The sequence below is a fragment of the Allobosea sp. GW821-FHT10B12 genome, assembly GCF_059415545.1.
This window is the reverse complement of record NZ_JBWKNL010000012.1, coordinates 1-55,985: the sequence shown is the minus strand read 5'-3', so window position 1 is coordinate 55,985 and position 55,985 is coordinate 1. Positions and strand designations below refer to the sequence as shown.

At 67.1% G+C, this 55,985-nt stretch carries 53 protein-coding genes (1 of these 53 running past the window's edge); 35 read left to right on the top strand and 18 right to left on the bottom strand.

Features of this window, described 5'->3' with window-relative positions; all coding sequences use genetic code 11:
- From AC07O0_RS27250 to AC07O0_RS27220, 7 genes are all read left to right on the top strand, one after another.
- Nucleotides 1-12 carry the 3' end of an ABC transporter substrate-binding protein gene (locus AC07O0_RS27250; protein WP_494627504.1) on the top strand. 1,545 nt of this gene lie to the left of the window's left edge, so 12 of the gene's 1,557 nt are visible here — the last part of the coding sequence; its start codon lies off the left edge, out of view; the stop codon is at nt 10-12.
- A gap of 172 nt (nt 13-184) precedes the next feature.
- Nucleotides 185-1,162, top strand: a complete 978-nt coding sequence (locus tag AC07O0_RS27245) for an ABC transporter permease (RefSeq protein WP_494627502.1) — start codon at nt 185-187, stop codon at nt 1,160-1,162.
- Complete coding sequence (locus AC07O0_RS27240) at nt 1,159-1,995, top strand: ABC transporter permease (RefSeq protein WP_494627500.1); 837 nt, start codon at nt 1,159-1,161, stop codon at nt 1,993-1,995. The genes AC07O0_RS27245 and AC07O0_RS27240 overlap by 4 nt, the downstream gene beginning before the upstream one ends.
- Nucleotides 1,995-3,602 (top strand): ABC transporter ATP-binding protein, encoded by a 1,608-nt coding sequence (locus AC07O0_RS27235; RefSeq protein ID WP_494627498.1) that lies wholly within the window; start codon nt 1,995-1,997, stop codon nt 3,600-3,602. The genes AC07O0_RS27240 and AC07O0_RS27235 overlap by 1 nt, the downstream gene beginning before the upstream one ends.
- 130 nt (nt 3,603-3,732) lie before the next feature.
- Nucleotides 3,733-5,022, top strand: coding sequence for an ArgE/DapE family deacylase (locus AC07O0_RS27230; protein WP_494627496.1), 1,290 nt, complete (start codon nt 3,733-3,735; stop codon nt 5,020-5,022).
- Between the two features lie 87 nt (nt 5,023-5,109).
- A complete protein-coding gene (locus tag AC07O0_RS27225) occupies nt 5,110-5,994 on the top strand; it encodes a DMT family transporter (RefSeq protein WP_494627494.1) in 885 nt (294 codons plus the stop codon).
- 67 nt (nt 5,995-6,061) lie between these two features.
- Nucleotides 6,062-8,041, top strand: coding sequence for a hybrid sensor histidine kinase/response regulator (locus tag AC07O0_RS27220; RefSeq protein ID WP_494627492.1), 1,980 nt, complete (start codon nt 6,062-6,064; stop codon nt 8,039-8,041).
- Nucleotides 8,042-8,052: 11 nt separating this feature from the next.
- On the opposite strand, the gene AC07O0_RS27215 is transcribed toward AC07O0_RS27220, so the two are convergent.
- The 9 genes from AC07O0_RS27215 to AC07O0_RS27175 all read right to left on the bottom strand — a co-directional run bounded on the left by AC07O0_RS27215 (nt 8,053) and on the right by AC07O0_RS27175 (nt 16,932).
- Nucleotides 8,053-9,084, bottom strand: a complete 1,032-nt coding sequence (locus AC07O0_RS27215; RefSeq protein WP_494627490.1) for a LacI family DNA-binding transcriptional regulator — start codon at nt 9,082-9,084, stop codon at nt 8,053-8,055.
- A gap of 123 nt (nt 9,085-9,207) precedes the next feature.
- Nucleotides 9,208-10,332: a substrate-binding domain-containing protein gene (locus tag AC07O0_RS27210; RefSeq protein WP_494627488.1), complete on the bottom strand. Its 1,125-nt coding sequence runs from the start codon at nt 10,330-10,332 to the stop codon at nt 9,208-9,210.
- A gap of 83 nt (nt 10,333-10,415) precedes the next feature.
- Nucleotides 10,416-11,399 (bottom strand): ABC transporter permease, encoded by a 984-nt coding sequence (locus AC07O0_RS27205; RefSeq protein ID WP_494627487.1) that lies wholly within the window; start codon nt 11,397-11,399, stop codon nt 10,416-10,418.
- On the bottom strand, nt 11,396-12,376 hold the full coding sequence (locus AC07O0_RS27200) for an ABC transporter permease (protein WP_494627485.1): 981 nt from the start codon (nt 12,374-12,376) through the stop codon (nt 11,396-11,398). Before AC07O0_RS27200 ends, AC07O0_RS27205 begins: the two co-directional genes overlap by 4 nt.
- Complete coding sequence (locus tag AC07O0_RS27195) at nt 12,373-13,887, bottom strand: sugar ABC transporter ATP-binding protein (protein ID WP_494627483.1); 1,515 nt, start codon at nt 13,885-13,887, stop codon at nt 12,373-12,375. The genes AC07O0_RS27200 and AC07O0_RS27195 overlap by 4 nt, the downstream gene beginning before the upstream one ends.
- The gene (locus AC07O0_RS27190) at nt 13,884-14,741 is read right to left on the bottom strand and encodes a sugar phosphate isomerase/epimerase family protein (RefSeq protein WP_494627481.1); all 858 of its coding nucleotides are present in this window, start codon (nt 14,739-14,741) and stop codon (nt 13,884-13,886) included. The genes AC07O0_RS27195 and AC07O0_RS27190 overlap by 4 nt, the downstream gene beginning before the upstream one ends.
- A 296-nt stretch (nt 14,742-15,037) precedes the next feature.
- Nucleotides 15,038-15,811, bottom strand: coding sequence for a protein-L-isoaspartate(D-aspartate) O-methyltransferase (locus tag AC07O0_RS27185; protein WP_494627479.1), 774 nt, complete (start codon nt 15,809-15,811; stop codon nt 15,038-15,040).
- 54 nt (nt 15,812-15,865) lie between these two features.
- On the bottom strand, nt 15,866-16,441 hold the full coding sequence (locus AC07O0_RS27180; protein WP_494627477.1) for a peroxidase-related enzyme: 576 nt from the start codon (nt 16,439-16,441) through the stop codon (nt 15,866-15,868).
- Nucleotides 16,438-16,932 (bottom strand): CMD domain-containing protein, encoded by a 495-nt coding sequence (locus tag AC07O0_RS27175; protein WP_494627475.1) that lies wholly within the window; start codon nt 16,930-16,932, stop codon nt 16,438-16,440. The genes AC07O0_RS27180 and AC07O0_RS27175 overlap by 4 nt, the downstream gene beginning before the upstream one ends.
- 118 nt (nt 16,933-17,050) lie before the next feature.
- Between AC07O0_RS27175 and AC07O0_RS27170 the strand changes: the two genes are divergently transcribed.
- From AC07O0_RS27170 to AC07O0_RS27110, 13 genes are all read left to right on the top strand, one after another.
- Nucleotides 17,051-18,022 carry a LysR family transcriptional regulator gene (locus AC07O0_RS27170; RefSeq protein ID WP_494627473.1) on the top strand — a complete coding sequence of 324 codons (972 nt, stop codon included), beginning with the start codon at nt 17,051-17,053 and terminating at the stop codon, nt 18,020-18,022.
- Nucleotides 18,019-19,485 (top strand): NAD(P)-binding domain-containing protein, encoded by a 1,467-nt coding sequence (locus tag AC07O0_RS27165; protein WP_494627471.1) that lies wholly within the window; start codon nt 18,019-18,021, stop codon nt 19,483-19,485. Before AC07O0_RS27170 ends, AC07O0_RS27165 begins: the two co-directional genes overlap by 4 nt.
- A gap of 12 nt (nt 19,486-19,497) precedes the next feature.
- Nucleotides 19,498-20,460 (top strand): tripartite tricarboxylate transporter substrate binding protein, encoded by a 963-nt coding sequence (locus AC07O0_RS27160; protein ID WP_494627469.1) that lies wholly within the window; start codon nt 19,498-19,500, stop codon nt 20,458-20,460.
- Nucleotides 20,451-20,954, top strand: a complete 504-nt coding sequence (locus tag AC07O0_RS27155; protein WP_494627467.1) for a tripartite tricarboxylate transporter TctB family protein — start codon at nt 20,451-20,453, stop codon at nt 20,952-20,954. The genes AC07O0_RS27160 and AC07O0_RS27155 overlap by 10 nt, the downstream gene beginning before the upstream one ends.
- The gene (locus AC07O0_RS27150; protein ID WP_494627465.1) at nt 20,951-22,447 is read left to right on the top strand and encodes a tripartite tricarboxylate transporter permease; all 1,497 of its coding nucleotides are present in this window, start codon (nt 20,951-20,953) and stop codon (nt 22,445-22,447) included. Before AC07O0_RS27155 ends, AC07O0_RS27150 begins: the two co-directional genes overlap by 4 nt.
- A 439-nt stretch (nt 22,448-22,886) precedes the next feature.
- On the top strand, nt 22,887-23,483 hold the full coding sequence (locus AC07O0_RS27145; RefSeq protein WP_494627464.1) for a flavin reductase family protein: 597 nt from the start codon (nt 22,887-22,889) through the stop codon (nt 23,481-23,483).
- Between the two features lie 17 nt (nt 23,484-23,500).
- Entirely contained in the window at nt 23,501-24,505 is a 1,005-nt protein-coding gene (locus AC07O0_RS27140) for an MsnO8 family LLM class oxidoreductase (RefSeq protein WP_494627462.1), read from the top strand.
- 17 nt (nt 24,506-24,522) lie between these two features.
- Entirely contained in the window at nt 24,523-25,866 is a 1,344-nt protein-coding gene (locus AC07O0_RS27135; protein WP_494627460.1) for an LLM class flavin-dependent oxidoreductase, read from the top strand.
- 50 nt (nt 25,867-25,916) lie between these two features.
- Nucleotides 25,917-26,450, top strand: a complete 534-nt coding sequence (locus tag AC07O0_RS27130; protein ID WP_494627458.1) for a GNAT family N-acetyltransferase — start codon at nt 25,917-25,919, stop codon at nt 26,448-26,450.
- 39 nt (nt 26,451-26,489) lie between these two features.
- Nucleotides 26,490-28,289: an amino acid ABC transporter permease/ATP-binding protein gene (locus AC07O0_RS27125; protein ID WP_494627457.1), complete on the top strand. Its 1,800-nt coding sequence runs from the start codon at nt 26,490-26,492 to the stop codon at nt 28,287-28,289.
- Between the two features lie 23 nt (nt 28,290-28,312).
- A complete protein-coding gene (locus AC07O0_RS27120; RefSeq protein WP_494627456.1) occupies nt 28,313-29,245 on the top strand; it encodes an ABC transporter substrate-binding protein in 933 nt (310 codons plus the stop codon).
- An 83-nt stretch (nt 29,246-29,328) separates the two neighbouring features.
- Nucleotides 29,329-30,249, top strand: coding sequence for an ABC transporter substrate-binding protein (locus AC07O0_RS27115; RefSeq protein ID WP_494627622.1), 921 nt, complete (start codon nt 29,329-29,331; stop codon nt 30,247-30,249).
- Nucleotides 30,250-30,257: 8 nt separating this feature from the next.
- Nucleotides 30,258-31,310 carry an LLM class flavin-dependent oxidoreductase gene (locus tag AC07O0_RS27110; protein ID WP_494627454.1) on the top strand — a complete coding sequence of 351 codons (1,053 nt, stop codon included), beginning with the start codon at nt 30,258-30,260 and terminating at the stop codon, nt 31,308-31,310.
- Nucleotides 31,311-31,545: 235 nt separating this feature from the next.
- Here AC07O0_RS27110 and leuA read toward each other — a convergent pair whose 3' ends face one another.
- Together leuA and AC07O0_RS27100 are read right to left on the bottom strand one after the other, a co-directional pair.
- The gene (leuA, locus tag AC07O0_RS27105; RefSeq protein ID WP_494627620.1) at nt 31,546-33,213 is read right to left on the bottom strand and encodes a 2-isopropylmalate synthase; all 1,668 of its coding nucleotides are present in this window, start codon (nt 33,211-33,213) and stop codon (nt 31,546-31,548) included.
- Nucleotides 33,214-33,452: 239 nt separating this feature from the next.
- Nucleotides 33,453-34,709: an NAD(P)/FAD-dependent oxidoreductase gene (locus AC07O0_RS27100; protein WP_494627618.1), complete on the bottom strand. Its 1,257-nt coding sequence runs from the start codon at nt 34,707-34,709 to the stop codon at nt 33,453-33,455.
- Between the two features lie 139 nt (nt 34,710-34,848).
- On the opposite strand from AC07O0_RS27100, the gene AC07O0_RS27095 reads away from it, so the two are divergent.
- From AC07O0_RS27095 to AC07O0_RS27075, 5 genes are read left to right on the top strand one after another with little or no spacing between them, the layout of a single operon-like run.
- Nucleotides 34,849-35,727 (top strand): MurR/RpiR family transcriptional regulator, encoded by an 879-nt coding sequence (locus AC07O0_RS27095; RefSeq protein WP_494627452.1) that lies wholly within the window; start codon nt 34,849-34,851, stop codon nt 35,725-35,727.
- A gap of 47 nt (nt 35,728-35,774) precedes the next feature.
- Entirely contained in the window at nt 35,775-37,346 is a 1,572-nt protein-coding gene (locus AC07O0_RS27090) for an ABC transporter substrate-binding protein (RefSeq protein WP_494627450.1), read from the top strand.
- 31 nt (nt 37,347-37,377) lie between these two features.
- Nucleotides 37,378-38,310, top strand: coding sequence for an ABC transporter permease (locus AC07O0_RS27085; RefSeq protein WP_494627448.1), 933 nt, complete (start codon nt 37,378-37,380; stop codon nt 38,308-38,310).
- Nucleotides 38,307-39,152 (top strand): ABC transporter permease, encoded by an 846-nt coding sequence (locus tag AC07O0_RS27080; protein WP_494627446.1) that lies wholly within the window; start codon nt 38,307-38,309, stop codon nt 39,150-39,152. Before AC07O0_RS27085 ends, AC07O0_RS27080 begins: the two co-directional genes overlap by 4 nt.
- A gap of 33 nt (nt 39,153-39,185) precedes the next feature.
- On the top strand, nt 39,186-40,667 hold the full coding sequence (locus AC07O0_RS27075) for a M81 family metallopeptidase (RefSeq protein ID WP_494627444.1): 1,482 nt from the start codon (nt 39,186-39,188) through the stop codon (nt 40,665-40,667).
- A 45-nt stretch (nt 40,668-40,712) separates the two neighbouring features.
- On the opposite strand, the gene AC07O0_RS27070 is transcribed toward AC07O0_RS27075, so the two are convergent.
- The 5 genes from AC07O0_RS27070 to AC07O0_RS27050 are packed head-to-tail and all read right to left on the bottom strand — an operon-like array spanning nt 40,713 to nt 44,753.
- On the bottom strand, nt 40,713-41,048 hold the full coding sequence (locus AC07O0_RS27070; RefSeq protein WP_494627443.1) for a hypothetical protein: 336 nt from the start codon (nt 41,046-41,048) through the stop codon (nt 40,713-40,715).
- On the bottom strand, nt 41,048-41,932 hold the full coding sequence (locus AC07O0_RS27065) for a DUF6772 family protein (protein WP_494627441.1): 885 nt from the start codon (nt 41,930-41,932) through the stop codon (nt 41,048-41,050). Before AC07O0_RS27065 ends, AC07O0_RS27070 begins: the two co-directional genes overlap by 1 nt.
- Before the next feature lie 4 nt (nt 41,933-41,936).
- Nucleotides 41,937-42,764 carry a carbohydrate ABC transporter permease gene (locus tag AC07O0_RS27060; protein ID WP_494627439.1) on the bottom strand — a complete coding sequence of 276 codons (828 nt, stop codon included), beginning with the start codon at nt 42,762-42,764 and terminating at the stop codon, nt 41,937-41,939.
- Complete coding sequence (locus AC07O0_RS27055) at nt 42,757-43,629, bottom strand: carbohydrate ABC transporter permease (protein WP_494627437.1); 873 nt, start codon at nt 43,627-43,629, stop codon at nt 42,757-42,759. The genes AC07O0_RS27060 and AC07O0_RS27055 overlap by 8 nt, the downstream gene beginning before the upstream one ends.
- The gene (locus AC07O0_RS27050) at nt 43,629-44,753 is read right to left on the bottom strand and encodes a mandelate racemase/muconate lactonizing enzyme family protein (protein ID WP_494627435.1); all 1,125 of its coding nucleotides are present in this window, start codon (nt 44,751-44,753) and stop codon (nt 43,629-43,631) included. The genes AC07O0_RS27055 and AC07O0_RS27050 overlap by 1 nt, the downstream gene beginning before the upstream one ends.
- A gap of 95 nt (nt 44,754-44,848) precedes the next feature.
- On the opposite strand from AC07O0_RS27050, the gene AC07O0_RS27045 reads away from it, so the two are divergent.
- The 4 genes from AC07O0_RS27045 (at nt 44,849) to AC07O0_RS27030 (ending at nt 49,133) form a co-directional block, all read left to right on the top strand.
- The gene (locus AC07O0_RS27045; RefSeq protein WP_494627433.1) at nt 44,849-45,640 is read left to right on the top strand and encodes a FadR/GntR family transcriptional regulator; all 792 of its coding nucleotides are present in this window, start codon (nt 44,849-44,851) and stop codon (nt 45,638-45,640) included.
- Nucleotides 45,612-46,913, top strand: a complete 1,302-nt coding sequence (locus AC07O0_RS27040) for an ABC transporter substrate-binding protein (RefSeq protein WP_494627432.1) — start codon at nt 45,612-45,614, stop codon at nt 46,911-46,913. Before AC07O0_RS27045 ends, AC07O0_RS27040 begins: the two co-directional genes overlap by 29 nt.
- A 184-nt stretch (nt 46,914-47,097) precedes the next feature.
- Complete coding sequence (locus AC07O0_RS27035) at nt 47,098-48,381, top strand: ABC transporter substrate-binding protein (RefSeq protein WP_494627431.1); 1,284 nt, start codon at nt 47,098-47,100, stop codon at nt 48,379-48,381.
- Complete coding sequence (locus AC07O0_RS27030; protein WP_494627429.1) at nt 48,381-49,133, top strand: SDR family NAD(P)-dependent oxidoreductase; 753 nt, start codon at nt 48,381-48,383, stop codon at nt 49,131-49,133. Before AC07O0_RS27035 ends, AC07O0_RS27030 begins: the two co-directional genes overlap by 1 nt.
- A gap of 7 nt (nt 49,134-49,140) precedes the next feature.
- Here AC07O0_RS27030 and AC07O0_RS27025 read toward each other — a convergent pair whose 3' ends face one another.
- Together AC07O0_RS27025 and AC07O0_RS27020 are read right to left on the bottom strand one after the other, a co-directional pair.
- Complete coding sequence (locus AC07O0_RS27025) at nt 49,141-50,532, bottom strand: ATP-binding protein (RefSeq protein WP_494627427.1); 1,392 nt, start codon at nt 50,530-50,532, stop codon at nt 49,141-49,143.
- On the bottom strand, nt 50,529-51,242 hold the full coding sequence (locus AC07O0_RS27020; RefSeq protein WP_494627425.1) for a response regulator: 714 nt from the start codon (nt 51,240-51,242) through the stop codon (nt 50,529-50,531). Before AC07O0_RS27020 ends, AC07O0_RS27025 begins: the two co-directional genes overlap by 4 nt.
- 224 nt (nt 51,243-51,466) lie before the next feature.
- Between AC07O0_RS27020 and AC07O0_RS27015 the strand changes: the two genes are divergently transcribed.
- The 6 genes from AC07O0_RS27015 to AC07O0_RS26990 are packed head-to-tail and all read left to right on the top strand — an operon-like array spanning nt 51,467 to nt 55,779.
- Nucleotides 51,467-51,682, top strand: a complete 216-nt coding sequence (locus AC07O0_RS27015) for a hypothetical protein (protein WP_494627424.1) — start codon at nt 51,467-51,469, stop codon at nt 51,680-51,682.
- A 53-nt stretch (nt 51,683-51,735) separates the two neighbouring features.
- Entirely contained in the window at nt 51,736-53,199 is a 1,464-nt protein-coding gene (locus AC07O0_RS27010) for a TolC family protein (RefSeq protein ID WP_494627422.1), read from the top strand.
- A gap of 21 nt (nt 53,200-53,220) precedes the next feature.
- Complete coding sequence (locus AC07O0_RS27005) at nt 53,221-54,657, top strand: multicopper oxidase family protein (RefSeq protein ID WP_494627420.1); 1,437 nt, start codon at nt 53,221-53,223, stop codon at nt 54,655-54,657.
- Between the two features lie 29 nt (nt 54,658-54,686).
- Entirely contained in the window at nt 54,687-55,166 is a 480-nt protein-coding gene (locus AC07O0_RS27000) for a cupredoxin domain-containing protein (protein WP_494627418.1), read from the top strand.
- A 23-nt stretch (nt 55,167-55,189) separates the two neighbouring features.
- A complete protein-coding gene (locus tag AC07O0_RS26995) occupies nt 55,190-55,468 on the top strand; it encodes a copper-binding protein (protein WP_494627416.1) in 279 nt (92 codons plus the stop codon).
- Nucleotides 55,465-55,779, top strand: coding sequence for a hypothetical protein (locus AC07O0_RS26990; RefSeq protein WP_494627414.1), 315 nt, complete (start codon nt 55,465-55,467; stop codon nt 55,777-55,779). The genes AC07O0_RS26995 and AC07O0_RS26990 overlap by 4 nt, the downstream gene beginning before the upstream one ends.
- The last annotated feature ends 206 nt before the right edge of the window (nt 55,780-55,985 follow it).

The following is a 55,985-nucleotide window of genomic DNA, read 5'->3' as shown; positions in this document are numbered from 1 at the left end:
TGGAAGGAGTGATGGCAGCAGCCGTCACACCACGCCGTCATGCTCGGCCTTGTGCCGAGCATCCACGTCTTGAACACCGCTCTCGACACATGAAGACGTGGATGGTCGGGACGAGCCCGACCATGACGAATGGTTTTGCCGGCCTGATCAATCGGCCGATCGACAGTCTCTTCGGATCGCCTGAATGAACCTCGCGCAATTCCTCGCCGGCCGGCTCGCGAAGGGGATCGTCGTCCTCTTCGCTATTGCGGTGCTGAACTTCTTCCTGATCCGGGCCGCGCCGGGCGATCCGGCGCAGGTGCTGGCCGGGGAGGCCGGCGCCGCCGACGAGCAATTGCTGATCCAGCTGCGCGAGCGCTTCGGCCTCGACCAGCCGCTGCTGACCCAGCTCTGGGTCTATCTCAAGGGCTACCTCACCTTCGATCTCGGCTTCAGCTATCGCCAGCAGCAGCCGGTACTGAGCCTGATCCTCGACCGCCTGCCGGCGACGCTACTGCTGACCGGCGCCGCCTTCGTCGTTTCGCTCGGCCTCGGCACGCTGATGGGCGCGCTCGCCGCCCGCCGCGCCGGCCGCTGGCAGGACAGTGTCATCACCACGCTGGCGCTGGTCTTCTATGCGACGCCTTTGTTCTGGGTCGCGCTGATGAGCCAGATCGTCTTCTCGCTGAAGCTCGGCCTCGTGCCCAATGTCGGCTACGAGACCATCGGCGCGAACTATACCGGGCTTGCCCGCGCACTCGATATCGCCAGCCACCTCGTCCTGCCGGCGCTGACGCTCGGCCTGTTCTTCACCGCGCTCTATGCAAGGATGATGCGGGCCTCGATGCTCGAGGTCGCCGGCGCCGATTTCGTCAAGACGGCGCGCGCCAAGGGCCTCAGTCCCGGCGTGATCTCGCGGCGCCATGTCGCCCGCAACGCGATCCTGCCGGTGGTGACGCTGGCGGGCCTCCAGGCCGGCCAGCTCGTCGGCGGCGCCGTTCTGACCGAGACAGTCTTCGCCTGGCCGGGCATCGGGCGCCTGATGTTCGATGCCTTGGTGCAGCGCGACTATTCGGTGCTGCTCGGCGTCTTCTTCATCTCCTCGGCCATGGTCGTCGGCTTCAACATCTTGACCGATCTCGTCTATCGGCTGGCCGATCCGCGCATCGAGACGGTGTCATGAGCTTCCTTGAGCGTTTTTCCCGCAATCGCGGCGCCCTGATCGGCCTGACCATCCTGATCGTGGTGATCCTCTTCGCCATCATCGCCCCCCAGCTCTATCCGCAATCGCCCTGGCGGACGGTGGCGCGGCCCTTCCTCGCGCCCTTCGTGATGGATCGCTTCCCGCTCGGTACCGACACGCTCGGGCGCGACATCGCCTCGGGCCTCGCCCATGGCGCCCGCGTCTCGCTGACGATCGGGTTGGTCTCGACGCTGGTCGCATTGCTGATCGGTGTGCCGCTCGGCGCCATCGCCGGCTATGCCGGCGGGATCGTCGACGATGCGCTGATGCGCTTCACCGAGTTCTTCCAGACCATCCCGTCCTTCGCGCTCGCCATCGTGCTGGTTGCGATCTTGCAGCCCAAGCTCGGCTCGATTGTGCTCGCGATCGGCGTGGTGAGCTGGCCGCCGGTGGCGCGGCTGGTGCGCGGCGAGGTGTTGTCCCTAAAAACGCGCGAATATGTCCAGGCGGCGATCACCATCGGCCAGCCGACCTCGCGTATCATCTGGAGTCAGGTCCTGCCCAACACGATCGCGCCGATCATCGTCATGGGCTCGCTGATGATCGGCTCGGCGATCCTGCTCGAATCTTCGCTCTCCTTCCTCGGCCTCGGCGACCCCAACCTGATGAGCTGGGGCTACATGGTCGGCGCCGGCCGTACGCGCCTGCTCGACGCCTGGTGGATCAGCTTCTTCCCAGGTGTCGCGATCTTCCTGACCGTGCTGGCGCTCAACCTCGCCGGCGAGGGGCTGAACGACGCGCTGAACCCGCGCCTCGCCCGGGGGAGGGAATGATGGCCGAGCCCGTTCTCTCGATCGAAGGCCTGAAGCTCGCTTTGCCTGTCATGGCCGACCGGCCCTATGCGGTCGAGGATGCGACGCTTCGCATCGCCGCCGGCGAGACGCTCTGCGTCGTCGGCGAATCCGGCTCTGGCAAGTCGATGATCGCCCATGCGGTGATGGGGCTGCTGCCCAAGGCGGTGAAGCCGGTTGGCGGCGCCATCAGGCTCGCCGGCCGCGATCTGCTGGCGCTGTCGGAAGACGCGATGCAGGACGTGCGCGGCCGCGAGGTCGGCATGATCTTCCAGGAGCCGATGACCTCGCTCAACCCGGTCATGCGTGTCGCCGACCAGATCGTCGAGACCTTCGAGGCGCATAAGCTGCTGAGCAAGCCGGAGCGCTATGCGCGCGCGGTTGCGCTCCTGACTGAGGTCGGCCTGCCCGAGCCGGAGCGATTGGCGCGTGCCTATCCGCACGAGCTCTCCGGCGGCCAGCGGCAGCGCGTGATGATCGCGATGGCGCTGGCGCTTGAACCCAAGCTGCTGATCGCCGACGAGCCGACGACGGCGCTCGATGTGACCACGCAGGCGCAGATCCTCAAGCTGATCGACAATCTCCGCCACAAGCACGGCACGGCGGTGCTGTTCATCACCCATGACATGGGCGTCGTCGCCGAGATCGCCGACCGTATCGCCGTGCTGGAGAAGGGCGTCCTGGTTGAGGAGGGCACGGTCGATCAGGTGCTCGGCTCGCCCCGCCATCCCTATACGCAGAAGCTGCTCGCCGCGGTGCCGTCGTTGACGCCGCCGGAACGGCCGCCGCTGCCGGAGAGCAAGCCGGTGCTCACCGTCGAAAAGCTCGGCAAGGTCTATCGCAAGCGCGCCTTCTTCCGCCCCGGCCGCGAGGTCAAGGCGGCCGACGATGTCAGCTTCACCCTGGCGCGGGGTGAGACGCTCGGGCTCGTCGGCGAGTCCGGCTCGGGCAAGTCGACGGTCGGGCGCTGCTGCCTGCGCCTGATCGAGCCGGATTCCGGCCGCATCACCCTCGGCGATCTCGCCATCACCGATCTCAGTGTCGCGGCGTTGCGCCCGCATCGCAAGCGCATCCAGATGGTCTTCCAGGACCCGTTCGCCTCGCTCAACCCGCGTCAGACCGTCGGGCGGATCATCTCGGACGGGCCGGTGGCGCATGGTGTCTCGCGCAAGGAGGCGCTGGCGCGGGCCAAGGAGCTGCTCGAACTCGTCGGCCTCTCTGCCAACGCAATCGACCGCTATCCGCATGAGTTCTCCGGCGGTCAGCGCCAGCGCATCGGCATCGCCCGGGCGCTCGCGCTCGAACCCGACGTGCTCGTCGCCGACGAAGCCGTCTCGGCGCTCGACGTCTCCGTGCAGGCGCAGATCCTGAAGCTGATCAAGGACATCCAGCAGCGGCTCGGCCTCGCCATCCTGTTCGTCACCCACGACCTGCGCGTCGCCGCGCAGATCTGCGACAAGATCGCGGTGATGCAGCGTGGCCGGATCGTCGAAAGCGGCCCGACCGCCGCGCTCTTCGCCGCCCCCCAACACGACTACACCCGCCAATTGCTCGCCGCCGTTCCGGGCGGGGAGCGGTTCGGGCGGTGACCACACTCGTCATGGTCGGGCTTGTCCCGACCATCCACGCCTTCGCTGGTCGAAGGCGGTGTTCAAGACGTGGATGCTCGCCACAAGGGCGAGCATGACGGGATAGCCCTACGACTATCGGAGACCTCCCATGCCGCTCGATCCCGCCTTGCGCGACCGCATCCTCGCCTCCGTCGAAGCGGGCTTTGCCGAGCAGATCGCCTTCACCCAGGAGATGATCCGCTTCCCCTCGACGCGCGGCGGCGAGCACACCGTCCAGGACTTCATCTTCCGCGCCTTGAAGCAGCGCGGCTTCACCATGGACCGCTTCGCCATGGATCGCGAGGCGATCGGCCGGCATCCCGGCGGCGCGCCGTTCTCGGATACCCATTCGGATGCGCCGATCGTCGTCGGCATCCATCACCCCCGCGAGGAGAAGGGCCGCTCCCTGATCCTGCAGTCCCATGTCGACGTCGTGCCGACCGGCCCGGCCGAGCTCTGGACCCATCCGCCCTTCGACCCCGTCATCGAGGGCGATTGGCTCTATGGCCGCGGCGGCGCCGACATGAAGGCCGGTGGTGCCGCCAACCTCTATTGCCTCGACGCGCTCCGGCGCATCGGCCTGCAGCCGGCGGGAACCGTCTATGTCCAGTCGGTGGTCGAGGAAGAGTCGACCGGCAATGGCGCATTGATGACGCATCTGCGCGGCTACGAGGCCGATGCCGTGCTGATCCCCGAGCCGGAGGAGGAGATGCTGGTGCGCGCCAATACCGGCGTGCTCTGGTTCCAGTTCGAGGTCCGCGGCGTGCCGATGCATGTGCGCGAGATGGCGGCTGGCGCAAATGCGATCGACGCGGCCTATCGCGTCATCGGCGCGCTGCGTGAGCTCGAAGCCGCGCTCAATCGCGAGAAGCATGGCCGCAAGCATTTCGAGGACATCGCCCACCCGATCAACCTCAACATCGGCAAGATCGAGGGCGGTGACTGGGCCTCCTCGGTGCCGTGCTGGTGCAGGGTCGATTGCCGTATCGGGCTTTATCCCGGCATGTCGGCCGAGGAGCTCGGCAAGCGCATCGAAGCCAAGGTGCTGGCTTTCGCGCGCTCGGATACGTTCCTCTCCAACAATCCGCCCAAGGTCGTGTTCAACGGCTTCTGGTCGGAAGGCTATGTGCTCGAGCCCGGCAGCGAGGCCGAGGCCGTGCTCGGCCGCGCCCATCAGGGCTCGACCGGCAAGGCACTGAAGAGCTTCATGACGCCCGGCTATCTCGATACCCGCGTCTACGCGCTCTACGACAAGGTGCCCGCGCTCTGCTACGGGCCGATCTCGCAGAACATCCACGCCTTCGACGAGCGCGTCAGCCTGGCCTCGCTGAAGCGCATCACCGGCACCATGGCGCTCTTCGTCGCCGAATGGTGCGGCGTCGAGCCGGTCGAGGGCTGACGAGGAAGCCGATGCGCGCCTGCCGTGCATCGAGCCTCCATCGAAATGGCATGACCGCACAGTCCTGTCCTCACGCATAGTCACGTCATGCCGCATGCCTCCGCCCGCTCGCTCCTGCTCGTCCCGTTGCTCGGGCTGCTCTGGGGCTTCAACTGGCCAGCGGTCCGGATCTCGCTGACCGAGATCGCACCCTGGACCTTGCGGGCCGGCGGCATGACCTTCGCCGGCCTCGCTCTGGTCGCGGTCGCGCTGGCACGCGGTGTCAGCCTCAAGGTGCCCGCCGCGCATTGGCCGAGGCTGATCGTCGCCGGCATCCTCTCGATCGCCGCCTTCAACATCCTGCTCGCCTTCGCGCAGTTGATGGCGCCGACCTCGCGCGCTGCGATCCTGACCTTCACCATGCCGGTTTGGGCGACGCTGATGGCCTGGCCGGCGCTGGGCGAACGCTTCGACCGACCGCGATTGATAGGCCTCGGGCTCGGCATCGCCGGACTGCTCTGCCTTGGCCTGCCATTGATCCGGGCCGGGCAATTCTCGCCGGGGCTCGCGCTCGCATTGCTCGCCAGCCTGAGCTGGGCGCTCGGCACCATCGTCACCAAGCGCTGGCCAGTCGCGGCGCCGACGCTGACCATCGCCGCCTGGCAATTGCTGATCGGCGGCGCGGCTGCCGGCATCGGCATGCTGATCTTCGAAGGCGTGCCGATTCCGAAGGCGTTGTCGTCGCCGGTCGCGGCCGCGCTCACCTTCCATATCCTCGGTGCGCAGGCGCTCGCTTATTTCCTCTGGTTCACCGTGATTGCGCGGCTGCCTGCCGGGATCGCCAGCCTCGGCACCTTGATGGTTCCGGCGGTCGGAGCGCTGGGTTCAGTGCTCCTGCTCGGCGAGCGTCCGGCGGCGAGCGACTGGCTCGGACTGGTGCTGGTCGTCGCGGCTTCCAGCGCGATCCTGGTCTCGCCGAAACCTAACCGCTGACCCAACGTCAATTTTTCTTTGTCCCACCGGGAACCTTTTGCGCAACGCCGCGTTCAGCGCGTTCGACATGTCACAGTCCAAGGTTCCAAACGTGCTCCAAATTGCGGAAGGTCCAGTGACCGCCGAGCGCTATCGGCTGCTTGTCGAGTCCGTCACGGATTATGCCATTTACATGCTCGATCCGCAGGGGACGGTGATCAGCTGGAACCCGGGCGCACGGCGTTTCAAGGGCTATGAGGATCACGAGATCATCGGCCAGTCCTTCTCGCGCTTCTATACCGAGGAGGATCGTGCTGCCGGCCTGCCGGAGCGTGCCCTGCGCATGGCTGCGGAGGAGGGTCGCTTCGAGAAGGAAGGCTGGCGTGTTCGCAAGGATGGCACCCGCTTCTGGGCCCATGTCGTCATCGACCCGATCCTGAACCCGGCGACCGGCCGCGTGCTCGGTTACGCAAAGGTCACGCGCGATCTGACAGAGCGGCGCCAGGCCGATGAGGCCCTGCGGCGCTCGGAGGAGAAGTTCCGCCTGCTGGTGCAGGGGGTGACGGATTACGCGATCTACATGCTCGACGCCGACGGTATCGTCACCAACTGGAATCTCGGCGCCGAGCGGATCAAGGGCTACGCGCCCGACGAGATCATCGGCCAGCATTTCTCGCTCTTTTACACGCCCGAGGATCGCGAGAGCGGCGAGCCGCAAAAGACACTCCAGGCCGCGATCGACAATGGCAGTGCCGAGAGGGAGGGCTGGCGGGTCCGCAAGAACGGCGAGCTCTTCTGGGCGAGCATCGTTATCGATCCGATCCGCGACGATGCCGGCGAGATCATCGGCTTCGCCAAGGTCACGCGCGACCTGACCGAGCGCCACAAGGTCCAAGCTGAGCTCGACGCGGCCCGTGAAGCGCTGTTCCAGTCGCAGAAGATCGAGGCGCTCGGCCAGCTCACCGGCGGCGTGGCGCATGACTTCAACAACCTGCTCACAGCGGTGCTGGGAAGCCTCGAACTCGTTCGTCGCCAGATCGGCGACGAGCGTCAGCTCGGCCTGATCGATAACGCGATCAAGGGGGCGAGCCGGGGCATCTCGCTGACGCAGCGCATGCTCTCCTTCGCCCGCAAGCAGGAACTCGAGCTGCAGCCCGTGGCGGTCGACGTGCTCGTCGCCGAAATGGGCGATCTGCTGCAGCGCTCGCTGGGGCCGCTGATCCGGATCGAGACGGATTTTCCCGCCGATCTCGCGACTGCTGCGGCCGACCCGAACCAGCTCGAAACCGCTGTGCTGAACCTCGCGGTCAACGCAAGAGATGCCATGCCGGAAGGGGGAACCCTGCGCATCCAAGCCAGCAACGAAGCTATCGGCAGCGGGCACCGAACCGGTCTGCCGAAAGGCGACTATATCCGCCTCTCGGTCACCGACACCGGCAGCGGCATGGATGCAAAAACGCTCGCCCAGGCGACCGAGCCCTTCTTCACCACCAAAGGCGTCGGCAAGGGTACGGGGCTCGGCCTGTCGATGGTGCACGGCATGGCCGAGCAGCTCGGTGGTCGGCTCTTGCTCGACAGCCGCCTAGGGAAAGGAACGGCCGTGGAGATCTGGTTGCCCATGGCGGGTTCGGCCGCTGGGGTCGAACCCGCGACGCGGCCGGCGGAGCCGAAGGCGGAGATGGAATTGACGGCGCGGCCACTTACCGTGCTCGCGGTCGACGACGACGCGCTCGTGCTGATGAACACGACGGCTCTGTTGGAGGATCTCGGCCACAAGGTCATCGACGCCAACTCCGCCAGGGAGGCTCTGGCGATCCTGGAACGCGGCGAGGACATCGACCTGCTGATCACCGACCACGCCATGCCGCAAATGACCGGCGCGCAGCTGATTGCGGAGGTCAACGGTCGCTGGCCGAGCCTGCCGGTCATCCTTGCCACGGGCTATGCCGACCTGCCAGCCGGAGCCGGCGCCGGCGTGCTGCGGCTGAACAAGCCGTTCTGGCAAGCCGATCTGGAGAAGGCGGTCTGCACCGCCATGACGCGGCGCGCGACGGCGGCCGCGGCCTGAGCCTGTCTTTATCAGGCCTGGCCGCTTTTCTTGGGTGGTGCAGCGGCGGAAAAGCGCTCGACAAGCCGCGTCGGCAGCACGAGATCGGGAGGGGCGCCGCCTTCCGATAGCTGTTCGATCAGCAGCTTCATCGCCGCCTGGCCGATCTCGCGGCGCGGCTGGTGGATCGTGGTGAGCTGCGGCTCGACCGCCTCCGCCAGCACGATGTCGTCGAAGCCGACGACCGAGACATCGTCGGGGACATTGCGGCCGCGGGCACGCAACTCACCCATGGCGCCGACCGCCATCTGGTCACTGGCGGCGAAGACGGCGGTGTAGTCGACACCCCGGGCATCCAGTGTCCGGATCGCGGTGCGGCCGGCAGCGAGGCCGAAATCGCCCTCGACGATCAGGCGCGGATCGGCCGGGATGCCGGCCTCGGCGAGTCCGGCGAGATAGCCGTCGCGGCGGTCGAGGCTCATCGGGTCCGGCATCGGCCCGGCGATATGGGCGATGTGGCGATGGCCGAGCCGCGCGAGATGCGCGACAGCGGCGCGCGCCGCTGCATGGTTGTCGACCTTGACCGTCGGCAGGTTGAGCCCTGGCAGCATCTCGAGCGCGACCACGATCGGCGGCAGGCGGCTGCGTTTGGCGAGGGCCTCGGGGAAGCGGCCGACCATCAGGATCAGCCCGTCGGCGTGGCGTTCCCTGACCATGTCGACATAGCGCAGGATGCGCTCGTCATCGTCGCGGGCATCGCCCATCAGCACCTTGTAGCCGGCGTCGATCGCCGCCTCTTCGACGCCCTTGTAGATCTCGAGATAGAACGGGTTGCTGATGTCGCGCACCAGCAGGATCACGGTGCGCGTCGCCTGGAGGCGCAGATTGCGGGCCTGGGCGTTGGGGATGAAGCCGATCGCCTTGACCGCGTCGAGGACGCGCTCGCGGGTGCGGGCCTTGACCTTCTCAGGCTGGGCCAGCGTGCGCGACACCGTCGCGGTCGAGACGCCGGCGAGGCGAGCGACTTCGGCGATGGTCGGAGCGGCTGTGGGTACGTCTTGCAAAGCTGATGATCTGGAAAAGCGGCGGCGAATCGGCAGGAGAAGGCAGGACGCCCATCATGCCGTAATCGCTGCCGATAGGGCAGGGGTGGGCGCCCGCGTTATACGAGCGCCCAGTGTCGAAGGTTACTTGCCGCCCCAGCGGGCCGGGTAGTTCGCCATCTGCTCGCAGCCGCAGAGCGCGTAATGCAGTGGCGGCATCTTGTCGTTGACGAACTTGTCGAGGTTTTCCGCCGTGATCGCCGGCTGCGGCAGCTTCCAGGTCGGACCCACCACCGGTTCGCCCTTGAGGATGCGGATCGCCGCGATCACCGGGGTGCGCCACTGATAGGTCGGATAGGTCGGCGCGATCGCGGTGAGCTTGTTCTTCTTCCACTTCTGCAGGAAGTCCTGCTGGTCCTCGCCATTGATCACCGGATAGGGCTTGCCGGCATCCTCGAAGGCCTCGAGCGCCGCGACCGCGGTCGCGCCGGCATCCATCCAGACGCCGTCGATCTTGCCGAAGCGGTTGATATAGTCCTCGACGATCGCCTTGGTCTTGGCATTGTCGCCATTGGTGAACTCGGCGCCAACGACCTTGATGCCCTTCTCCTTGAAGATGCGCTCGGCCGCGGCCCAGCGGTTCTCCAGCACGTCGACCCCCGGCAGGATGCGCAGCGCCAGCACCGAGCCGCCGGCAGGGATCTTCTCGGCGATGAAGCTCGCGCCCTGGATGCCGAAGCCGTAGCCGCCGATCGGGTTGATGAAGGTGACCGGTGCCTTGCTGTCGACACCGCGGTCGAAGACCACGACTGGCAGTTTCTTGGCGGCCGCCTCGACCGCCGGCGTCAGCGCCGCCGTGGTGTTGGGCGAGACGATCAGCGCGTCGCACTGGCCGCTGTTGACGAAGGCGTTGATGTCCGAGATCTGCTTGTCGTCCTTGCCCTCGGCGTCGGCATGGGTGAACGAGGCGATGTCGGCCTTGTTGGCGTCGACCTCGGCCTGCATGTTGGTGAAGCCGACGACGCGCCAGGGATTGTTCACGCCCGCGTTCGAGAAGCAGAGCTTGTAGGGGCCGGGCTTCTTGTACTTGGCGGTGTCGACTTTCTCGCCGCCGAGGTTCTGCTCCCACGGCTTGCCGTCCGGCCCCTGCGGAGCGACCGTCAGCAGCGCCTTCTGGCGCTCGAACTCGGCGGGGTCGTTGAAGTTCTGGGCGATGGCGCCCGTCGACAGTGCCGTCATCAGCGCGGCCAAACCGATCTGCGTTTTCATTTGTCACCTCCCTCTATCGCGCCGCCTTGCCGGCGGCCTCTGGCGGAGCACGTGGGATCACGCGCTTCCGAAAACTCTCAGTCTCAGGCGCGCCGCAGGCGCCAAGCGCTCGACGCCACAGCGGCGATCAGGATCAGCCCCTGCACGGTCTCGCGCAGCGGCTGCGGCAAGCCCATCAGGTTGAGCAAAGTGAACAGGGCGAACAGGCTGAGCGCGCCGGCGACGGCGCCGGTGACGCTGGCGCGCCCTCCGAGCAATTGCGCCCCGCCGATGACGCAGGCCGCGATGGCCTGCAGCTCCAGCCCTTGCCCGACCGCGGTCGAGACCCCGGCGAAGCCGCCGAGCAGGATGCCCGCGGTGACCGCCGACAGCGCCGAGATGACGAAGACCAGAACCCGCGTCGCCCCGACCGGCACGCCGGAAAGCTCCGCTGCGCGCGGATTGTCGCCGACCGCCAGCACCTGCCGGCCGAAGACCGTGGCGTGCAGCAACCAGGCGGCGATCCCGACGAAGCCGATCAGGATGAGCACCGAGAGCGGCATGATCCCGGTCAGCGGGACGTCGCGATAGACGAGGCGGCCGAGCGCCCGGAAATTCTCGGGCAGATAGCCGCGCGGCGCCCCGCCCGACCACATCAGCGCAGCACCGTTGAGCGAGAGCAGCATGCCGAGCGTCGCGATGATCGAGGGCACCTTGAGCAGGGTGACGACCAGCCCGTTGACCAGCCCGACGCCGAGCCCGATCAGATAGAGCACGGCGATCGTCCACCAGGTGTTGTCGGGATTGCCGCCGGCCAGCATCGAGCCGCCGAGCACGGTCAGCGTCACCAGCGAGCCCATCGACAGGTCGAAGCCGCCGCCGGCGATGACGAAGAGCTGGCCGCAGGCGAGGATGATCAATGGCGCGGCCCGGCGCAGGAAATTGAGGAAGCCCTCAACCTCGAAATAGCCGGGCTGCAGCACGGCGATCGTGCCATAGAGCACGAGGAAGACGGCAAGGCCGACATTGACGCCGCGGGCGAAACGCAGCACCGCCGAGGGGCCGGACTGGGCGGCTACCGCGCTCATGCGACATGCCCCCGGCTGCGCACCGCGTAGACGGCGACCGCGAGGATGACGATGGCGCCGCGCAGCACCTGCTTGGGGAAAGCGTCGATGCCGGTCATGTTGAAGACGGCGTCGAGCGTGGCGAACAGGAAGACGCCGGCGAGCGTGCCCCAGACCCCGCCGCGCCCGCCGGCGAGCAAGGTCCCGCCGATCACCACCACCGCGATGGATTCAAGATCGTAGACGCCGTCGCGGCCGACCCAGGGCGCGCCCGCGCGCAGGCGGCTGGCGAGATAGAGCCCGGTCAGCCCGGCCATCAGCGAGCACAGCACATGCGCGCCGATCATCACGCGCTCGGTGCGGATGCCGGCGAGGCGGGCGCCGTCGCGATTGCCGCCGGTGGCGTAGAGATGCGCGCCGAAGCGCGTTCGGCTGAGCAGCAGCCAGATCGCGAATGCGAGTGCGAACAGCAGCAGCACCGACCAGGGCAGCGGTCCGATCCGGCCATAGGCGAAGGCCTGGAAGGCTGCCGGAACCGAGCCGGCGAAATTGGAGAAGCTCGCCGAGAGCAGCCCCTGCAGGATCAGCCCGACGCCGAGCGTTGCGATCAGCGGGTTGACGTCGAGTCTTGCGATGATCAGCCCGTTGACGAGGCCGACCGCTGCCGACAGCACCAGCACCGCCAGCACGGCCGGGACAATCATCGCCGGCTCGCCCTTCATGATGAAGGAGGCGAGCACGGCGGAGACGCTGATGAGGTTGGCGACGGAAAGATCGATCGAGCCGACCAGGATGGCCAGCGTCTGCCCAAGCGCGACCATGCCGAGGCCGACCATGCGCTGGGTGAGGCCGACAAAGCCCTCGCCGGTGAGATAGGCATGCTGGCCGGTCGCGAGCGCGGTCACGACATAGAGCGCAAGCGAGCCGGCAAAGAGCAGCGGCGCCACCGGCACTTCGCGCGCCGGGCGGGCAGCAACGATGTCGGCGCTGGCGCTCATGCCGCGGCCTCCGCCGTCCCGGTGCCGAGCGCGAGGTGCATCACGTCTTCCTCGCTGGCGCCGCGCTTCAGTTCCCCGGCGAGGCGGCCTTCATGCATGACGAGGATGCGATCGCTGACGCCGATGATCTCCGGCAGGTCGGAGGAAATCATCAGGATGGCGCGGCCGCGATCGGCGAGGCCGCGCATCAATTGGTAGATCGCCGCCTTGGCGGCGACGTCGATGCCGCGGGTCGGCTCGAGGAAGATCAGCACCTTGGGATCGCGCGCCAGCCAGCGGCCGATCACGACCTTCTGCTGGTTGCCGCCGGAGAGCTCGCGGATCTCCTGCGCGAAGCCCGCGGCCCGGACGTCGACCTCGGTGAGCTGTCGGTCGGCAGCAGCGCGTGCCATGTCGCCGGAACCCGGCGGCAATAGACGCTGCGCGAAGGCACGCAGGGTCATCAGGACATTGTCGCGCAGCGATTGCTGCGGGGCGATGCCCTCCTTCTTGCGGTCGTCGGAAAGGAAGCCGATGCCGGCGGCGATGGCAGCGCGCGGCGAGCCGATCAGCCCGTCCTGCCCGTCGATGGTCATGCGGCCGCGCGTGAAAGGTTCATCGCCAAACAGGGCACGGCCGAGCGCGCCCTTGCCCGAGCCTTCGAGCCCGGCGACACCGACGATCTCGCCGCCCCGCAGGTCGAGCGCGATGTCCGCGAGCACGGTGTTGCCGGCGCCCTGCACCGACAGGACGACCGGGCCGAGTTTGGCGGGATCGCCCGGCGGCGGAAAGAAGTCGGCGAGGTCGCGTCCGACCATCAGCCGAACGATCATGGCCGGCGTCAGTGCGTTGGCCGGGCGTGTCGCGACGAGCTTGCCGTCCTTCAGTACGGTGATGCGGTCGGCGATCGCCTTCAGCTCGGCCATGCGATGGGAGATGTAGAGGATCGCCGCGCCCTCGCGCCTGAGCGTCCCGACCAGCTCCAGCAACCGGCTGGCGTCGCGCTCGTCGAGCGCCGCGGTCGGCTCGTCCATGACGATGATCTGCGCATCGAGGGCCAGCGCCTTGGCGATCTCGACCAGTTGCTGCTCGGCGATCGACAGCGATTTCACCAGCGCGGCGGGATGAACCCTGGCGCCGACGCGCTCCAGTAGCTTGCGCGCGCCGGACTGCATTGCGGCGCGGTCGAGCACGCGGCCGCGGGTCGGCTCCAGCCCGAGGAAGATGTTGTCGGCGACACTGCGCTCGGGCAGCAGGCTGAGCTCCTGGTGGATGATGCTGATCCCGGCCCGGCGTGCCTCGACCGGATGGCGGAAAGCGATCGGCTGCCCGCCGAGCCGGATCTCGCCTTCATCGGGGCGATAGACGCCGCCCAGTACCTTCATCAGGGTCGACTTGCCGGCGCCGTTCTCGCCACAGATGGCGTGGACCTCGCCTGAATGACAATCGAGGCTGACATCGTCGAGCGCCCGCATGCCGGTGAAGCTCTTGCCGATGCTGCGCATCGAAAGGACCGGCGTGCTCGCGCTCATGCCGCACCTGCCTGCGCCCAGCCGCGCCGGATGAAATCATGGCTCTCGGCGAGCAGCGTATCGAGATCGGGGAAGAGGTCGCGCCAGACCCGCGTCGCCGCTGCGAGCGAGGGCAGCGCCCGGCCGAAAGCCTCGACCGTCAGCCAGCCGTCATAGCCGGTGACATGGATGGCGCGGAAGGTCTGCGCCCACGGCACATGGCCGCGCCCGACGATGCCGCGATCGTTCTCCGACAGGTGGATGTGATTGATCTCGTGAGCGTAGCGGCTGTAGGCGCCGACCGGGTCGCGCTCCTCTATATTGGCGTGGAAGGTATCGTACATGTAGCCGAAGTTCGGATGTCCGACCCGCGCATGGAGCGCGCTCGCGGCTTCCATCGTGTTCAGCGCGTAGCATTCGAAGCGGTTGATCGCTTCCAGCGAGAGCGCGATGCCGGCCTTGCCGGCATCCTCCGCCATGACGTGCAGCGCCTCGGCGAGATGAGCGAGCTCGTCCTCGCGCGGGCCTTCGCCGGTGAAGACGCCGACCGGCGAGTGATAGGGCCCTGCGATGACGCTGGCGCCGAGCGCCGCGGCGCAGTCGACCGCCCAGCGATGGCGCTCCCGCGCCTTTTGGCGGATGGCCGGATTGGGCGAGAGCGGATTAGTGTCTTCGGCGACGATGGTGACGATGGTGCGCTTCAGGCCGATCGCATCGAGCCGGCGGCCGAGCCGTTCGTAATGACCGACATCGCCCTCGAAGACGGGAATCTCGACCCCATCATAGCCGATCTCGCGGATGCGCTCGCACAAGGCAAGATGCGCTTCGTCGATGAAGCCGCCGACCGTCAGCAGGTTGAAGCCGATCTGGACCATGGCCCGGGCTTTCGCAGCCGCAATCAGCGGCGCAGCAGCGCGGTGGTCGCGCCGGAAAAAGCCGATGAAACGACGATGCTGCCGTGCATGACCTGCCTCCTCCCAAGAGTGGCTCATTCTGCGGAGCCGCTTCGAAAGTGATTATGTAATCGATTGCAAAACTGTCAACTGGCGAGTTTTGCGGCGTATCCATTCGCCATTGCACCGGAAGCCTTGGTCAAGAGCGCGGCGTCGGCCTATCGGGTTGGCCTATCGTGTTCGGACCAGGCCTTGCTCCAGTCCGGGAGTGCGCCCTCTCACACCGCCCTGCCGGTTCGGCTGATCAACGGCACGAAACTGACGGCTGCGAGGACCTCGCTGGCGAATGCGTTCTCGCCCTGCCGCGCCAGCTTGGTCAGCATCTGGCCGTATTCGCTGCACGCGACAGGGATCAGAAGCCGTCCGCCAATCGCAAGCTGTTGCTTCAAGGGTTCCGGTATGGTGCTGCTGCCGGCCGAGACGATGATCGCATCGAACGGCGCCGCAGCGGGCCAGCCTTCGGTCCCGTCGGCGCACAGGATCTCGGCATTGCCGTAGCCAAGGCGCTGCAGCCGTTCGGCCGCTTGCGCCGCCAGCGCGGCATGCCGCTCGATCGCCCAGACCCTGTGCGCCATCCGGCTTATCACTGCCGCGGCATAGCCTGAGCCGGCGCCGACCTCGAGCACCTTGTCCTGTGCCGCTATTTCGGCGGCTTCCAGCATCAAGGCGACGACATAGGGCTGCGAGATCGTCTGACCCTCCCCAATCGGAATCGGGCCGTCGCGATAGGCAAACTCTGCCAGTTGGTTTGCGACGAAAATCTCGCGCGGAACCTGCCGCATCGCGTCGAGCACGTCGCCATCGCGAATGCCGCGCCCGGCGAGCTGCTGCTCGACCATCCGATGGCGGGCCTGGGCGAAATCGATGGCTGTCGGCATGGCCAGCCTCTGCAGGCTGTGGCGCCCGGTCGGGCAGAACCGCCGGCCTACGAGGCGCCAATGGCTATGCCGACCTGATAGCATGGGAACCGGCGCAGACGCGAACGTGCGCAATGCTCGGGGCTAGCGGATCGACAGTGCCGCTCGCTGCGTGAGGGCTGAGGCGCGCTAGTCCCTGATCGGCTCGCCGAGCGTGTGCATGAGCCGGTTGGCCCAGCCGAAGATCGCAGCGGAGAGGATGAGGTCGAGGATCTCGACCTTGGAGAGGCCGAGATCGACGAGCCGGGCGATATCGTCGGCGGTGGCCTCGGAGGGCGTCTTCGACAGCTTCGCAGCGAAGTCGAAGATCGCCTGCTGGTGCTCTTCCAGCTCTGCGTCGAGCTTGTTGGCGAAGATCTCCTCGATCACATCCGTGCGCTTGGTCAGGCTGATGAAGCGCGAGGCGTGCACCGCGGCGCAGTAGACGCAAGCGTTGACGATCGAGGCCGCGGTGGCGCCGAGCTCGCGCTCGGCCGAGGACAGCCCACCCTTGCCGTACATGATCGCGTTGAACAGAGGCGAGCGCACCTTCAACGATTCCGGATCATGCGCGAGTGTCAGCACGTAGTCCGAGATCTTCTTGTTCGACGGTGTCACCTGCATCGCATCGAGCTGCTCCGGCGTCGCCTCGGCGAGCACGACTGGCGTCACATAGGGCGACCAGCGCGGGACCTTGTCAGTAAATTCGTGGACGACGGTGCTCATGCGATGGTCCCCAGCAGCCGCAGGCCGGCGATGACGCGCGCCTGGTAGTTCACGAAGGCGATCAGCTCGGCCAGACGGACGATGTCGGGCTCGGACAGGCCGGCGGCCTTGAGTGCTGCAATGTCGCTCTTGGTCGCGTCCTTGGGCGAAAGCGTCACCAGGTCGACATGGCGAATGATCGCGCGCAGCCGCGTGTCGGTGTCCGCAGCGCGAGCGGCGCCGTCGGCGATGGCGAGAAGGGCAGAGCTCTCGCCGGCCTGGCGCAGCAGTTCGCAATAGTGGTCGGCGAGCGTCTCGTCGGCGTTGGCCCGTGCCATGCGGACGGCGAGTGCTGCCCGTTGTGCATGGCTGATGCCGCCGGGCTCGCGCGGCAGCAGCACCGCATCATGCGCGGCCTGGCTGAGGCCGAGGATCTCGGCCCGCTCGGCCAGCACCTCGGCGAGGCTGGCGCCTGCGCCGGACAGGGTTTCGATGAGATGGGGGCTGCTCATCCGCATTCTCTCCCAGGCTGCCTGCGAAGCGATCCCCACCAGCCTAAGCTTCATGCTTGACCTGCATCAACTAGTATCTATCATCCGATTTAGGAATAATGATCCAGCCTGTGAACGCATGGACCTGCGCCAGCTCGAAGCCTTCGCCGCAGTCTTCTCCGCCGGCAGCATCACCGGCGGCGCCAGGCTGCTCGGCCGTTCGCAGCCGGCGCTAACCCGGCAGATCCAGGAGCTGGAGGAGACGCTCGGCTTCAGCGTGCTGCACCGCGCCGGCCCGCGGGTGACGCCGACCGAGCAGGGCCTGCGCTTCCATCAGGAGGTCGAGCCGGTCATCGCCTGGCTCCGGCAATTGCGCGAGCGGGCCGCCGCCATCGCCGCCGACAAGCCGCGCTCCCTGGAAATCGCCTCGATCGCCTCCTTCGCCGCCGGCATGCTGCCGGCCGCCCTGGCGCGGCTCGGCGAGGATGCTCTGCCCGGGCAGGTCCATATCCGGGCGGCGCTGGCCGAGCAGGTCGTGCAGTCGGTCGCGACCCATGTCGCCGAGATCGGTGTCACCAGCCTGCCGGTCGATCATCCCGCCCTCGAACTCCACTGGATCGGCGAGGCGCCTTGCGTCGTCGCCGTGCGTGCCGATGATCCGCTCGCTGAAGCCGAGACGATCCCGCTCGCCGCAGTCGCCGACCGCCGGTTGATCGCCATGGCCAACCCTTTCCGCTGGCGCCGGCGCGTCGATGCGGCGCTGGAACGCGCCGGAGTGCGGCCCGCCGGACTTCTCGATGCCAACACCTCGAATACGGCGCTGATGGCGGCGCGCGCCGGGCTCGGCATCGCCATTCTCGAACCGGTCATCGCCTATGGCATGCCGCTCGAAGGCGTCGCGATCCGCAAGCTCGACGTGCCGATTTCCTTCCTCTGGGGCGTGGTGACGCCCTATGGCCGCCCGGCGACGCCGCTGGTCGACGGGCTGATCGCGGCGCTGGAGGCGATCTCGCGCGAGACACTGCCCGGCTTCGTCAAGCATCCGCCGACGGCGCGCGAGCGATTGATGGCTGACCTTTTCGGCCCCAAGCCGGTCAGGGGGGCGGCATGAACGCCGTCTCGCCTCTTCCCGTCGGCCTGCCCGCGCTGGAGCAGCGCCTGCGCCAGGACCTGGACTGGCTGGAATGGCCGGCCAAGGACTGGGTGCCGCCGCGCGAGCATGACGGCCAGCGCGTCCGCGACGTGGTGATCGTCGGCGCCGGCATGTGCGGCCTCGCCGCCGCCGGCGCGCTCAAGGGGCTAGGCCTCTCGAACATCGCCGTGCTCGACCGCGCCCCCGCCGGCCGCGAGGGTCCCTGGGTGACCTATGCGCGGATGGAGACGCTGCGCTCGCCGAAGCAGCTCACCGGCCCGGCGCTCGGCCTGCCCGCGCTGACGTTCCGGGCCTGGTACGAGGCGCAACATGGCCGCGCCGCCTGGGACGCCCTCGGCAAGATCCCGCGGCCGCTATGGATGGACTATCTCGTCTGGTATCGGAAGGTGCTGGAGCTGCCGGTCGAGAACGGCGTGTCGGTCGACGCAGTCACTCCGGAAGGCGACCTGCTGGCGCTCACGGTCTCGGATGCGCGGGGCTCGCGCACACTCTTCGCCCGCCATCTCGTGCTCGCCACCGGCCGCGACGGGCTCGGCGCGCCCTGGGTGCCGCCGATCGCTGGGACGGTCGACCGCCGCTTCTGGGCGCACAGCGCCGACGCGATCGATTTCGCCGCCTTGAAAGGCAAGCGCGTCGGCGTCGTCGGCGCCGGGGCCTCGGCCATGGACAATGCTGCGACCGCGCTGGAAGAGGGTGTCGCCAGCCTCGACCTCTTCGTGCGCCGCAAGGAATTGCCGCGCATCAACAAGTTCACCGGTATCGGCAGCCAGGGTGTCGTCCACGGCGTCGCCGGCCTGCCGGATGAATGGAAATGGCGCTTCTTCGACTATGCGCTGAAGGCGCAGACGCCGCCGCCACGCGACTCGACCCTGCGCGTCTCGCGCCATGCCAATGCCCGCTTCCATCTCGGCAGCCCGATCCTTGATCTAAAGGAGAAGGATGGCGCGCTGGCGCTGACGACGCCGAAGGGAACTTACACGCTCGACTTCCTGATCTTCGCCACCGGCTTCTCGGTCGATCTCGGCGAACGGCCGGAGCTTGCCGCGGTCGCGCCCTTCATCCGCTTCTGGAAGGATCGTTACGTCTCGGAGGGGATCAATAACCCCGAGCTGGAGAGCGCCCCTGATCTCGGCCCCTCCTTCGAGTTCCAGGAGAGGGTGCCCGGCAGCTGCCCGGCGCTGGCCCGCATCCACTGCTTCAACTATCCGGCGATGCTGAGCCACGGAAAACTCTCCGGCGACATCCCCGCCGTCAGCGCCGGCGCGGACCGGCTCGGCCGCGGCATCGCCCGCGCCCTCTTCGTCGCCGATCGCGAGGCTCATTACCGCTCGCTCGTCGCCTATGACACGCCCGAATTGCTCGGCGACGAATGGACCGATGCCGACGCCCTGCCTGCCGATCTCTCCGTTTCCACCTCCTGAAGGAGTGTCCCGATGATCAAGCGCCTGTCGATCGCCGCCGCCCTCGGAGCCACGCTCCTCGCCAGCGGCGCCGCCCGCGCCGAATACCCTGAGAAGCCGATCGAGATGATCGTCGCCTTCGCGCCGGGCGGCGGCACCGATGTCGCCGCCCGCTCGATCGCCCGCTACATGGAGAAATATCTCGGCGGCAGCGCCCGCATCGGCGTGATCAACAAGCCCGGTGCTGGCGGCGAGATCGGCTGGACCGCCGTCGCCCAGGGCAAGCCCGACGGCTACACCATCGGCTTCATCAACGCGCCGGCGATCAATGCGCTGGTCGTCGAGGGCAAGACCAAGTTCAAGATGGGCGACCTGCAGCCGATCGCGAACCTCGTCTACGATCCCGGCGTTCTCGTCGTGCCGAAGACCAGTTCCTACGGCTCGCTGAAGGACCTGATCGACGCGGCGAAGAAGGCCTCGACGCCGCTCGTGATCGGCACCTCCGGCGCCAGCGGCTCCTCAGAGCACATCGCGCTGCTGAACTTCCAGCGCCTCGCCGACACCAAGTTCACCCCGGCCTTCTTCGGCGGCACCGCCCCGGTCCGCCAGGCTGTGCTCGGCGGCCATGTCCCGGCCGCGACGATGAACCTGAGTGAGGCCCTTCAAATCGCCCGCGAGGGCAACATCAAGGTGATCGGCGTGATGAGTGCCGAGCGCTCCGCATACCTCCCGGACGCCCCGACCTTCCGCGAAGCCGGCTATGATGTCGTCGTCGGTGCCTCGCGCGGCATCGCCGCGCCCAAGGGCGTGCCGGCCGATGTCGTCGCCAAGCTGGAGAAGGCGATCGACCAGGCGCTGAAGGATCCGGAATATCTCGACGCCGCCAAGAAGGCAGAGATCCCGCTGCAATACCTCGCCTCCAGCGACTTCAAGGCCTTCCTCGACCGCGCCACCACCGATCTCGAGGCGACCTGGAAGGCGACGCCGTGGAAGTGACGGGGGAGGTCGCGCCGGCCACGGCAGAGGGCCGTTCGCGCAGCCCGGTCGAGATCGTCTTCGCGCTCGTGCTCGTCGCGGTCTCGCTCGCGGTCATCGCGATGGCGTCGACCTATCCCTTCGAAAGCGCGGCCTATCCGGTCGTGATCGCCGCCGGCATGGCGGTGCTGGGTCTGTGGATCGCGGTGCGCGAGATCCTGCGCCGCCTTCGCAGCAAGCCGACGCCCGGCGCCTTCGCCGAGCACGGCCCGCGTCTCGCCATCGGTATCGCGGCGCTCGTCGCCTATTTCGCTGCGGTCAGCGCGATCGGCTTCATCCTGCCGAGCCTGGCACTCTGCGTGTTCCTGCCGGCGGCGGTGGGCTTCCGGCGCTGGGGGCTGGCGGCGTTGGTCGGGGTGGTCTGCGTCGTCTCGATCCTGCTGATCTTCGTCTACGCGCTCGGCCGCCCGATCCCGGAAGATCTCCTCTCACCCCTGCTGGCGAAGCTCAGATGATCGACGCGCTGCTGCACGCCATCCCGCTCGTCTTCGCGCCGATGAACATTCTCGCCATGTTCATCGGCCTGATCGCCGGACTCGTCGTCGGCTGCCTGCCGGGGCTGACCGTCGTCACCGGCCTTGCCGTGCTGATCCCGCTGACCTTCGGGCTCGATCCGCTGTTCGCGCTCGGCATGATGGCCGGCATGTACAATGGCGGCTCCTATGGTGGCGCCATTCCCGCGATCCTGATGCGCGTGCCGGGCACGCCGGCCTCGGTCGCAACCGTGCTCGACGGCTACAAGATGACCCAGAAGGGGCAGGCCGCCTATGCGCTGCAGGTCGCGCTGCTCTCGGGCGTCATCGGCAGCGTGCTCTCCTCGATCTCGCTGATCCTGCTCTCGCCGCCTTTGGTCTCGTTCAGCCTGCTCTTCGGGCCGATCGAATACTTCTGGCTCGGCATTCTGGGCCTCGCCACTGTCTCCTCGCTGCTCGGTGACGACCTGCCGAAGGGGCTGATCGCCTGCGGTATCGGCCTCCTGATCGGGGCGGTCGGCCAGGACATTTCGAACGGCACCGAGCGCTTCACCTTCGGCCAGCTCGACTTGCTCGACGGCTTCAGCGCGATCGTGCTGCTGACCGGGCTCTTTGCCGTACCGCCGGTGCTGCAGATCGTCGAGGAAGCGGTGAAGACCGGCATGAGCGGCGACAAGCTCAAGCTGCACCGCCAGGGCTCGGCGCTGAGCCAATGGCGCTTCTTCACGCCGGTCTGGATCCGCTCTTCGATCATCGGCATCATCATCGGCATCCTGCCGGGCGCGGGCGGCAGCATGTCGTCCTTCCTCGCCTATAACGAGGCCAAGCGCGTCGCCCGCAATCCCGAGACCTTCGGTCACGGCAATCCCGAGGGCGTCGCGGCGTCCGAGTGCGGCAACGGCGCCGACAATGCGGCCTCGCTGATCCCGGCGCTGGCGCTCGGCATTCCCGGTTCGGGTGTCGCAGCCGTCATCCTCGGCGGCCTGCTCGTGCATGGCCTCAGGCCCGGGCCGCAGCTCTTCCGCGAGCATCCGGACATTGTCTACGGCTTCATGCTGCAGTTCCTGGTGACGTCCTTCCTGCTCGCCATCGTCGGAGGCCTGGCGGCGACGCGCATCTTCGGCCAGGTGCTGCGCCTGCCGCGCATCGTGCTTGCTCCGGTGATCCTGCTCTTCGTCACCGTCGGCGTCTATTCGGTCAACAATTCGCTGTTCGACCTCTGGGTGCTGCTCGGCGTCGGCCTGATCGGCTATGTGCTGGAGCGGCTCGATTATCCGAGCGCGCCGATCGTGCTCGGGCTGCTGCTTGGCCCGATGGTCGAAAGCCAGCTCAGGCTGGCGCTGACCATCTCCGGCGGCAGTGCCTCGGCGCTGGTCTCGACGCCGATCGCGGTCATCCTGGCTTTGCTCAGCGCCGCCATCCTGCTGACGCCGGCCTGGCGGCTGTTCCGCCAGCGCCGCACCGCCGCGGCCTGAACGGCCGGCTTTTCGCGGCAGAGCAGAAACCTGCCGTGCCGGCGGCCGGAGGCGAGCGCTTCCGCCTCCTCTCGGCCGCATCTTTGAAAAGACATTTCGTTGACCCTGCATGGTTTCGCAGGAAGAATGTCAGTATCGAGCGCTTACGACTGCGCCCGGTCGCGGGATTTGCTGGAGCAGCTTGCACCGCGTCAAAAAAGCTAAAAGCACCACGATGACATCGTGGGCTCCTGGCGCGGAGACACGTCGATGAAACCGGGTAATACTTCAGAGTCTGAACGCTCCAGCAGTCTGCTGTAGTGTTCCTGATCTTTCGTCCGGCGGCCTGACCGCAGGACCTATCGCTTCCTAGCAGCGTCAGCGTGCCGGCTCGCCCGGTCGAAGCGTCGTTCCCTGACGGCGCGCGCCTCGCTGCGTCCTCCCGCCAGCCGAGGCCTTCATGACCGTTGTCTCGCTCGTTAATCCAGCATCCGCGGCATCCCGCCCGTTCAGCCGAACGGCGGTGGCGCAAGCCGAAGTACCGAGTTTCCGAGCGGCACTGCGCCATCTCGCAGGCGGCGTCAGCGTGATCACGACCGGGCAGGGCGCGGATCGCACCGGGCTGACCGTCACCTCGCTCGCGTCGCTTTCCGCCGAGCCGCCGACGGTGATGTTTGGGCTCAATCTCAGCTCGTCGAGCTTTCCCGTGCTCGCCCGCCATCGCAGCTTCGGCGTCAATTTTCTCAACGCCACGCAAAAGCAGATCGCCGACCGTTTTGCTGGCCGCGCCGGCGAGAAGGGCGAAGCGCGCTATGCCGGGGCGAACTGGATCGAAGGCATCACCGGCGCGCCGCTGCTGGAGGGCGCGCTGGCCACGCTCGCCTGCGAGGTCGAGGAACTGATCGAGCGGCATTCGCACGCCATCGTCATCGGCCGCGTGCGCGAGGTCCGGCTCGGCGGCGACGACGCGGCGCTGGTCTATTGGCGCGGCGACTACGAGCGCCTCGGCTGGATGGCCGAGGAGGCGCGCACGGCCTGCGGCCTGCGCGGCATCTGATCCCGGCGAGCGATCCCATGGCCTATTCCCTCAGCCTGCTCGACAAGAGCCCGATCCTCGACGGCGAGAGCGCGGTCGACGCCCTCCAGCGCACGGTCGCATTTGCGCAGGCCGCCGAGCGTCTCGGCTATCGCCGCTTCTGGCTCGCCGAGCATCACGGCTTTCCCGGCCTCGCCAGCTCGGCGCCGGAGATCCTGGTGGCGCATCTGATCGCCCGCACGCGCCGCATCCGCATCGGCTCCGGCGGCGTGCTCCTGCAGCATTACAGCCCCTACAAGGTCGCCGAGACCTTCAACCTGCTCGCGACGCTGGCGCCGGGTCGTATCGATCTCGGCATCGGCAAGGCGCCGGGCGGCCTGCCGCTCTCGACCAAGGCGCTGCGCGTCCAGCACGATTCCAAGAGCGCCCGCTCCTTCGAAGCGCTGCTGGCCGAGCTCGACGGCTTCCTCTCGGGTTCGCTCGATGCGGATGATCCGCTTGCCGGTGCGCAGGCCCTGCCGAAGCCGCCTGCGCCAGCGGAGCGCTTCCTGCTTGGCGCCAGCCCGGACAGTGCCCGGCTCGCGGCCGAGCGTGGCTGGCGTTTCGTCTTCGCCGGCCAGCTCAACGGCGATCCGAAGGCGATCGAGGGCAGCCTCAACGCCTATGCGGAGGCCGGCGCCAAGCAGCTGCCGCTGTTCGGCCTCGCCGCCCTCGCCGCGGCGACGGCGGAGGAGGCGCGGGTGCTGACCGATCCACTGCGTGTCGTCAGGCTGACGCTCGACAATGGCCAGAGCGTCAATCTCGGCAGCGAGGAACAGGCGGCCGAGTTCGCCCGCCAGGCCGGCGCCGCCTCCTACACCACCGAGATCCGTCGCCCCAGCATCCTCTCCGGCACTGCCGAGGATGTCCGGCGCGAGCTCGACGCGCTCTCCGCCCGCTTCGGCATCGCCGAATTCGTCATCGACACCCCGGCCGCCGCGACTGCCCAGCGCCTCGCCTCGATCACGCTGCTTGCCGGCGATGCGCCGGCGCTAGCGGCCTGAGCCGACAGGAGACTTTGATGAGCAAGACCCGTCTCACCTTCGGCCTGATGCTGCAGGGCCCCGGCAGCCACATGAACGCCTGGCGTCATCCCAGCAATCCGGCCGATGCCAGCGTCAATCTCGACTTCTTCATCCGCAACGCCCGCAAGGCCGAGGAGAACGGCATCGCCTTCGCCTTCGTGGCCGACGGGCTCTACATCAACGAGAAGTCGATCCCGCATTTCCTCAATCGCCTCGAGCCGCTGACCATCCTCTCGGCGCTGGCGACGGTAACGAAGAAGCTCGGCCTCGTCGGCACGGTCTCGACCTCCTATAGCGACCCCTTCACCATCGCCCGGCAATTCGCCTCGCTCGACCTGATCTCGGGCGGACGCGCCGGCTGGAACGCGGTCACCTCGCCGCTGGAGGGCTCTGGCCGCAATTACGGGCGCCCGCATCCCGAGCATTCGCTGCGTTACGAGATCGCGCATGAATATCTCGACGTCGCCAAGGGGCTCTGGGATTCCTGGGACGACGACGCTTTCGTCCGCGACCGTGAGGCCGGCCGCTTCTTCGACCGCGAGAAGCTGCACACGCTCGGCTACAAGGGCCGCTTCTTCCAGGTCGAGGGCCCGCTCAACATCCAGCGCTCGCCGCAGGGCCAGCCGGTGCTGTTCCAGGCCGGCGCGTCGGATGCCGGCATCGGCCTTGCCGGACGCCATGCCGATGCGGTCTTCGCCAATCATGTCTCGCTGGAGGAAGGCCAGGCCTTCTATCGCAGCATCAAGACCAGCGCGATCGCGCAGGGGCGGCTCGCAAGCGAGGTCAAGATCTTCCCGAGCGCCGGGCCGATCGTCGGCCGCACCCGCAAGGAGGCCGAGGACAAGTACCAGGCGATCCGCGATCTCGTCTCGACCGACGAGGCGCTCGCCTATCTCGGCCGCTATTTCGACCATCACGATTTCAGCGCCTATCCGCTCGATGCGCCTTTCCCCGAGCTCGGCGATATCGGCAAGAACAGCTTCCGCTCGACCACCGACCGGATCAAGCGCACCGCCGCCCTGAAGCGCCAGACCTTGCGCGAGGCGGCGCTGGAAGCCGCGACCCCGCGCGCCGACCTGATCGGCTCCGCCGAGGAGATCGCCGATATCCTGATCGAGCGCGTCGAGAAGCAGGCGGCCGATGGCTTCATCCTCGGCTTCCCGGTGATCGGCCAGGGGCTCGACGATTTCATCGAGCTGGTCATCCCGGTGCTGGAAGCGCGCGGCGTCTACGACCGCAGCCTGCCGGGCGAAACGCTGCGCAACCATCTCGGCTTGCCACGTCGCGAGAGCCGCTATGCCCGCCCGGCTCGGGCATCCGCGCCGCGCAAGGCCGGCTGAAAGCTGCCCAGAACCCGTTTCCAGAACCTCGCGATCCGAGAGGCTTTCTCATGGCCGACGAATTCTTCTACACCACGCCCCTCGACCCGCTCGCCGAGCCCCTCGTCGAGCAGCTGACCTGGGAATACGCCACCCGTTACGGCAGCTATTTCGGCGAGCCGCCCGGCGCTGAGATGAGTCGCTATCCGGCCTCGCTGTTCGCGCCGCCGGAGGGCAATTTCGTGCTGCTGCTCCGTGATGGTCGCGCTATCGCCGGCGGCGCCTTCAAGCGCTATGACGCGCAGACAGCCGAGCTCAAGCGGATGTGGACCGACAGCGCCTTCCGCCGCCAGGGCCTTGCCCGCCGCGTCGTCGAAGAGCTGGAGGCACAGGCTGCGCGCCAGGGCTATGGCAAGATCTTCCTGACCACCGGCTTCCGCCAGCCCGAGGCGAGGGACCTCTACCTCTCTACCGGCTACACGCCGCTCTTCGATCCCGCCGTCGATCCCGAGGTCTACAAGAAACTCGCCTTCGAGAAGGATCTGGCGGTTGCGGCCTATCGGCCGCGCCCGCCCGCCGAGCAACTGCCTGCCAGCGCCGCCTGATCGCGCTGCCCGCCGCACCAACAGAAAACGAGACCAGCCATGAGCCTCGCCAGCGATTTCGCGGGCCTGCCGACGCGCGCCCACAGCACCCCGCCGACCCGCGATTTCAGCCGCTATCGGATTGTGCCGGCGCGCTATCCGGCCCGGACGATCGGCACCGCCTTCGCGGTCGTGGTGATCGTCGCGGTCGTGAACTCGGTCCTCTCCAATCCGCGCTGGGGCTGGGATGTCTTCGCCGAATGGTTCTTCGCCGAGCCGGTGCTGGCCGGGCTGGCGCGGACGCTGCTGCTCACCCTGCTCGGCACGGTGCTCGGCTTCCTGCTCGGCACGGGCCTCGCGCTGGCGCGGGTCTCCGGCTCGCCGCTGCTGGCCTCGCTGTCCTGGGCCTATGTCTGGCTGTTCCGCTCGATCCCGCTGATCGTGCTGCTGCTGATCCTCAACAATCTCGGCTATCTCTATTCGACGGTCTGGCTCGGCATTCCCTTCACCGAGATCACCTTCGCCTCCTGGTCGACGACGCAGTTGATCACGCCGTTCTTCGCGGCGGTGCTCGGGCTCACCCTGCACGCCGGCGCCTTCTCCTCGGAGATCGTGCGCGGCGGTATCCTCTCGGTCGACCAGGGCCAGCACGAGGCGGCGGCCGCGCTCGGCCTGCCGCGACGACGCCAGTTCTCGCGAATCGTGCTGCCGCAGGCGATGCGCACCATCCTGCCCAACGGCTTCAACGAGATCATCCTTCTCGCGAAGGGCACCAGCCAAGTCTACATCTTGGCGCTGCCCGAGCTGTTCTACACCATCCAGATCATCTACCGGCGCAATCTCGAGGTGATCCCGCTGCTGATGGTGGCGACGGTCTGGTACCTCGTCATCCTGAGCGTTCTCTCCTTCGTCCAGCACCATATCGAGCGCTATTACTCGCGTGGCGCGCTGCGCAATCCGCCGCCCTCGCTGATAGCCCTGGCGCTGGCCCGCTTCGGCCACTCGCGTGATGCCGCAGCGGCGCGCCGCACCGAGGCTGCACTGGCTCAGCCGGGTTCATCCGCCGCGGCCGCTCCTTCGCTGGCGAGCCTGCGGCGCAGCGGCGGCGAGATCCGGATCAGCAACGTCTCGAAGAGCTTCGGCCCGCTCAAGGTGCTCGACGATGTCAGCCTGGCTTTGCGCCCCGGCAGCGTCACCGCGATCATCGGCCAGTCCGGCTCCGGCAAATCGACCCTGCTGCGCTCGATCAACCATCTCGAGCGTGTCGATGAGGGCTTCATCGCGATCGACGGCGAACTGATAGGCTACCGGCAGGATGGCGACACGCTCTACGAACTCAAGGAGCGTGAGATCCTGAAGCGCCGCGTCGATGTCGGCATGGTCTTCCAGAGCTTCAACCTGTTCCCGCATCTGACCGCGATCGAGAACGTCATCGAGGCGCCGCTTTCGGTGCGCGGCGTCAGCCGCGAGCAGGCGTTGGCTGAGGCGCGCGAACTGCTCGCCCGCGTCGGCCTTGCCGACAAGGTCGACGCCTATCCGCGTCAGCTCTCCGGCGGCCAGCAGCAGCGCGTCGCCATCGCCCGGGCGCTCGCCCTGAAGCCCAAGGTGCTGCTCTTCGACGAGCCGACCTCGGCGCTCGATCCCGAGCTGGTCAACGAGGTGCTCGACGTCATCAAGGAGCTCGCCCGCTCCGGCACGACGCTGGTGATCGTCACCCATGAGATCGGCTTCGCCCGCGAGGTCGCCGACGAGGTCGTCTTCATGGAGGCCGGCCGCATCCTCGAAGTCGGCCCACCGGCCCGTGTCCTCGCCGAACCAGACCATCCGCGTACCCGCGAATTCCTCGCCAAGGTCCTCTGAGCATCATTTCCAAGGAGCAAACCATGATTACACGACGCAATACGCTCGCCCTGCTTGGCGCCGCCTCGGCCGGCGCGCTTCTCCCTTCGCTCGGCCTCGCCCAGCAGGCGATCGACCTTTCGCCCGAGCAGCCCGGACGGCCGCGGGCGCAGCGCGACGAAGCCGCGATCAAGCTGATCGGCAAGGACGCGAAGTTCGTGAAGGACGGCGTCTTCACCGTCGCCAACGCCACCGGCCGCCTGCCCTTCGCCGGCTACACCGCTGACGCCAAGACGATCATTGGCTCCGAGCCCGACATCGCCTACCTCGTCGCCGATGCGCTTGGCCGCAAGCTCGAGATCGTCCCGGTCTCCTGGGCCGACTGGCCGCTCGGCGTCGCCTCCGGCAAATACGATGCGGCGATCTCCAACATCACCGTCACCGAGCAGCGCAAGGAGAAGTTCGACTTCTCGACCTACCGCAAGGACCTGCTCGGCTTCTATGTGAAGAAGGACAACGAGATCCAGATCCGCGAGCCGCGCGACGTCGCCGGCCTCAAGATCATCGTCGGCTCCGGCACCAACCAGGAGCAGATCCTGCTGCGCTGGAACGAGCAGAACGTGAAGGACGGGCTGAAGCCGGCCGAGATCCAGTATTATGACGACGACGTCGTGCTCTATCTGGCGCTCGAGACCGGCCGCGCCGACGCCTATCTCGGCCCGAATGCCCTTCTGAGCTTCAAGGCGGCGCAGGAGAACAAGACCCGCCTCGCCGGCAATTTCTCCGGCGGCTGGCCGGTGCTGGCCGAGATCGCGGTGACGACCCGCAAGGGCGCTGGGCTCGCCGAGGCGATCACCCACGCCGTCAACACCCAGATCGGCAACGGCAACTACGCCAAGGCGCTCGGGCGCTGGAACCTCGCCCCCGAGGCGATCGAGCAGTCGCGCACCAACCCGCCCGGTCTGCCGGCGAAGTGAGCATAGCGGGCGCCGCAGCGGTCGGCTGCGGCGCCCGACTCATCAGGAAAGACAGGAAGACGATGATGTTGCGAGTGCGTGCCATGCTGGCGCTTCTGCTTGGTGGCCTGGCCATCTTCGGCCCGGAGCAAGACCCGGCGCTGGCTCAAGCACCTTTCGATCTCGGCCCAGAGCAACCCGGGCGGGTGAGGGCGGAGAAGCAGCCGGAGGCGATCGCCGCCGTGCCGAAGGGCTTCAAATTCGCCACGCCCGGCGTGCTCACCGTCGCGGTCAGCCCGGGCGGGCCGCCGCTCGCGACCTACGCCACCGACGCCAGGACCGTGGTCGGCGCCGATGCCGATTTCGCCCAGCTCATCGCCGACAGCCTCGGCCTCAAGCTCGATCTGCAGCCGATCGCCTGGGCCGACTGGCCGCTGGGGCTCGCCTCGGGAAAGTACGATGCGGTCATCTCCAATGTCGGCGTCACCGAGCAGCGCAAGGAGAAGTTCGACTTCTCGACCTATCGCAAGGGGCTGCACGGCTTCTTCGTCAGGGCCGACAGCAAGGTCACCGGGATCAGGGAGCCGAAGGATGCGGCCGGCCTCAAGGTCAGCGTCGGCGGCGGTACCAATCAGGAACGCATCCTGGTCGAATGGAGCAAGCAGAACGTCGCCGCGGGCTTGAAGCCGATCGAGCTCCTTCTCTTCGACGACGAGGCCGGGCGGCTGGTCGCGCTGCGTTCGGGCCGGGTCGACGTCATCGTCCAGCCGCATGCCCAGCTCGTCTTCATCGCGGCGCGCGACAAGGACATCAGGCGCGTCGGCACGCTCAGCGCCGGCTGGCCACTGAAGTCGGATGTCGCGATCACCACGCGCAAGGGCAGCGGCCTGGTCGATGCGCTGACCGTCGCCACCAACGGGCTGATCGCCAATGGCAAGTTCCGGGCATCGCTGGCGCGCTGGAGCCTTGAGGAGGAGGCGCTCGAGCGCTCCGAGACCAACCCGCCCGGCCTGCCGAAATACTGAAAGCTGCTATGTCCGCGCTCGCCATCCGGCACATCGCCTTCCTGACGCCCGGCAATTACGACGACGCCGATCCGCGCTCCGGGCTGGAGGAGACGCTCGGGCTCTTCGAGCATGGCGAGGCGCTCGGTTTCGACAGCGCCTGGGTGCGCCAGCGCCATCTCGAGCCCGGCGTCTCATCCGCCGCGACCTTCCTCGCTGCCGCATCCCAGCGCACGAGCGGGATCGGGCTCGGCACTGCCGTGATCCAGATCGGCTACGAGAACCCGTTCAGGCTGGCCGAGGACCTCTCGCTGGTCGACGTGCTCTCGGGCGGGCGGCTCAATGTCGGCCTGAGCGCGGGCCCGCCGCCCTTCGGCAAGCTCTTGGGCGAGCGCTTCTTCGACGGCGATCCAGCGGCTTATGATTTCTCACATGCACGCGTCGCCCGGCTCGCCGCCAACCTCGACGGCGATTGGCTCGGCGATGCCGATGCCCGCATCAGCTCCGCCGCCGGCGAGCATCGCCCGCGCCTGCGCCCGCATGCGCCGGGTTTGCGCCAGCGGCTCTGGTATGGCGGCGGCTCGCTCCGTTCGGCCCGGTGGGCGGCCGAGAACGGTTTCCACCTGCTCGTCGGCAATCTCAACACCGGCGAGGAGATCGACGATTTCTTCCTGGCGCAGCGCCGCCATATCGAGAGCTTCCGCGCCCATTGGCGCAGGGAGGGCGAGCCGAAGGTCGCGGTCGGCCGCGTGATCGTGCCGCTCGACAGCGCCGATGCCGCAACGCGCCGGCGCTATCGCGACTACGCCGAAAGCCGCCATGCCCGCACGCTGCAGCCGCAGGGCGAACGCCGCACATTGTTCACGCCCGACCTCGTCGGCACGGCCGCCGAGATCGTCGAGCAGCTCGTGGCCGATCCGGTCCTGCCGCTGGTCGACACCCTCAGGCTGGAGCTGCCCTACAATTTCTCGATTGCGGACTATCGCCAGATCATCGGCGATTTCGCTGCGCTGGTCGCGCCGGCCCTCGGCTGGCATCGTACGGAGCCGGGCGAGGAGCGCCGCCGGGCGGTTGGCGAATAACACGATACCGCGCCGTCATTCCGGGGCGACGCGTCAGCGTCGAGCCCGGAACCCATGACCACGACGCCGTTCCAGTTCGTCATGCTCGCCCTTGTGGCGAGCATCCACGTCTTGAACACCGCGCTCGCCGACGAAAGACGTGGATGGTCGGGACAAGCCCGACCACGACGGGAAGGGCGGTGTTCGTGGGTTCCGGGCTCAGGCCTTCAGCCTGCCTCGGAAAGACAGCGGAACGTCAGCCCTGCTGGCCGGCCATCACCCGCTGCATGCCGCTGAGCACGGCTTTCAGCGAGGCCATCACGATGTTCGGGTCGATGCCGACGCCGTGCACGGCCCGGCCCTTCTCGTCCTGGAGCTGGACATAGCAGGCGGCGGTGGCGTTGGCGCCGCGGCCGACCGCATGCTCGTGATAGTCGAGGAAGGAGAACTCGACGCCATAGGTCGTCTTCAACGCGTCGACGAAGGCATCGATCGGGCCGTTGCCGACGCCTTCGATCGTGCGGATCGCGCCGTCCTGTTTCAGTTCCGCCGTCAGCGTGCGCGAGCCCTGCGCGCCCGGGAAGGTCTTGTGAGCCAGCAGCTCCAGCGGCGCGTCGCTCAAGAGATAGGTCTTGCTGAACAGCGACCAGAGCACGGCGCTGGTCAGCTCCTTGCCCTCCTCGTCCATTTGCTCCTGGGCGATCTTGGAGAAGGCGATCTGCAGCGGGCGCGGCAGATCGAGGCCATGATCGGCCTGCAGGATATAGGCGATGCCGCCCTTGCCGGATTGCGAGTTGATCCGGATCACCGCCTCATAGTCGCGGCCGACATCCTTGGGGTCGATCGGCAGATAGGGCACCTGGAAGATGGGGTCGTTGCGCTTCTCCTGCGCGTCGAAGCCCTTCTTGATCGCGTCCTGATGCGAGCCGGAGAAGGCGGTGTAGACGAGCTCGCCGACATAGGGGTGACGCTCATGCACCGGCAGCTGCGTGCAGTATTCGGCGACGCTGCGGATCTCGTTGACGTCGCGCAGGTCGAGCTCGGGATCGACCCCTTGCGTGAACAGGTTCAGCGCCATGGTGACGATGTCGACATTGCCGGTGCGCTCGCCATTGCCGAACAGCGTGCCCTCGACACGGTCGGCGCCGGCCATCAGCGCGAGCTCTGCCGCCGCCACCGCCGTGCCGCGGTCGTTGTGCGGGTGGATCGAGAGCAGCACGCTGTCGCGGTCGGAGATGTTGCGGCCGAACCATTCGAACTGGTCGGCATGGACATTGGGCGTCGCCATCTCGACGGTCGCCGGCAGGTTGAGGATCAGCTTCTTCTGCGGCGTCGGCTGGATCACCGCCTTGACCGCCTCGCAGATCTCCAGGGCGTAGTCGAGCTCGGTGCCGGTGAAGCTCTCCGGCGAGTATTCGAAGGTGAAGTTCGTCTCGGGCGCCTGCGCGGCCAGGGCCTTGATCTGGGCGGCCGCATCGGTCGCGATCTTGACGATGCCCTTGCGGTCGGAGCGGAAGACCACGTCGCGCTGCAGCGTCGAGGTCGAGTTGTAGAAGTGCAGGATGACGTTCTTGGCCCCCTTCACCGCCTCGAAGGTGCGCTCGATCAGCTCGGAGCGGCACTGGGTCAGCACCTGGATCGCGACATCGTCGGGGATCGCGCCGCCCTCGATGATCGAGCGGACGAAGTCGAAATCGGTCTGCGATGCGGCGGGGAAGGCGACCTCGATCTCCTTGAATCCCATCTTCACCAGCAGCTTGAACATGCGGTCCTTGCGATCGACGCCCATCGGCTCGATCAGGGCCTGGTTGCCATCGCGCAGATCGACGGAGCACCAGATTGGCGCCTTGGTCAGCACCTGCGACGGCCATTTGCGATCGGGCAGGTTGACCGGCGCATAGGCGCGGTACTTGGAGATCGGCATCGTGGTCATGGGACAACCCTTGCGAAGGATGCGGCGTCTGGCCCGCTCAGGGCTCTACTGCGCCGTCATGCGATATGGACAGGCCTTCAAATCCCGGCGCGCTCAGAGCGCCGGGCGGCTAAGTCGAAGGGTCAGGCCCCGGATGGCGGACCGAAATCGCATGGTCGGACATAACCACCCCGGGAGAGGAAGATCAATCCTGACACGTATGCGGCGATGCGCGGCCCAGATCGCCGGGGCTAGAAGCGGCTGGCCGCGAACGGTCCGGGATCGCAGAACGGCGCCTGACCGGACATCATTTCCGCCAGCAGCCGGCCGCTTGCAGGGCCGAGGGTGAAGCCGTGATGGGCGTGGCCAAAGGCGAACCATAATCCGCGGTGCCGGGGCGCCGGGCCGATGATCGGCAGCATGTCCGGCAGGCAGGGGCGGGCGCCGCGCCATGGCTCGGCATCGAGACGATGGCCCAGCGGCATGATCCGCCGGGCGATGCGCTCGGCCTGGTCGAGCTGCCAGGAATCTGAAGGCTCGTCGCGTGCCGCGAGCTCTATGCCTGTGGTCAGGCGGATGCCGCGCTCCATCCGGGTCAGCACGAAGCCGGCCTGCGCATCGCAGAGCGGGTGCTGCGGTATGGCCCCATCCGCGATTGCATAGTGCATGTGGTAGCCGCGCTTGAAGCCGAGCGGAAAGCGATAGCCGAGCCGTTCGACGAGGTCGTTCGACCACGGCCCCAGTGCGACCACGGCTTCCGACGCCTGCCAGTTTTCGCCATTCACGGGTAGGCGCCAGGTCGCGCCGTTATGCTGCAGAGCACCGGCATCGCCTCGCAGCAGCCGGCCGCCGCGCGCGGTGAAGAGGGCGGCATAGGCCCGTGTCACCGCGCCGGGATCGCTGACGGTGACCGGATCGCGCCAATGCACGGCGCCGACGACCGCGTCCGGCAGCAGGCCCGGCTCGCGCTCCCGGAGCGTCGCAGCGTCGAGGAGATCGTAGGCGAGGCCATGGGCCGCGAGCTCCTCGGCGGCCTCCGTGGCCTCCTGCAGGCCGCGGCGGGTGCGGTAGAGCTCGATCCAGCCCTCGCCGCGCATCAGGGCCTCGGTCCCTGCCGCCTTGCTCCAATGCCTGTGTTCGTCGATGCAGCGCTCGATCAACGGCAAAATGGCGCGCCCCAGCCTGTCGAGCCGTTCGGGAGCGGAGTTCCACCAGTAGCGCGCCAGCCAGGGCGCCATCCGCAGCAGGGCCGTCGGCCGGTAGCGCACCGCGATCGAGCGGTTCGAGGCGAAGGCGGCGAGCGTCGCGAGGCTGCGCGGGAAGGCATATGGCACGACCGAAGAGCGCTCGATCAGCCCGGCATTGCCATGGCTGGTCTCGGCGCCCGGCTCGCCGCGGTCGATCAGCAGGACGTTGCGGCCGCGCTCCTGCAGATGCAGCGCGACGCTGACACCGACGATGCCGGCCCCGAGCACGATCACATCGGCCTGTCGTCCTGCAGTGGTCATCGCCTGGGCAAGCCCGTCTCCAAAGCTCGAAGCGAGCACATCGGCAGCCAGCCTCATCGCCTATTAAATTGCAAGAAAATAAAAATACTTTGACACAATGACAGAAAAATTTCTTCATGCGTTGCCGCAGGGAGCCTTCATGTCCCAGACCCTTCGCCAGAGATTGCAGGCTTGCCTCGCCGACGGCTCCAAGGCCGACAAGGCGCTGGCGAGCTATATGCTGGCGCAGCTGCCGAGCCTGCCCTTCGAGACGGCGGCGAGCCTGGCGGAGAAGGTCTCGGTCAGCGAGCCGACGGTCGGGCGCTTCTGCCGGACGCTCGGCTACAGGAGCCTGAAGGACCTGAAGGGCAGTCTCGCCGAGGAGATCGGCGACAAGCCCTGGCTGATCAGCGACCGATTGCGTGATTTCCAGCAGCGCAGCCTCGCGGGCGACGACCAGTTGGCGCGTAGCCTCCAGCTCGAGATCGCTGGGCTCGTCCGCCTCTACGAGCTCGCCCAGAGCGAGGAATGGAAGCGCGTGGCGCGCCGGCTGGCGAGCGCCTCGTCGGTCTATGTCACAGGCTTCCAGACCGAGCGTGGCCTCGCGCAATACCTCGCCAACCAGCTTCAGTATCTGCGCGACGGCGTGCATCTCGTCGATCTTGCCGCAGGCAATTTCTCCGAACTCCTGCTGTCCGGCGAGGCTGGGCGCTGCCTGGTGATCTTCGAGGCGCGCCGCTATTCGCGCATGGCCAAGCTGCTGGCCCGGCAGGCGAAGGACGCCGGCATCCCGACCACGCTCGTCACCGACGCCTTCTGCGATTGGGGACGAGGGCTGGTCGACGAGGTGCTGGTCGTCTCGACCGAATTCAACCTGTTCTGGGACTCGACCGCACAGATGGCGAGCCTCAGCAACCTGCTGATCAATGCGGTCTTCGTCGAGCTCGGCCCTCAGGTCGAGGTGCGCCTCAACCGGATGGCGGAGCTCTACGGCCGCTTCACCGGCCACGCCGGTGACGCCTCAGGCCCGCTCGACTGAGCCTATCCAAGTCTTTCGCAACATCTCGAAACAAAAGGGGAAGCGAGATGAGGACGATGTTGAAGGGGAGCATGCTGGCGCTGGGCTTTGCCGCCCTGGCCACGACGACGACGGCGCTGGCTCAGGAGGCGACCTTCGTGATGACCGCGCGCCTCGTCGGCGCGCCGACCTATAATCCGATCAAGGCGACCAAGCTCAACACCGCGACGACGCTGATCTTCGACCGGCTGGTGGTGCAGGATGCCGACCAGAGCTTCCATGGCCAGCTCGCCAGCTCATGGGATTCCAGTCCCGACGGCATGCAATGGACCTTCAAGCTGAAGCCCGGCGTGAAGTTCCACAATGGCGAGCCGTTCAACGCGAAGACCGTCGCCTGGTGGGTGCCGCAGTTCAAGGGCAGCGAGAACGCCTTCACCGTCGAGGCGATCGACAAGGTCGAGGTCGTCGACGACCTGACCGTGCGCTTCCACATGAAGCACCCCGACCCGAACCTGCTGTTCAACCTCGCCAGCTCGTTCATGTGCATTCCCGAGCCCAAATCCTACGAGGCACTCGGCGACAAGTTCGGCGTGACCGAGGCGATCGGCACCGGCCCCTACAGGATGCAGCAGTTCAGCGTCGGCCAGCAGACCGTGCTGCTGCGCAATGACGACTATGCCTGGGCCGGCGACCTCTCGAAGAACCAGGGCCCGGCCAAGTTCAAGAAGCTGACCTTCCGCGAGATCGGCGAGGAATCGACCGCCTATCTCGAATTGAAGACCGGCGGCGCCGACCTGCTCGTCAACGTCCCGACCGACTTCCTGCCGCGCATCCAGGCCGACAAGGCGGTGAAGCTCGTGACCTTCCCGGGCAACGAGCTGGTCTATATGCCGATCAACACCAGCGTCGAACCCTTCACCGACATCAAGGTCCGTGAGGCCACCGCCTTCGCCGTCAACCAGAAGGAGATCCTGACCAACCTCTATGGCGGCAACGGCGCCGTCGCCGACAGCTTCCTGATCTCGTCGCTGAAGGAGGCGCAGGTCGAGCCGAAATTCAGGATCGCCTATGATCCCGAGCGCGCGAAGAAGCTCTTCGACGAGGCCGGCTGGAAGCCGGGCCCGGACGGCATCCGCGCCAAGGACGGCAAGCGCCTTGCGGTCAAGCTCTGGACCCAGAACGGCACCGAGTTCAAGCGCCTCGTCGAGATCGTCCAGGCCCAGCTCAAGGCGGTCGGCATGCAGGCCGAGATCAGCATCATCGATGCCGGCTCGATCAATGCGCAATACCGCAAGAAGACCGAGCATCAGCTCGCGATCCGCGCCTATCAATGGACCAATGCCGATATCGTCGACTGGTTCTTCGCCGCCAAGCGGGCGGGCTATCCGAACGTCTCGATGTTCAACGATCCCGAGGCCGAGCGCCTCAACGACATCGCCATGAACAAGTCGAAGAGCTGGGACGAGCGCGTCACGAATTTCACCAGATACCATGAGTACGTGCTGTCGCAGTATCCGTTCGCGCCGATCTACCAGCCGGTGCAGAGCCTTGCTTATGGCAAGCGCATCGTGATGCCGGAGACGATCCGCGGCATGGGCCTCTACAGCTCGACCATGCTGGACATCGCGCCGGCCAACTGACCGCTTCACGCACGCACACGGGAGAGAGCCCTTGCTGCGCTTCGCGATCCGGCGGCTCGCCATGCTCGTGCCGGTGTTCCTCGCCGTCTCGCTGGTGATCTTCATGATCGTCCATCTCGTGCCGGGCGATCCGATGGAGCACCTGGTCCAGGTCGGCTCCTCGCCGGAGCAGCGGGCGCAGATGATCGCCCGCTACGGCCTCGACCAGCCGCTGCTGGTGCAATACGGGCGCTGGCTCGCCAAGGTCGTCGCCGGCGATCTCGGCGACGCCATCGTGATGCGCCAGCCCGTGGCGCAGCTGATCGCGGAGAACCTGCCGCACAGCCTCGCACTCGGCGGTGCTGCGCTGCTCTTCTCCACCACCGTGGGGATCGTCACCGGCGTGCTCGCCGCCTCCTTCCGCGACAGTCTGTTCGACCGGGCGATGATGGGCTTCATCCTGCTCGGCTCGACGCTGCCGAGCTTCTGGCTGGCGCTGCTGATGATCCTGATGTTTGCAGTGCAGTTCGAATGGTTCCCGGTTTCGGGCGCCCGCAGCTGGGACGCGCTGGTACTGCCGGCGCTGACCATCGGCATCGGCGGCACGGCGCTGATCGCGCGCGTCACCCGCGCCGCCATGGTCGAGATCGCCGGGCGCGACTTCGTCCGCGTCCTCCAGGCCAAGGGCCTGTCGTTCTGGCGCATCCAGCTGCGCCATGTCCTGCAGCAGGCGCTGCTGCCGGTGATGACCATTCTCGGCCTGCGCATCGGCTGGATCCTCGGCGGGGCGGTCACGGTCGAATACGTCTTCGCCCGGCCGGGGCTCGGCTCGCTGCTGATCACGGCGCTCGGGCAGCGCGACTACCCGCTGGTGCAGGGCTGCCTGCTGATGCTCGCCATCGCCGTGATGCTCGGCACGCTGCTCGGCGACCTCGCTCAGGCGGCGCTCGATCCGCGCCTGCGTGAAACCATGGGGGCACGATGAGCCGCTCGTCGCTCGCCGCCCGCCTGGCGCGCTCGCCGCGCGGTGCGCTCTGTGCCCTGTTCCTGATTGGGCTGGTATTCTGTGCGCTCTTCGCGCCCTGGGTCGCGCCCTATGACTACGCGGCGCAGAAGCTCAGCCTCGCCAACACCCCGCCCTCGGCGGCGCACTGGCTCGGCACTGACGAGTTCGGCCGCGACCTGCTCTCGCGTATCATCCAGGGCGCCCGCACCTCACTCAGCGTCAGCGTGTTTTCGATCGCGCTCTCGGTGCTGACAGGCGCGACGCTCGGCGCCGCCGCCGGCTATTTCGGCGGAACCTTCGACCGCATCGTCACCGTTGTCGTCGACCTGACCTGGTCCTTCCCGGAGATTCTGCTGGCGCTGATCCTGATCGCAATCCTCGGGCCAGGGCTACATTCGACCGCGATCGCCATCGCCATCGCCTATCTCGCCCAGTTCACCCGGCTGACCCGTGCGCAGGTGATGGCGCTCAAGGGCGAGCTCTTCGTCGATGCGGCGGTGACGGCCGGCGCGAGCCCGGCCCGCATCCTCTTCCTGCACCTGCTGCCGAACGCGATGACCCCGGTCATCGTCGCCGGGATGCTGGCGACGGGCGATGCGATCGTGCTCGAGGCGACGCTCGGCTTCTTCGGTCTTGGTGCCCAGCCGCCGACCCCGTCCTGGGGCGCGATGATGAGTTCCGGCACCGCCCAGATTTTCATCGCCCCCTGGATCATCATCTTCCCCGGCCTCGTCATCGCGACGACCGTGATCGCCATCAACCTGTTCGGCGATGCGCTGATCGAGGCCCTCGATATCCGCCGGCCGCTGCGCGACGGCTGACCTCCTTATCCGCGAACGCTTGAGAGGACCGCCATGAGCTACACCGTGCTGACCGCCGAATTCGCGCATGAGAGCAATACCTTCAGCCGCTGCCCGGCCGATTACGCCGCCTTCCAGGATCGGGGCTTCGCCTTCGGCGAGGCGGCGATCGCGGCGCGCGGCGAGGCCAACACGCCGATCGCCGGCTTCCTCGATGTCGGCCGCCCGGCCGGCTGGCGCGTCGTCCATGCGATCAGCGCCGCCGCCCAGCCGTCCGGACCGGTGACGCGCGACGCTTATGACCGCATCGCCGGCGTGATCGTCGAGACGGCCAAGGCCCATGCCGATGCGATCGACGGCGTGCTGCTCGGTCTGCACGGCGCCATGGTCACCGAGTTCTGTGAGGACGGCGAGGGCGAGCTCCTGGAGCGGCTGCGCGCCGTGCTCGGCAGGGAGGTGCCGATCGGGGTCACGCTCGACCCGCACGCCAACGTCACTCGCAAGATGACCGACCTCGCCGACATCGTCGTCTCCTATAAGACCTATCCGCATGTCGATGTCCGTGAGACCGGTCGGCTGGCGGCGGGGATCATGCAGCGTACGCTTGCCGGCGAGATCAAACCGGTGACGCTGCGCGCCGACCGACCGATGCTGGAGGAGGTCAATGGCGGGCGCACCGATATCGGCCCGATGGTCGAGCGCATCGCCAAGGCCAAGGCCTATGAGCAGGAGCCGGATGTCTTCGCGGTCAGCGTCAATGGCGGCTTCGGCAATGCCGACATCAGTGAGGTCGGCCCGACCGTGCTCGTCACCTGCCAGGGCGATCTCGAACGCCATGGCGCCTTCGCCGATGGGCTCGCCGAAGATATGTGGCAGCGCCGCTTCGAGATGATCACGCCCTTCCTCTCGATCGAGGAGGCGGTCGCAGAAGCTGCGGCCTATGTCGCGACCTCGGGCCCGCTGATTATCGCCGACTACGCCGACAACCCCGGCGGCGGCGGTTATGGCGACGCGACCGGATTGCTGCGCGGCATGATCGCCGCCGATCTGCAGGATGCCTGCTTCGGTCCGATTGTCGATCCCGAGGCGGCGGCCGAATTGCACCGGGCCAAGCCCGGCGCGACGGTCGCGGTCAGGCTCGGTGGCAAGGTCGACCCGAAGATCGGTGGCGGCCCGCTCGACCTTACCGGCACACTGGTCAGCATCAGCGACGGCGACTATGTCGGCGACGGCCCGATGCTCGGCGGCCTGCATGCAAGCTGGGGTCCGTGCGCGGTGCTGCGGGTCGGTGGGGTCGAGATTCTGGTCACGACGATCCGCGCCCAGATGAACGACCTGCAGCAGTTCCGCGCCTTCGGCATCGACCCGGCGGCGAAGCGCGTGGTCGGCCTGAAGTCGATGCAGCATTTCCGTGCCGCCTTCGAGCCGATCGCCGGCAAGGTCATCGTCTGCGACAGCGGCGCGCTCTGCACGCCCGACCTGACCAAGCTGCCCTATCGCCGCGCTCGCCGGCCGATCTTCCCGCTCGACAGATGAGGCGCCAGTATCCGAATGGCTTGGCGCGCGAGATCGGTTCGCGCTTCAGGCCTTCAGATGCAGCGTCACCAATACGGTGATCTCAGCCCCGTCCGGCAGCGTCGCGGCGACGCGGACGAAGTTGCCGAAATGGGCGAGGCGCTGGAAGGTCACGGCGTCCTTGGCTGGCGGCAGCGGAAACTCCGAGCCTTCGGCGCACCAGTGCATGCCGTCGGCAGAGATCTCGATGCGGGCCTTGGGCAGCGCTCCCTTCGGCTGCTTGAGCGCACGCACGAACACGATCGCCTCCCTGGCCCAGCCGGCCTCGTAGGGCTCGCTCGCGCTTGTCCCGGTCCAGCTCTCGTTGCGGGCGACGACGGCGGTGAGGTTCTCGGGCAGCATCAGAACTCTCCCGACAGGCAGATGGAATCGAGATAGGCGAAGGCGCGCTTGTCGGTGTCGGTCTCGGCGAAAAAGGCGAGATTGAGCATGCACCAGAGGTTCTTCATCGCGGGGATGCGGATGCAGTCGAAGCCGTCCATGGAGAACACCCGATCGTTCACCTGAAACCGTGTCGCCTGCATCGCGGCGAGGTCGAAATCGAAGCGCAGATAGTGCCAGTTCACCTTGGTCGGGATCTCGTTGTAGCAGAGCCGCTGCTCGCCGCCGGGCAAGTCCTCCCAGTCGTCTGGTGCGAGGTGGTAGTGCGTGATCGTCTTGCCGGCCGTGCCGATCGGCTTGATCGGCGTCGTCCGGCGCTTGAACTGCCATCTCTGGATGTGCTTGCCGTCCTGCGCATTGAGGAAGCGCAGATGCGGCATCACCCGATCGCCAGGGCCCGAGGTGTCGCCGATTTGGAGATCATAGAGGAAGCCGAAGGAGCGGATATCGGTCTCCGAGAGCTGCAGATCGGTCGCTTCGGGCTTGAAGGTAAAATAGGCCTCGAGCCGGATAGGGCCCGGCTTGCGGAAGGTCAGGCGCTTGATCGCGACGTTTTGTGCTCCCTTCTTCGGCCGCGTCGCGATCTTCAGCGCATAAGAGCCGTCGACGCCGCCATGCGAGCCGAAATCCCAGTTCGGCAGGGTGGAGAGCATGGCGTGGCTGTGCTGGGCATAGCCCGGCAGCATCGCGTCCAACGTCTCCTCGTAATTGCCGACGAGCTGGGTCCAGCCGCACATGCCGCGGTCGAAATCGTCGAGGCAGATGATGCGCGGCAGCGGATCGAAGCGGCTGAGCTGCGGGTCGGCCTCGCGGATGGCGCGGCGCAGGTCGTCGAGTTGGGTCATGATCCTACCCCTTCACCGCGCCGGCGGTCAGGCCCGCGACGAGATGCTTCTGCATGAGGATGACGAAGGCGAGCACCGGCACGAGCTGCACGGTCGAGGCGGCGAAGAGCACGCCCCATTCGACGCCTTCGACGGCGCCGATCATCTCGGAGATCACCAGCGGCGCGGTCTTCGCCTTGGTCGTGGTGAAGATGAAGGCGAACAGGAACTCGTTCCAGGCGTAGACGATGACGAAGACCGAGACCGCGAGCATGCCCTGTGCCGCCATCGGCAGGATCACGCGCATGATGATCTGAAACTGCGAGGCGCCGTCCATCATCGCGGCCTCGTCGAGCTCACGCGGGATCTGGTCGATGAAGGTGCGCATCACCACCGTACCCAGCGAGACGAAGAAGGTGGCGTAGAGCACGATCAGCACGAAATGCGTGTCGTTGAGGCCGAGCCAGTTCACGACCGGAAACAGCGGCAGCGTGATCACGATCGGCGGGATCAAACGGATGAAGATCAGGAAGAAGGCCGAGGCCTGCAGGCCCTTCGAGGCGAAGCGCGAATAGGCGAAGCCGGCGAGCAGGGAGACGCCGACGGCGAGCACGGTCGCGCCGACGGTGACCAGGAAGCTGTTCCACAGGCCGAAGAAGAAATCGCCCCAGCGGCTCCACAGCGCCTGGTAATTGGCCAGAGTCGGCGCGAACGAGAAGGTGCCGGAGGTCGAAAAGATGTCGCGGTCGGCCTTGAAGGACGACATGGCGATCAGGCCGATCGGCACCAGCGACCAGGCGACGATCGCGGCGACGCCGACGAGCTTAAGGAGATAACGCAGGGGCTTAGGCACGCGCGAACATCTCCCGGTAGAGCCGGCGCAGATAGAACAGCGCGAGCAGGAGCGAGGCGAGCACGAGCAGCCAGCCGGTGGCCGCGGCCGGGCCGAAGGCGTTGTAGCGGAAGGCCTCGAGATAGAGATAGACCGCCATCACCTCGGTCGAGCGCGCCGGGCCGCCGCCGGTCATCAGCCAGACCTCGGAGAACAGGCGGAAGGCGAAGATGTAGCGGAACAGCGCCGCGATCAGCAGCGCCGGCATCAAGAGCGGCAGCGTCACCCGGCGGAACGAGGTCCAGGGCGAGGCGCCGTCGATCGCGGCAGCTTCGTAGAGGTCGCTCGGGATCGAGAGCCTCGCCGCATAGAGGATGATGAAGCTGAAGGGCAGGTGCAGCCAGATCGAGAGCAAGCTGACCATGGCGAGGCCATGGCTCGGGTTCACCGCCCATTCGATCGGCGGCAGGCCGAGCGACATCAGGAGCCGGCTCATCATCCCGACATCCGGCTCGAACAGAAAGCGCCACATCACCACCGCCGAGACTTCACTGACGGCATAAGGCGCCAGCACGATCGCCAGCAGCAGCGGCCGGAACGGTACGCCCGAGGCGAAGAAAAGCGCCATGCCGAGGCCGAGCAGGAGCTCGACATGCACGACCACGGCGACGACGATCACCGTGTTGACCAGTGCCTTCCAGAAATAGGCGTCGCCCAGCACCTTGGCGTAGTTGGCGAAGCCGACGAAGCTCGCCGTCTGGCCGAAGGAGGACTGATTGAGGCTGAGCCAGAAGACGTAGATCGCCGGCAGGAAGATGATGCCGCCGATCATCAGCTGCACCGGTGAGACCAGCGCGATGGCGGAGAGGGGCGTGCGGGCGCTCATCAGGCGATCCTGAAGCGCGCCAGCGCGTCGCGGTCGACCTCGATGCCGAGCCCCGGCCCCTGTGGCACGGAAAGCTTGCCGTCGATCAGCTGCGAGCCCTCGCCGACGATCGGATGGGTGAAGGCGTCGCGCAGCGGGTTCTGGTAGACCATGCACTCGAAGGTGCGGAAGGTCTCGGCCGCGGCGGCGAGCTGCAGGCTGGCGGCGACGCAGATCGCGCCGGACCAGCCGACATGCGGGGCGTAGGCCGTATTGAAGGTGGCCGCGAGCTCGCAAATGCGCCAGGTCTCGCTGATCCCGCCCGAGCGCGTCACGTCCGGCTGGATCAGCCCGAGCGAGCGATCTTGCAGCGAGATCAGTGCGTCCGAGGCGACGAAATCGCTTTCGCCGGCGGCGAGCCTGATCGGCAGATGCTGGGCAAGCCGGCGATAGCCCTCACGATCCTGCGGCGCTATCGGTTCCTCGAAGAAGCCATAACCGAGATCGGCCAGCGCCCGCCCGACGATCAGCGCATCGTCGACATCATAGGCCCAGTTCGCATCGACATAGAGCGCGATATCGTCGCCGGCGAGCTTGCGGATGAGTTTCGCGCGGGCGATCGCATCCCGGAGCGGATGGCCGAGCTTGACCTTGATCTCGCGGAAACCGGCCTTGAGCACGGCGGCGACCTCGGCCTCGACGGTCGCATCGTCGAGCCAGTTGATCGAGGAAGCATAGGCAGCGACTTCCGAGCGCCCCATGCCGGCGAGCAGTCTGTGGATCGGCTGGCCGGCCTGCTTTCCGGCGATATCCCAGAGCGCGATGTCGACCGCCGCGATCGCCTCGACGATCTGGCCGCCCGGGCGCCCGGACAGGGCGGCGCGCATCGTCTTCCACAGCGCGCGCCGATCGGCGGCATCGCGGCCGACCAGGCGCGGCACCAAAGCTTCCTCGATGAAGCGGGCATAGCCGGCGGCGCCGCGGCGGCAGAGTCCTTCGCCGAAGCCAACGATCCCATCCTCGGTCTCGACCTCGACCACGACGATCTCGATCGCCGGATAGTCGCCCTGCGATGTCCGCTGGACCTTGGGCAAGGCTGCTCGCAGCGGGTGCGCGATGACCTTTGAGATGCGGCTGGCCGACATGAAGCGGCGTCCTCCGGGCATTCAACTTATCTGATAGGTTGAACAGTTGCCAAGCTGAGCGGCATCTGTCAATGATCTCCGAACGGAGGTGATCGATGAGCGATGCCGCTTCATCCCTGCTCGGTGGCGACGATCCATTCGCCGGCGGCGATGTCGTGCCGATGCGGCTCGGCGACGCCGTGATCCAGCGCATCACCCAGGCGATCCAGGACGGAAGGCTGAAGCCCGGCGACGCCTTGCCGTCGGAATCGCGGATGGCTGCTTCGTTCGGCGTCAGCAAGCCGATCGCCCGCGAGGCGATCCGCCAGCTCGCCGCGATGGGCGTCGTGCATATCCAGCAGGGCAAGCCGACCCGCATTCAGGCGCTCGACGCCGCCCCGCTCGACCGCTTCTATCGTTTTGCCGTGCGCGGCCGCGCCAATGGCTTGACCGAGGCGGTCGAGCTTCGCCGCATCCTCGAGCCGCCGATCGCGGCCCATAGCGCCGCGCGCCGTTTGCCTGAGGATATCGAGAAGCTCGACCTGATCCTCGCCCGCATGGAGGATGCGCTCGGCCATGTGCCGCGCTGGATCGAGGCCGATCTCGACTTCCACGAGGCCATCGCTGCCTCTTCCGGCAACCGCCTGCTCGACTTCCAGATCAGGGGCCTGCGCCCGGTGATCCGCGAAGTCATGGAGATCTTCAATTCGCGCGAGAAGCGCACCAGGGACGACTGGCGCCGCACCTTCGAGCGGCATGTCCGCGTCGTCGAGGCGATCCGTGCCGGCGATCCGGCTGCGGCATCGGCCGCCATGAACAAGCATTTCGAAGCGGCTGAAGCCGCCATCGCGGAACTCGCGAACCATCGGGAGGACAGGCATGAGCACGGAGACGGGACTAAGCCGTAGGCAGTTCGGCGCCGGCATTCTCGGGCTGAGTTTCACGGCGCTTGGCGCCGGTGCTGCCCGCGCGCAGCAAGGCGGGCCATTCAATGTCTTCGCCCATCGCGTCATGCAGACGGTCTCGACCGGGGCGCAGGGCGGCGACATCACCAAGGACTGGGCCGCCAAGAATGGCGTCGCCGTCCAGTGGACCACCTTCGATACCGGCCCGTTGCAGGAGCGGCTGTTTCGCGAGGCGAGCCTCGGCGAGAGTTCGGTCGATGTCGGCTTCGTCCTCAACACCCAGGTCGTGCCGCGAGCCGCAAACCTGTTCGAAGCACTCGACGACTATCTCAAGCGCGATCCGCTCGAGGACCCCGCCGACATCTTTCCGGGGTTGATGCAGGGCATGACTGTCGGCGGCAAGCAGCTCGCCGTCCCGTTCCGGCATGCCTCCTCCGGCCTGCACTACAATGAGGAGATCCTGGCCGAGAAGGGCTTCTCCAAGCCGCCGGCGACGATCGAGGAGATGATCGAGATCGCCAGGGCTTGCAGCTATCGCCGCTCCGACGGCACGCAGGTCGTCGGCCTGTGCATGCCGGGCGTGACCTATCCCAACGTGATCGACCTCGCCCGTGCCTGGGATGGCGAGTTCATCACGCCCGACTTCAAATGCGCCGCCGATCAGCCGCCGATGCTGAACGCGATCAGGACCCTGCGCGAGCTCTTCCAGGCCAATGCCTTCCCGCGCAATTTCGCGACGCTCTCGCCCGAGGACGTCAATGTCTGGATGCAGCAGGGCCGCGCGGCGATGAGCCTGCAGAGCATGGGCCGCAACCGCATCTACAACGATCCGCAGAAGTCGAAATTCTCCGGCAAGATCAAGACGATCGCCGTACCGGCCTCGAAGACGCTGGCGGGGAAGTATGATGCCGCTCCCGCCAAGGTCGAGTTTTGGGGCATGGTCATCCCGAAGAACGCCAAGCGCAAGGATCTCGCCTGGAGCTTCATCAAGGCGATGGCCTCGAAGGAGGCGACCCTGAAGGCCGCGCTCAACGGCAACGGCCCGGTGCGCGCCTCGACCTATGCCGACCAGAGCTTCGCCGGCACAGTGCCCTATGCCGCTGAGGAACTGAAGGTGCTGAAGGTGGCGCGCGTGCCATTGCCGGCCTTCGACGAGGCGGCCCGTGCCGGCGACCTCTTCAAGGAGGAGGCAGAGGCCGCGGTGCTCGGCATGAAAACGCCGGAGGAGGCGATGGCCTCGCTGGTCAAGCGCGTGCAGCCGCTGCTGCCGGCTTGAGACATCCTCGTCTTTCCGGGGCGCTGCGCAGCAGCGAGCCCGGAATCCAGAAACGCCGGAGCGTCGAATGAAGGCGCTCGACCTATAGCATGTAGTCGATCTCGGCCTGTGGTTCTGGATTCCGGGCTCTTCGCTGCGCGAAGCCCCGGAAAGACGGCGCGGGCGATGGATCAGGAGAAGAGCCATGTCGAAGACCATTCTCTCTCGCCGCGCCTTTGGCTTGGGTGCTGCTGCCGCGTCTGCTTTGCCCGGCCGCTCATTCGCGCAGGCGAAAACCCTGACGGCGCTCGGCCACCGTGTCCATCAGACGGCGGCCACGACCGGGCCGGGTGGGGATGCCACCGAAGCCTTCCGCAAGGCGAGCGGGGCGAACCTGAACTGGGTCACCTTCGGCGACGTCAACGCCGTGCACGAGCGCCTGCTGCGCGAGGCGTCGCTGGCCGAGACCTCGATCGATGTCGCCTATCTCGTCAACGGCCGCGCCGTGCCGCGCAATCTCAAGCTGTTCGAGCCGCTCGACGCGCTGCTGAAGGATGCACCGATCGAGGCCTTCGACGATTTCGCGCCCGGGCTGATCGCGCCGCTCAAGCTCGACGGAGCCCTGCATGGCATCCCGGTTCGCCATGCCACCAACGCGATGATCTACAACGAGGCATTGCTTGAGGAACGCGGCATCAGCAAGCTGCCGGCGACTTTCGAGGAGCTGATAGAGGTCGCCCGCAAGCTCACCTTCAAGCGCGAGGACGGCACGCAGGTTCACGGCCTCGCCTTCACCGCCGTCTTCGCCTCGAATTTCCTGACCTTTTCGCGCTGCCTCGGCGGCGACTACATGACCGCCGACGGCAAGCTCACCGCCAACGAGCCGGCGATGGTCAAGGCGCTGACGATCCTCGCCGATCTCTACAAGGCTGGCGTGCTGCCGCGGAACTTCGCCACGGTGAACAATGAGGAGATCACTACCTGGATGCAGCAGGGCCGGGCGGCGATGACGATCAACCCCTTCGCACGCCTCGTTTCCTACAACGACCCGGCCAAGGGGAAGTATGGCGGTCGCTTCAAGTCGCTGCTGCCGCCGATGGCGGCCGATCTTTCTGGCAAGGTCGCCTTCGCGCCGACGGTCGAGTTCTGGTCGCTGATGATCCCGAAGAATGCCAAGCAGAAGCCGTTGAGCTGGGAATTGATCCGCGCGCTCTCCTCGAAGGCCGGCACCACGGCAATGGCGCTCAACGGCAACGGGCCGACGCGCATCTCGACCTATGCCGACGGCAAGCTGAAGGCAGCGATGCCCTATGCAGCAGACGAAGCCGCGGCGCTGAAAGCCTCGCGCATCCACCTGCCGGCCTTCGACGAGCAGGCCCGCGCCCACGACATCTTCATCGAGGAAACTCAAGGAGCCGTGCTCGGCCGCAAGGCACCGCAGCAGGCGATGGACGATGCCGTCGCCCGCGTGAAGCCGCTGCTCGGCTGATGACAGGCATTCTGGCTGGACGGACCGCCCTCGTCACCGGCGCGGCACGCGGGATCGGGCTCGCGATCGCAACACGGCTTGCTGAGGCCGGTGCGCATGCAGTCATTCATGATCGGGACGCAGCCACCGCCACCGCGGCAGCCGCCGATCTGCAAGCGAGGGACCTCGCGGCAACGCCTTTGATCGCCGATCTCATGGAGGCCGCGGCCCCTTCCGCCATGGCGGCTGAGCTCACGGCGGGCGGAGCCGAACCCGACATCCTCGTGCTCTGCGCCTCCGTCGAAACCTTGGAAACCTGGGATGCGGTCTCGGAGGCTGCGATGGCCACGCAGTCCGAGATCAACCTTCATGCCACGCTGCGGCTGCTGCAGGCCTTCCTGCCGGGCATGCTTGACCGTGGCTTCGGCCGGGTCATCGCTATCGGCAGCGTGCAGGAGGCGCGGCCCAATCCGACGCATTTCTATTACGCCGCCACCAAGGCTGCGCAGACCAACATGATCCTCAATCTGGCGCGGAACCTGCGGGCGCCTGACGTCACCTGCAACATCATCCAGCCCGGCGCGATTCTGACGGACCGCAACCGCGCCGTCCTGACTCAGCCCGGTCGGGAGGAACAGGCGCTGGCGCGCATTCCGCTCGGCCGGCTCGGCCGGGCAGATGATTGCGCCGGGATCACACTGCTGCTCTGCTCGCCGGAGGGAAGCTACATCAACGGCGCTGAGATCGCCGTCGACGGCGGTATGCGGCTCTAAGCTGAGGTCAAGCCGCGGGAGCCTCGTCGCGCCCGGATGCGGAAAGCTTCGGCAGCGACAGCGTGACGCGCAGGCCGCCCTCGGGCCGGTTCTCCAGCACGATGGCTCCGTCATGCGAGCGGGCGATGGCGAGCGCGATCGTCAGTCCCAGCCCCGAGCCGCCGGTCTGGCGGCCGCGCGATTCCTCCAGCCGCACGAAGGGGTGAAACACCCGCTCGCGATCGGCCACGGCAATGCCCGGCCCTTCGTCCTCGACGAGGACGGCGAAGCTGTCGCCCGTCTCAGTGATGGTGACCGTAGCCGCCTGACCGTATTTCACGGCATTGCCGATGATATTGGACGCAGCGCGCTTCAGCGAGAGGACCCTGCCCTGGACCGGGGCGGAGTTCAGCCCGACCAGCGAGACAGGGTGGCCCTGGTCGACATGCTCGTCGACGATCGTCTCGATCACCGAGGCGAGATCGACCGGGCGCAGCGGCTCGCTGGAGATCCCGCCGCGCAGATAGTCCAGCGTCGAGTCGATCATCGCCTCCATCTCGCCGAGATCGGCGTCGATCAGGGTGCGGGTTGCGTCGTCCTCCAGGAATTCGGAACGGAGCCTGAGGCGCGTGATCGGCGTGCGCAAATCATGCGAGACCGCGGCCATCGCCTGCATCCGCTCGGCGACGAGATGCCGGATGCGCTCCCGCATCGTGTTGAAGGCGCGCGCGGCGCGGCGCACCTCGACCGGCCCGGTTTCGGGAAGGGGCTGCGGGGCCTGGTCGAGGCTGAAGCGCTCGGCCGCCTCAGCGAGATCGCGCAAAGGCCGCGTCGCCCAGCGCAGCAGCAACAGCGCAACGACGACGATGGCGACGGCGAAACAGATCATGATCGCGGTCAGGCCCCAGTCGAGATGCTGGGACGCGCCGAGCGCCGATGAGGAAAAGTTGACCCAGGAGCCGTCGTCGAGCCGGACCGAGATCAGCATCATGTGCTTGTAGGCATTGGCTTCGCCGGCACCGAGGGCACCGTCATCGGCGAAGCCGACCCGGAAGGATTCCGCCGCCAGTTCCGGTGCGAGTTCCTTGAGGCGGGCCTCCATCGCCTGGGTCCGCTCGGTCATCGGAGCGGTGCCGAGGACGAGACTGACTTTGCTCCAGTGCACTTCGAGGCTGGCGCTCGACAGGTCGTGCGCGACGCGGTCGCGCTCCGGCGCCTGCGGCAGGCTGGCGATCGCCCGCTTGATCGAGACGATGCGTTCGGCGAGGCCACGGTCCTGGCCCGCGGTGGCGAGGTTTGCGACGCCGACGCGATAGGCCCAGTAGCCGAGCAGGTGGAAGGCGAGCAGCGCCGCGACCAGGATCAGGATGGCGCGGCTGGCGACCGTATCGGGCCAGAGCCGCTTGGCCGGAGACGTCAAGCGGGCATTCCTTGCTGATGGTCGACCTGTGAGGCGAACAGGTAGCCGGCGCCGCGGACTGTCTTGATCAATTGACCGCCGCGGGCGTCGGCTTCGAGCTTGCGGCGCAGGCGGCTGATCTGGACGTCGATCGTGCGGTCGAACGGATCGTCGCTCGTTCGCGTTTTGGCGAACTGCATCAGCGCCTCCCGTGACAGGACCCGGTTGGCGTGCTCGACGAAAGCGACGAGCAGGTCGAACTCGCCGGTCGATAGATCGATCAGCGTCCCGGATGGCGATTGCAGCTCGCGCCGCCGCAGATCCATGCGCCAGCCGTCGAAGCTCACGATCGCGCTCGCCTGCGCGGCAGCCGCTCCCTGCCCTGCTCTTGCACGCCGTAGCACCGCCCGGATCCTCGCCAGCAATTCGCGCGGGCTGAACGGCTTGGTGACGTAGTCGTCCGCCCCGCCTTCCAGGCCGATGATGCGGTCGGTCTCCTCCGTCCGCGCCGTCAGCATCACGATAGGCACCTGCGAATTTGCGCGCACGTCGCGGCAGAGATCGACGCCGGAGCGGCCGGGCAGCATCAGGTCGAGGACGATCAGGTCGATGCCGCTGTGCGCCAGCGCCTCCAGCATGGCGCGCCCATCCGGCGCGCCGGTGACCTGGTAGCCGTGCCGCTGCAGGAAGCGCGCGACGAGCAGCCTGATCTGCGGATCGTCGTCGACCACCAGGATATGGCCGTGATCGTCGACGGTCGTCGCAACGGGGACCGTCTCTGTCTGTAGTTCGGTTGGAATGTCCGTGCTCCCGCGAGCGGGCTCCTGCCATCTCATCGCCTGTACAATAGCGCGCTCGCGGTCCGGCCGCCCCCACGGCTTTGAAACAATTTGTAACGGACGCCCGCGAAAGCCCGCTGCTACCCCTGTCGCATCGAAACAGGGGATGCCGAATCGTGATGTTCGTGAAGGTGCCGTTGCTGATGGCGGTCGGTCTCGCGCTCGGCGCCTGCGCCGCCACGGTCCCAGACCATCTGGCGCGGCCGGCCGATCCGAACGTCCGCGTTCCCGCCGTCGGCTATCGCAGCGTGACGGCCGGCGCCGCCAGCTTCCGCCCGGCCGAGCCCAAGGACTGGCGCGAACTCAACCGCCGGGTCGGGCCGAAATCATGACGCTGCCAGTCCAACCGACCGCCTTGTCCACCCCATCGCTCAAAGGGCCGACTTTGACCGCTCCGACCAAGCCGAACGCCCGCCGCCTGCTGCGCTGGGGCCTGCTCGCCGGGACGACGGCGCTGCTCGGCGGCTGCGCCGGCTTCTCGCCCGATGGCGGCATGGCGCCGATCCAGGCTGCCGCCTATGCCGAGATCGGCAAGGATGTCGTCAAGATCGGCGACGACAACGTCGCGCTGACCGCCAAGGCGCGGGTCGACCAGTTGCTGCGCAAGCCGCTGACCGCCGACAGTGCCGTGCAGGTCGCGCTGCTCAGCAATCGCGGGCTGCAAGCCGCCTTCAACGAGCTCGGCATCGCCGAGGCGCAGATGGTCGCCGCCAGCCTGCCACCCAATCCGCGTTTCGGCATCTCCAAGCTCTCCGGCCGCTTCGAGATCGAGGTCGAGCGCCAGATCGTCGGCAGCCTGCTCGCGCTGATCACCTTGCCGGCCAGGGCCGAGATCGCCGGCGACCGCTTCAAGACCGCGCAGTTGCGGGCGGTCGAGGCGGTGCTGCGGCTCGCCGCCGACGCGCGCCGCCAATATTACCGCGCCGTCGCCGCCAATGCGCAGGTCTCCTTCTACCAGGAGGCCAAGGCCTCCGCCGACGCGGCCTCCGAGCTGTTCAAGCGGCTCGGCGAATCCGGTGGCGTCAACAAGATCGACCAGGCCCGCGAATTCGCCTTCGAGGCCGAGTTGACGGTGCAGCTCGCCCAGGCGCGCCAGCAGCAGCGCCAGGAGCGCGAGCGCCTCGTCCGCCAACTCGGGCTCTGGGGCGACGACCTGAAGTTCCGGCTCGGCAGCCTGCCGCCACTGCCGCGGCTGCAATCGGTGAAGGCGATCGAGGCCGAGGCGCTGCGCAAGCGCGTCGACATCCAGATCGCGCGGGCCGAGCTCGACACGCTGGCGAAGTCGCTCGGCCTCGCCAATGCGACGCGCTTCGTGGACGATATCGACCTGCTCGGGCGCCGCACCTATGACCGCGGTCGCAGCATCAACGATCACGGCCATGTCGAGCGCGAATCCAGCCGCAGCAAGACGCTGGAGCTGGAGATCGACATCCCGATCTATGATTTCGGCCAGTCCAAGGTCGCGCTCGCCGAGCAGACCTACATGCAGGCCGCCAACAGGCTGGCGGAGAAGGCGGTCAACGCCCGCTCCGAAGCGCGCGAGGCCTATACCGCCTACCGCGCCAATTACGACATCACCCGGCAGTACCAGAACAACGTCCTGCCGCTGCGCAGGATCATCCAGGAGCAGTCGCTGCTGCAGTACAGCGGCATGCTCAACGACGTCACCGACCTGATCACCGACGCCCGCAACCGCATCCTCTCGAACGTCGCGGCGATCAATGCCCGGCGCGATTTCTGGATCGCCCATACCGATTTCAAGCACGCGCTGATCGGCGGCGGCAGCGGAGGCGGCGGCTCGGCCACGGTGGCGGCGGCAAGCGGCGGCGATGCCGGCGGCGGACACTGAGCGGGCGGAAGGAGCGAAACAATGACCACGCTATCGCGCAGAGACTTCATCGGCACCTCAGGCCTCGTCGTCGCGGCGGCCGGCGCCGTCTCCGGACGCACGGCCTTCGCCGCCGTGCCCGAAGCGCCGACCATGACGGAAGCGACGACGCAGGCGCCGCTGGTGCCGATGACGGGGCCGGATTACCAGCCGGTCGCGACCCTCAACGGCTGGACCTTGCCCTGGCGGATGAACGGCGACTGGAAGGAGTTCCATCTCGTCGCCGAGCCGGTGGTGCGCGAATTCGCGCCCGGCATGAAGGGCTATCTCTGGGGCTATAACGGCCAGTCGCCGGGCCCGACCATCGAGGCGGTCGAGGGCGACAAGGTCCGCATCTACGTCACCAACAAGCTGCCGGAGAGCACGGCGGTGCACTGGCACGGCCAGCGCCTGCCCAACGGCATGGACGGCGTCGGCGGGCTGAACCAGCCGCATATCCCGCCCGGCAAGACCTTCGTCTACGAGTTCCAGCTGCGGCGCTCGGGCACCTACATGTACCACCCGCATTCGGACGAGATGGTCCAGATGGCGATGGGCATGATGGGCTTCTTCGTCGTCCATCCGAAGGACCCGGCCTTCCGCCGCGTCGACCGCGACTTCGTCTTCCTGCTCAACGCCTTCGACATCGAGCCCGGCTCCTATGTGCCGCGGGTCGCCGAGATGACCGAGTTCAACATGTGGTGCTGGAACAGCCGCGTGTTCCCGGGCATCGACCCGCTCGTCGTCGGCAAGAACGACAAGGTCCGGATCCGCTTCGGCAACCTGACCATGACCAACCACCCGATCCACATGCACGGCTACGAGTTCAAGGTCTCGTGCACCGATGGCGGCTGGGTCGATCCGGCGGCGGCCTGGGACGAGGTCTCGATCGACTGCGCCGTCGGCCAGATGCGCGCCTTCGACTTCGTCGCCGACGAGCCCGGCGACTGGGCGATCCACTGCCACAAATCGCACCACACCATGAATGCGATGGGGCATTCGGTGAAGAACTATATCGGCGTGAGCAAGAAGGACCTGGCCAAGCGCATCGCCAAGATCGCGCCGGGCTACATGCCGATGGGCTCGAACGGCATGGGCGAGATGGGCTCGATGGAGATGCCGCTCCCCGACAACACCTTGCCGATGATGACGGGCTTTGCCCAGTTCGGCCCGGTCGAGATGGGCGGCATGTTCTCGGTGGTGAAGGTCCGCGAGGGGCTCGCCAGGAACGACTACAAGGACCCCGGCTGGTTCAAGCATCCGGAAGGCACCGTCGCCTTCGAATACAAGGGCCAGAAACTCGCCGAGGCGCCGCGCCGCACCTCGCCCGATCGCGGGGTCGAGCCCACGGAGTGGCGGGTCAAGGACCCGCGCAAGCCGAGCCTCGGGCCGGACGGCAAGCCGCGGCCGGCGGCGAAGAACCCGCATTCCAATCACTGAAGACGCCAACCTTCCAGCAGGAGAGCCTCATGACGACAGCATTCAAGCTCGCCGCAATCGCGGTCCTGTTCTCCGTCGGCTCAGCCCTGGCAGGGCCTGGCGGAGCCGGGCACGGCCATGGCGACGAGACCGCTTATGGCAAGCCCGGCGATCCCAAGAAGCCGGCTCGCATCGTGCAGGTCGCGATGGCGGAGAAGGACGGCAAGATGTCCTTCATCCCCGACCGGATCGAGGTGCGCCGCGGCGAGCAGATCCGCTTCCAGCTGCGCAACAATGGCGAGCTCGACCATGAGCTCGTCCTGGCGACGCTCGAGGAGAACCTCAAGCACGCGATCGAGATGCAGAAGAACCCTGACATGGAGCATGACGATCCGAACGCCAAGCGGCTTCAGCCGAAGAAGACCGGCGAGATCGTCTGGGCCTTCACCAAGGTCGGCGAGTTCGACTTCTCCTGCCTGATCGCCGGTCACCGCGAAGCCGGCATGACCGGCAAGATCATCGTCAAGTAAGCCTGAACGAAAGGAGCACCCCCATGCTCAGGACGACAGCCACCCTCGCTCTGCTTCTTCTCGCTTTGCCGGCCGCGGCGCAGTCGGTCAGCGGCACCGTCACCAAGGTCGATGAGCCCCAGGGCAAGCTCACCATCAATCACGGCGCGATCAAGAACCTCGACATGGACGCCATGACCATGGTGTTCCGCGCCGGCGATCCGGCCATGCTGAAAGGGCTGAAGACCGGCGACAAGATCAAGTTCGACGCCGACCGGGTCAACGGCCAGATCACCGTCACCAAGCTTCAGAAGGCGAAGTGACCCGCCATCGCGAGGATGGACCGCGCCGATCCATCCCCCTGCGCCGGGGCGGCGCCCCAGCCTTGGCTCTCTTTGGCGGCCTGTCCGCTGCTCTTGCCTCCGACGGTGACCTGCAGCGCATCCTGCTCGAGCACGCTTGCGTCAAGCCGAAGGTCGAGACTGTGTTGAGGCGCGATACCCACGTTGTCTACCGCGCCAATTGCTTGGGCACGTCGCACAAGGTGCTGGATATCACCTGTGCCGGATCCCACTGCACGGTGAGCAGCCGGCTCGCGGAGCCGGAAGAACAGGTTCCAGCAGACGCCCGATAGCAGGAATGGTCGCGTCTCGCTGCCGGCTGGCGTGGCGTTTTCGCTCTGTCGGCGCCGCCCGGTCACAGCGCCAGCCTGCTGTTCCCACCGCATATGTCAGGCGGTTGTGGCGCATATTATTGCGTTTGAGCTCTGAAAATCAGCGTGCTGGTTGGCTGACAATGCTGTCGTGGTGGTTATTGTGGAGTGGTTTTTGGTGAGCGCTC

What these genes read in the sequence shown, in the direction of transcription:
- AC07O0_RS27145 (WP_494627464.1), top strand. Translation starts at nt 22,887, where the DNA reads ATGACCGTTGTCTCGCTCGTTAATCCAGCATCCGCGGCATCCCGCCCG.
- AC07O0_RS27135 (WP_494627460.1), top strand. Translation starts at nt 24,523, where the DNA reads ATGAGCAAGACCCGTCTCACCTTCGGCCTGATGCTGCAGGGCCCCGGC.
- AC07O0_RS26995 (WP_494627416.1), top strand. Translation starts at nt 55,190, where the DNA reads ATGCTCAGGACGACAGCCACCCTCGCTCTGCTTCTTCTCGCTTTGCCG.
- AC07O0_RS27240 (WP_494627500.1), top strand. Translation starts at nt 1,159, where the DNA reads ATGAGCTTCCTTGAGCGTTTTTCCCGCAATCGCGGCGCCCTGATCGGC.
- AC07O0_RS27120 (WP_494627456.1), top strand. Translation starts at nt 28,313, where the DNA reads ATGATTACACGACGCAATACGCTCGCCCTGCTTGGCGCCGCCTCGGCC.
- AC07O0_RS27165 (WP_494627471.1), top strand. Translation starts at nt 18,019, where the DNA reads ATGAACGCCGTCTCGCCTCTTCCCGTCGGCCTGCCCGCGCTGGAGCAG.
- AC07O0_RS27070 (WP_494627443.1), bottom strand. Translation starts at nt 41,048, where the DNA reads ATGCTGCCCGAGAACCTCACCGCCGTCGTCGCCCGCAACGAGAGCTGG.
- AC07O0_RS27065 (WP_494627441.1), bottom strand. Translation starts at nt 41,932, where the DNA reads ATGACCCAACTCGACGACCTGCGCCGCGCCATCCGCGAGGCCGACCCG.
- AC07O0_RS27090 (WP_494627450.1), top strand. Translation starts at nt 35,775, where the DNA reads ATGAGGACGATGTTGAAGGGGAGCATGCTGGCGCTGGGCTTTGCCGCC.
- AC07O0_RS27030 (WP_494627429.1), top strand. Translation starts at nt 48,381, where the DNA reads ATGACAGGCATTCTGGCTGGACGGACCGCCCTCGTCACCGGCGCGGCA.
- AC07O0_RS27000 (WP_494627418.1), top strand. Translation starts at nt 54,687, where the DNA reads ATGACGACAGCATTCAAGCTCGCCGCAATCGCGGTCCTGTTCTCCGTC.
- AC07O0_RS27055 (WP_494627437.1), bottom strand. Translation starts at nt 43,629, where the DNA reads ATGAGCGCCCGCACGCCCCTCTCCGCCATCGCGCTGGTCTCACCGGTG.
- AC07O0_RS27230 (WP_494627496.1), top strand. Translation starts at nt 3,733, where the DNA reads ATGCCGCTCGATCCCGCCTTGCGCGACCGCATCCTCGCCTCCGTCGAA.
- leuA (WP_494627620.1), bottom strand. Translation starts at nt 33,213, where the DNA reads ATGCCGATCTCCAAGTACCGCGCCTATGCGCCGGTCAACCTGCCCGAT.
- AC07O0_RS27040 (WP_494627432.1), top strand. Translation starts at nt 45,612, where the DNA reads ATGAGCACGGAGACGGGACTAAGCCGTAGGCAGTTCGGCGCCGGCATT.
- AC07O0_RS27245 (WP_494627502.1), top strand. Translation starts at nt 185, where the DNA reads ATGAACCTCGCGCAATTCCTCGCCGGCCGGCTCGCGAAGGGGATCGTC.
- AC07O0_RS27210 (WP_494627488.1), bottom strand. Translation starts at nt 10,332, where the DNA reads ATGAAAACGCAGATCGGTTTGGCCGCGCTGATGACGGCACTGTCGACG.
- AC07O0_RS27180 (WP_494627477.1), bottom strand. Translation starts at nt 16,441, where the DNA reads ATGAGCACCGTCGTCCACGAATTTACTGACAAGGTCCCGCGCTGGTCG.
- AC07O0_RS27160 (WP_494627469.1), top strand. Translation starts at nt 19,498, where the DNA reads ATGATCAAGCGCCTGTCGATCGCCGCCGCCCTCGGAGCCACGCTCCTC.
- AC07O0_RS27195 (WP_494627483.1), bottom strand. Translation starts at nt 13,887, where the DNA reads ATGAGCGCGAGCACGCCGGTCCTTTCGATGCGCAGCATCGGCAAGAGC.
- AC07O0_RS27110 (WP_494627454.1), top strand. Translation starts at nt 30,258, where the DNA reads ATGTCCGCGCTCGCCATCCGGCACATCGCCTTCCTGACGCCCGGCAAT.
- AC07O0_RS27075 (WP_494627444.1), top strand. Translation starts at nt 39,186, where the DNA reads ATGAGCTACACCGTGCTGACCGCCGAATTCGCGCATGAGAGCAATACC.
- AC07O0_RS27205 (WP_494627487.1), bottom strand. Translation starts at nt 11,399, where the DNA reads ATGAGCGCGGTAGCCGCCCAGTCCGGCCCCTCGGCGGTGCTGCGTTTC.
- AC07O0_RS27005 (WP_494627420.1), top strand. Translation starts at nt 53,221, where the DNA reads ATGACCACGCTATCGCGCAGAGACTTCATCGGCACCTCAGGCCTCGTC.
- AC07O0_RS27175 (WP_494627475.1), bottom strand. Translation starts at nt 16,932, where the DNA reads ATGAGCAGCCCCCATCTCATCGAAACCCTGTCCGGCGCAGGCGCCAGC.
- AC07O0_RS27125 (WP_494627457.1), top strand. Translation starts at nt 26,490, where the DNA reads ATGAGCCTCGCCAGCGATTTCGCGGGCCTGCCGACGCGCGCCCACAGC.
- AC07O0_RS27150 (WP_494627465.1), top strand. Translation starts at nt 20,951, where the DNA reads ATGATCGACGCGCTGCTGCACGCCATCCCGCTCGTCTTCGCGCCGATG.
- AC07O0_RS27080 (WP_494627446.1), top strand. Translation starts at nt 38,307, where the DNA reads ATGAGCCGCTCGTCGCTCGCCGCCCGCCTGGCGCGCTCGCCGCGCGGT.
- AC07O0_RS27220 (WP_494627492.1), top strand. Translation starts at nt 6,062, where the DNA reads ATGTCACAGTCCAAGGTTCCAAACGTGCTCCAAATTGCGGAAGGTCCA.
- AC07O0_RS27050 (WP_494627435.1), bottom strand. Translation starts at nt 44,753, where the DNA reads ATGTCGGCCAGCCGCATCTCAAAGGTCATCGCGCACCCGCTGCGAGCA.
- AC07O0_RS27035 (WP_494627431.1), top strand. Translation starts at nt 47,098, where the DNA reads ATGTCGAAGACCATTCTCTCTCGCCGCGCCTTTGGCTTGGGTGCTGCT.
- AC07O0_RS27100 (WP_494627618.1), bottom strand. Translation starts at nt 34,709, where the DNA reads ATGACCACTGCAGGACGACAGGCCGATGTGATCGTGCTCGGGGCCGGC.
- AC07O0_RS27140 (WP_494627462.1), top strand. Translation starts at nt 23,501, where the DNA reads ATGGCCTATTCCCTCAGCCTGCTCGACAAGAGCCCGATCCTCGACGGC.
- AC07O0_RS27115 (WP_494627622.1), top strand. Translation starts at nt 29,329, where the DNA reads ATGCTGGCGCTTCTGCTTGGTGGCCTGGCCATCTTCGGCCCGGAGCAA.
- AC07O0_RS27200 (WP_494627485.1), bottom strand. Translation starts at nt 12,376, where the DNA reads ATGAGCGCCAGCGCCGACATCGTTGCTGCCCGCCCGGCGCGCGAAGTG.
- AC07O0_RS27225 (WP_494627494.1), top strand. Translation starts at nt 5,110, where the DNA reads ATGCCGCATGCCTCCGCCCGCTCGCTCCTGCTCGTCCCGTTGCTCGGG.
- AC07O0_RS27170 (WP_494627473.1), top strand. Translation starts at nt 17,051, where the DNA reads ATGGACCTGCGCCAGCTCGAAGCCTTCGCCGCAGTCTTCTCCGCCGGC.
- AC07O0_RS27095 (WP_494627452.1), top strand. Translation starts at nt 34,849, where the DNA reads ATGTCCCAGACCCTTCGCCAGAGATTGCAGGCTTGCCTCGCCGACGGC.
- AC07O0_RS27190 (WP_494627481.1), bottom strand. Translation starts at nt 14,741, where the DNA reads ATGGTCCAGATCGGCTTCAACCTGCTGACGGTCGGCGGCTTCATCGAC.
- AC07O0_RS27045 (WP_494627433.1), top strand. Translation starts at nt 44,849, where the DNA reads ATGAGCGATGCCGCTTCATCCCTGCTCGGTGGCGACGATCCATTCGCC.
- AC07O0_RS27130 (WP_494627458.1), top strand. Translation starts at nt 25,917, where the DNA reads ATGGCCGACGAATTCTTCTACACCACGCCCCTCGACCCGCTCGCCGAG.
- AC07O0_RS27235 (WP_494627498.1), top strand. Translation starts at nt 1,995, where the DNA reads ATGGCCGAGCCCGTTCTCTCGATCGAAGGCCTGAAGCTCGCTTTGCCT.